47 protein-coding genes and 4 pseudogenes are annotated in these 55,674 nt (G+C 39.8%); 25 read left to right on the top strand and 26 right to left on the bottom strand.

From position 1 onward, the window contains the following. From FW757_RS19960 to FW757_RS19945, 4 genes are all read right to left on the bottom strand, one after another. Positions 1 to 721 (bottom strand): hypothetical protein (locus tag FW757_RS19960; protein ID WP_446441606.1); only part of this gene is annotated, 721 nt, incomplete at its 3' end. Further along, positions 708 to 2,006 carry a hypothetical protein gene (locus tag FW757_RS19955; RefSeq protein ID WP_446441605.1) on the bottom strand — a complete coding sequence of 433 codons (1,299 nt, stop codon included), beginning with the start codon at positions 2,004 to 2,006 and terminating at the stop codon, positions 708 to 710. The genes FW757_RS19960 and FW757_RS19955, both read right to left, overlap by 14 nt. A gap of 96 nt (positions 2,007 to 2,102) precedes the next feature. Beyond that, positions 2,103 to 3,419 (bottom strand): sensor histidine kinase, encoded by a 1,317-nt coding sequence (locus tag FW757_RS19950; RefSeq protein ID WP_446441604.1) that lies wholly within the window; start codon positions 3,417 to 3,419, stop codon positions 2,103 to 2,105. Between the two features lie 2 nt (positions 3,420 to 3,421). After that, positions 3,422 to 4,819, bottom strand: coding sequence for a sigma-54-dependent transcriptional regulator (locus FW757_RS19945; RefSeq protein ID WP_446441603.1), 1,398 nt, complete (start codon positions 4,817 to 4,819; stop codon positions 3,422 to 3,424). A 225-nt stretch (positions 4,820 to 5,044) separates the two neighbouring features. Between FW757_RS19945 and FW757_RS19940 the strand changes: the two genes are divergently transcribed. The 3 genes from FW757_RS19940 to FW757_RS19930 are packed head-to-tail and all read left to right on the top strand — an operon-like array spanning position 5,045 to position 9,418. Then, positions 5,045 to 6,298 (top strand): efflux RND transporter periplasmic adaptor subunit, encoded by a 1,254-nt coding sequence (locus FW757_RS19940; RefSeq protein ID WP_182730663.1) that lies wholly within the window; start codon positions 5,045 to 5,047, stop codon positions 6,296 to 6,298. Between the two features lie 11 nt (positions 6,299 to 6,309). Continuing rightward, positions 6,310 to 7,011 (top strand): ABC transporter ATP-binding protein, encoded by a 702-nt coding sequence (locus tag FW757_RS19935; RefSeq protein ID WP_446441602.1) that lies wholly within the window; start codon positions 6,310 to 6,312, stop codon positions 7,009 to 7,011. A 1-nt stretch (position 7,012) separates the two neighbouring features. Beyond that, entirely contained in the window at positions 7,013 to 9,418 is a 2,406-nt protein-coding gene (locus FW757_RS19930; RefSeq protein WP_446441601.1) for an FtsX-like permease family protein, read from the top strand. 156 nt (positions 9,419 to 9,574) lie between these two features. Here FW757_RS19930 and FW757_RS19925 read toward each other — a convergent pair whose 3' ends face one another. The 4 genes from FW757_RS19925 to FW757_RS19910 all read right to left on the bottom strand — a co-directional run bounded on the left by FW757_RS19925 (position 9,575) and on the right by FW757_RS19910 (position 14,627). Continuing rightward, on the bottom strand, positions 9,575 to 10,111 hold the full coding sequence (locus FW757_RS19925) for a sugar O-acetyltransferase (RefSeq protein ID WP_446441600.1): 537 nt from the start codon (positions 10,109 to 10,111) through the stop codon (positions 9,575 to 9,577). 156 nt (positions 10,112 to 10,267) lie between these two features. Then, on the bottom strand, positions 10,268 to 12,661 hold the full coding sequence (locus FW757_RS19920) for an ABC transporter permease (RefSeq protein ID WP_182740164.1): 2,394 nt from the start codon (positions 12,659 to 12,661) through the stop codon (positions 10,268 to 10,270). Further along, on the bottom strand, positions 12,655 to 13,389 hold the full coding sequence (locus FW757_RS19915; protein ID WP_404687525.1) for an ABC transporter ATP-binding protein: 735 nt from the start codon (positions 13,387 to 13,389) through the stop codon (positions 12,655 to 12,657). The genes FW757_RS19920 and FW757_RS19915 overlap by 7 nt, the downstream gene beginning before the upstream one ends. An 11-nt stretch (positions 13,390 to 13,400) precedes the next feature. Then, complete coding sequence (locus FW757_RS19910) at positions 13,401 to 14,627, bottom strand: efflux RND transporter periplasmic adaptor subunit (RefSeq protein WP_149982301.1); 1,227 nt, start codon at positions 14,625 to 14,627, stop codon at positions 13,401 to 13,403. Positions 14,628 to 14,816: 189 nt separating this feature from the next. Here FW757_RS19910 and FW757_RS19905 point away from each other — a divergent pair, with 189 nt between their 5' ends. The 3 genes from FW757_RS19905 (at position 14,817) to glmS (ending at position 19,714) form a co-directional block, all read left to right on the top strand. Next, on the top strand, positions 14,817 to 16,871 hold the full coding sequence (locus FW757_RS19905) for a winged helix-turn-helix domain-containing protein (protein ID WP_446441599.1): 2,055 nt from the start codon (positions 14,817 to 14,819) through the stop codon (positions 16,869 to 16,871). Positions 16,872 to 17,028: 157 nt separating this feature from the next. Continuing rightward, on the top strand, positions 17,029 to 17,787 hold the full coding sequence (locus FW757_RS19900) for a DeoR/GlpR family DNA-binding transcription regulator (RefSeq protein WP_446441598.1): 759 nt from the start codon (positions 17,029 to 17,031) through the stop codon (positions 17,785 to 17,787). A gap of 106 nt (positions 17,788 to 17,893) precedes the next feature. After that, positions 17,894 to 19,714, top strand: a complete 1,821-nt coding sequence (glmS, locus tag FW757_RS19895) for a glutamine--fructose-6-phosphate transaminase (isomerizing) (protein ID WP_182760551.1) — start codon at positions 17,894 to 17,896, stop codon at positions 19,712 to 19,714. A 119-nt stretch (positions 19,715 to 19,833) separates the two neighbouring features. Here glmS and FW757_RS19890 read toward each other — a convergent pair whose 3' ends face one another. From FW757_RS19890 to FW757_RS19880, 3 genes and pseudogenes are all read right to left on the bottom strand, one after another. Further along, positions 19,834 to 21,363, bottom strand: a complete 1,530-nt coding sequence (locus tag FW757_RS19890) for an anti-phage deoxyguanosine triphosphatase (protein WP_446441597.1) — start codon at positions 21,361 to 21,363, stop codon at positions 19,834 to 19,836. 45 nt (positions 21,364 to 21,408) lie between these two features. Beyond that, entirely contained in the window at positions 21,409 to 22,164 is a 756-nt protein-coding gene (istB, locus tag FW757_RS19885) for an IS21-like element helper ATPase IstB (RefSeq protein ID WP_446441596.1), read from the bottom strand. 11 nt (positions 22,165 to 22,175) lie between these two features. Then, positions 22,176 to 22,742 (bottom strand): annotated as a pseudogene (locus FW757_RS19880) (Mu transposase domain-containing protein); the annotation flags it as partial. Positions 22,743 to 22,845: 103 nt separating this feature from the next. On the opposite strand from FW757_RS19880, the pseudogene FW757_RS19875 reads away from it, so the two are divergent. From FW757_RS19875 to FW757_RS19865, 3 genes and pseudogenes are all read left to right on the top strand, one after another. After that, a pseudogene (locus FW757_RS19875) lies at positions 22,846 to 22,914 on the top strand (transposase); the annotation flags it as partial. 264 nt (positions 22,915 to 23,178) lie between these two features. Then, positions 23,179 to 23,682 carry a DUF413 domain-containing protein gene (gene maoP / locus FW757_RS19870; RefSeq protein WP_182719391.1) on the top strand — a complete coding sequence of 168 codons (504 nt, stop codon included), beginning with the start codon at positions 23,179 to 23,181 and terminating at the stop codon, positions 23,680 to 23,682. Positions 23,683 to 23,811: 129 nt separating this feature from the next. Further along, positions 23,812 to 24,462, top strand: a complete 651-nt coding sequence (locus tag FW757_RS19865; protein WP_182719390.1) for a hypothetical protein — start codon at positions 23,812 to 23,814, stop codon at positions 24,460 to 24,462. Positions 24,463 to 24,781: 319 nt separating this feature from the next. Here the strand turns inward: FW757_RS19865 and FW757_RS19860 are convergent, their stop codons facing one another. The 5 genes from FW757_RS19860 to nadK all read right to left on the bottom strand — a co-directional run bounded on the left by FW757_RS19860 (position 24,782) and on the right by nadK (position 29,009). Then, positions 24,782 to 25,102 carry a hypothetical protein gene (locus FW757_RS19860; protein ID WP_145242196.1) on the bottom strand — a complete coding sequence of 107 codons (321 nt, stop codon included), beginning with the start codon at positions 25,100 to 25,102 and terminating at the stop codon, positions 24,782 to 24,784. Between the two features lie 103 nt (positions 25,103 to 25,205). Beyond that, a complete protein-coding gene (locus FW757_RS19855) occupies positions 25,206 to 25,631 on the bottom strand; it encodes a hypothetical protein (protein WP_145242198.1) in 426 nt (141 codons plus the stop codon). A gap of 109 nt (positions 25,632 to 25,740) precedes the next feature. Then, positions 25,741 to 27,414 (bottom strand): DNA repair protein RecN, encoded by a 1,674-nt coding sequence (gene recN, locus FW757_RS19850; RefSeq protein ID WP_446441595.1) that lies wholly within the window; start codon positions 27,412 to 27,414, stop codon positions 25,741 to 25,743. A 92-nt stretch (positions 27,415 to 27,506) separates the two neighbouring features. Then, positions 27,507 to 28,046, bottom strand: coding sequence for a hypothetical protein (locus FW757_RS19845; RefSeq protein ID WP_182768141.1), 540 nt, complete (start codon positions 28,044 to 28,046; stop codon positions 27,507 to 27,509). Between the two features lie 78 nt (positions 28,047 to 28,124). Further along, positions 28,125 to 29,009 (bottom strand): NAD(+) kinase, encoded by an 885-nt coding sequence (nadK, locus tag FW757_RS19840; protein ID WP_145242288.1) that lies wholly within the window; start codon positions 29,007 to 29,009, stop codon positions 28,125 to 28,127. Between the two features lie 100 nt (positions 29,010 to 29,109). On the opposite strand from nadK, the gene FW757_RS19835 reads away from it, so the two are divergent. After that, entirely contained in the window at positions 29,110 to 30,075 is a 966-nt protein-coding gene (locus FW757_RS19835; RefSeq protein WP_446441594.1) for an HrcA family transcriptional regulator, read from the top strand. 58 nt (positions 30,076 to 30,133) lie between these two features. After that, complete coding sequence (gene grpE, locus FW757_RS19830; RefSeq protein ID WP_182719388.1) at positions 30,134 to 30,742, top strand: nucleotide exchange factor GrpE; 609 nt, start codon at positions 30,134 to 30,136, stop codon at positions 30,740 to 30,742. A 27-nt stretch (positions 30,743 to 30,769) separates the two neighbouring features. Here grpE and FW757_RS19825 read toward each other — a convergent pair whose 3' ends face one another. Then, complete coding sequence (locus tag FW757_RS19825; protein WP_182768140.1) at positions 30,770 to 31,969, bottom strand: Bcr/CflA family efflux MFS transporter; 1,200 nt, start codon at positions 31,967 to 31,969, stop codon at positions 30,770 to 30,772. A 192-nt stretch (positions 31,970 to 32,161) separates the two neighbouring features. On the opposite strand from FW757_RS19825, the gene FW757_RS19820 reads away from it, so the two are divergent. Continuing rightward, a complete protein-coding gene (locus FW757_RS19820; RefSeq protein WP_145242210.1) occupies positions 32,162 to 32,959 on the top strand; it encodes a M48 family metallopeptidase in 798 nt (265 codons plus the stop codon). Between the two features lie 71 nt (positions 32,960 to 33,030). On the opposite strand, the gene ald is transcribed toward FW757_RS19820, so the two are convergent. Further along, complete coding sequence (gene ald / locus FW757_RS19815; protein ID WP_149982720.1) at positions 33,031 to 34,152, bottom strand: alanine dehydrogenase; 1,122 nt, start codon at positions 34,150 to 34,152, stop codon at positions 33,031 to 33,033. A gap of 140 nt (positions 34,153 to 34,292) precedes the next feature. On the opposite strand from ald, the gene lrp reads away from it, so the two are divergent. The 6 genes from lrp to serS all read left to right on the top strand — a co-directional run bounded on the left by lrp (position 34,293) and on the right by serS (position 41,085). Further along, positions 34,293 to 34,772: a leucine-responsive transcriptional regulator Lrp gene (gene lrp / locus FW757_RS19810; RefSeq protein WP_145242214.1), complete on the top strand. Its 480-nt coding sequence runs from the start codon at positions 34,293 to 34,295 to the stop codon at positions 34,770 to 34,772. A gap of 186 nt (positions 34,773 to 34,958) precedes the next feature. Next, on the top strand, positions 34,959 to 37,427 hold the full coding sequence (locus FW757_RS19805; RefSeq protein ID WP_182740749.1) for a DNA translocase FtsK: 2,469 nt from the start codon (positions 34,959 to 34,961) through the stop codon (positions 37,425 to 37,427). Further along, the gene (gene lolA / locus FW757_RS19800) at positions 37,428 to 38,069 is read left to right on the top strand and encodes an outer membrane lipoprotein chaperone LolA (RefSeq protein ID WP_149982719.1); all 642 of its coding nucleotides are present in this window, start codon (positions 37,428 to 37,430) and stop codon (positions 38,067 to 38,069) included. Then, the gene (locus FW757_RS19795; RefSeq protein ID WP_145242220.1) at positions 38,062 to 39,405 is read left to right on the top strand and encodes a replication-associated recombination protein A; all 1,344 of its coding nucleotides are present in this window, start codon (positions 38,062 to 38,064) and stop codon (positions 39,403 to 39,405) included. The genes lolA and FW757_RS19795 overlap by 8 nt, the downstream gene beginning before the upstream one ends. Positions 39,406 to 39,415: 10 nt before the next feature. Then, on the top strand, positions 39,416 to 39,778 hold the full coding sequence (gene crcB / locus FW757_RS19790) for a fluoride efflux transporter CrcB (protein ID WP_392352509.1): 363 nt from the start codon (positions 39,416 to 39,418) through the stop codon (positions 39,776 to 39,778). 8 nt (positions 39,779 to 39,786) lie between these two features. Beyond that, the gene (gene serS / locus FW757_RS19785) at positions 39,787 to 41,085 is read left to right on the top strand and encodes a serine--tRNA ligase (protein WP_145242225.1); all 1,299 of its coding nucleotides are present in this window, start codon (positions 39,787 to 39,789) and stop codon (positions 41,083 to 41,085) included. Between the two features lie 213 nt (positions 41,086 to 41,298). On the opposite strand, the gene FW757_RS19780 is transcribed toward serS, so the two are convergent. Both FW757_RS19780 and FW757_RS19775 read right to left on the bottom strand, forming a co-directional pair. Beyond that, a complete protein-coding gene (locus tag FW757_RS19780; protein ID WP_182762040.1) occupies positions 41,299 to 42,351 on the bottom strand; it encodes a fatty acid desaturase family protein in 1,053 nt (350 codons plus the stop codon). Beyond that, positions 42,348 to 43,391 carry a flavin reductase family protein gene (locus FW757_RS19775; RefSeq protein ID WP_446441607.1) on the bottom strand — a complete coding sequence of 348 codons (1,044 nt, stop codon included), beginning with the start codon at positions 43,389 to 43,391 and terminating at the stop codon, positions 42,348 to 42,350. Before FW757_RS19775 ends, FW757_RS19780 begins: the two co-directional genes overlap by 4 nt. A 629-nt stretch (positions 43,392 to 44,020) precedes the next feature. Here FW757_RS19775 and FW757_RS19770 point away from each other — a divergent pair. Beyond that, positions 44,021 to 44,416, top strand: a complete 396-nt coding sequence (locus FW757_RS19770; protein ID WP_446441593.1) for a cupin domain-containing protein — start codon at positions 44,021 to 44,023, stop codon at positions 44,414 to 44,416. Between the two features lie 28 nt (positions 44,417 to 44,444). Here FW757_RS19770 and FW757_RS19765 read toward each other — a convergent pair. Beyond that, positions 44,445 to 44,905, bottom strand: a pseudogene (locus tag FW757_RS19765) (ISAs1 family transposase); the annotation flags it as partial. Between the two features lie 253 nt (positions 44,906 to 45,158). Between FW757_RS19765 and FW757_RS19760 the strand changes: the two are divergent. Further along, entirely contained in the window at positions 45,159 to 45,806 is a 648-nt protein-coding gene (locus FW757_RS19760) for a hypothetical protein (RefSeq protein WP_182719384.1), read from the top strand. A 49-nt stretch (positions 45,807 to 45,855) separates the two neighbouring features. Next, positions 45,856 to 46,269, top strand: coding sequence for a hypothetical protein (locus FW757_RS19755; RefSeq protein ID WP_182719383.1), 414 nt, complete (start codon positions 45,856 to 45,858; stop codon positions 46,267 to 46,269). 111 nt (positions 46,270 to 46,380) lie between these two features. Here FW757_RS19755 and FW757_RS19750 read toward each other — a convergent pair whose 3' ends face one another. Both FW757_RS19750 and FW757_RS19745 read right to left on the bottom strand, forming a co-directional pair. After that, on the bottom strand, positions 46,381 to 46,668 hold the full coding sequence (locus tag FW757_RS19750) for a hypothetical protein (protein ID WP_404699710.1): 288 nt from the start codon (positions 46,666 to 46,668) through the stop codon (positions 46,381 to 46,383). Positions 46,669 to 46,889: 221 nt separating this feature from the next. Further along, positions 46,890 to 48,071, bottom strand: a complete 1,182-nt coding sequence (locus FW757_RS19745) for a PQQ-dependent sugar dehydrogenase (RefSeq protein ID WP_404699711.1) — start codon at positions 48,069 to 48,071, stop codon at positions 46,890 to 46,892. On the opposite strand from FW757_RS19745, the gene FW757_RS19740 reads away from it, so the two are divergent. After that, on the top strand, positions 48,056 to 48,511 hold the full coding sequence (locus tag FW757_RS19740) for a hypothetical protein (protein WP_182719381.1): 456 nt from the start codon (positions 48,056 to 48,058) through the stop codon (positions 48,509 to 48,511). The genes FW757_RS19745 and FW757_RS19740 overlap by 16 nt on opposite strands. Positions 48,512 to 48,620: 109 nt before the next feature. On the opposite strand, the gene FW757_RS19735 is transcribed toward FW757_RS19740, so the two are convergent. Next, positions 48,621 to 49,148, bottom strand: coding sequence for a helix-turn-helix transcriptional regulator (locus FW757_RS19735; protein ID WP_404699712.1), 528 nt, complete (start codon positions 49,146 to 49,148; stop codon positions 48,621 to 48,623). Between the two features lie 183 nt (positions 49,149 to 49,331). Here FW757_RS19735 and FW757_RS19730 point away from each other — a divergent pair, with 183 nt between their 5' ends. The 3 genes and pseudogenes from FW757_RS19730 (at position 49,332) to FW757_RS19720 (ending at position 53,756) form a co-directional block, all read left to right on the top strand. Further along, positions 49,332 to 50,384, top strand: a complete 1,053-nt coding sequence (locus tag FW757_RS19730; protein WP_404699713.1) for a hypothetical protein — start codon at positions 49,332 to 49,334, stop codon at positions 50,382 to 50,384. Next, positions 50,385 to 53,458, top strand: a pseudogene (locus FW757_RS19725) (efflux RND transporter permease subunit). Continuing rightward, positions 53,451 to 53,756 carry a DUF3240 family protein gene (locus FW757_RS19720; RefSeq protein ID WP_182740869.1) on the top strand — a complete coding sequence of 102 codons (306 nt, stop codon included), beginning with the start codon at positions 53,451 to 53,453 and terminating at the stop codon, positions 53,754 to 53,756. Before FW757_RS19725 ends, FW757_RS19720 begins: the two are co-directional and overlap by 8 nt. A 155-nt stretch (positions 53,757 to 53,911) precedes the next feature. Here the strand turns inward: FW757_RS19720 and FW757_RS19715 are convergent, their stop codons facing one another. Both FW757_RS19715 and FW757_RS19710 read right to left on the bottom strand, forming a co-directional pair. Beyond that, entirely contained in the window at positions 53,912 to 54,376 is a 465-nt protein-coding gene (locus FW757_RS19715; protein WP_182719378.1) for a hypothetical protein, read from the bottom strand. A gap of 427 nt (positions 54,377 to 54,803) precedes the next feature. Continuing rightward, positions 54,804 to 55,674, bottom strand: an 871-nt coding sequence (locus FW757_RS19710) for a methyl-accepting chemotaxis protein (protein ID WP_446441592.1), incomplete at its 5' end; no start/stop codon positions are given.

Genomic DNA, 55,674 nt, shown 5'->3' with positions numbered 1-55,674 from the left:
TTTGCAATTGTTGGCAAATTGCTAAGCTTTGCGTATACGCGGCTTTGGCTTCAGGTAATTGGCCAATATTACTTAGTAAGTCACCTAATCTATCTAAGGCGATACTCAAATGCCTTTTTCCTTGGTTTGTAACCGTACTTTGCAATTGTTCTATCTTGGCCCTAGTCTGGTAGATAGCTTCATCAAGTTGTAAAGATGACAATAGTAGTTCATTTGAGGTTTCAGATTCAGAGTGTGGCAGCTCGATATTTAATTGAATATTAGAAGGTAGTTCAATTATTTGTTGGCGAACACTCCAGATATCAGGCGCCCAAGTGACAACATTAGCTGCACATGTATAAGGTAGCTCAATGAAAATAGGGCTTTTTACAATATCTTCCAACTGCGAGCGGCGCTTATTTAAAGTTGCTAAGGTTTTGGCTCTTAGCGTATCCCAAATCCCTTCTTGATCTACCTGTGTTAGCGCTAACCAAACGGGAGAGTGGCCTGCGTTAGCGTCAAAAATTTCATCAATAACTTTATTTGGTAAATCTGTTTGAGTTATTGGTTTTATACGGCGTAACGGTTTACTGTGACTGCGCATAAAGTCATCTAGCCGCTGCTTAAGGGCAAAACTCGCTTGAGTATTTTCAACAAATACAAAAAAAAGAGAGAAGTCTTTGTGCCACTCAAGTGTGAGTTTTAACTCTGACCAGATGGCCTCAAAGTCATGATTGTTCATCAAAGTAGTCGTTCATAATTGGAGGAACTTGGTACCAAATACTACCATTTTGATAATTTAAAACTAATGAATGATCAAATAAACGAATAATTGGTGGTAAGTCGCTGGCAAGGTCATTTATATATTGTGCTAGGTTACCGCTGTGCTCTCTGCAATGAATTAACCATTTTCTATCTTGTGCATTTAACCATTGGATATTTTTAGTTTCTTCTAAAATTGCTTGCTTCACAGGAGTGCTATTAACTCTATTTACAGGAAAATTGACTTTACCAAGTACTGCTTTTTTAGTGGTATGGCGTATTAAAGCAAACATTCGACGAACGTTACCACCGCATAGCCATGCAAACTCCTCTATCACGGGCTTTGAAATATAATTTTCCCACTCAGGAAAACGTTTTTCGACTACACACACCATTTTGTCTATACCTTCTGGGTTTTTCTCAATTGGCTTTTCTTTTTTAGGTGTTTGTATAACTTTAAAATTTGGTAGCGAAAAGCTCCCAGAATAAAATTGGTCAATGCTAGGAAGTACAGCATGGATATACGGGGGAACAGTATAAATTACGGTAATATTTTCAAAAGATAATCGGGCAGGAGAGTTAAAAAACAAGTCTTTAAGAGATTCAAATAATACGTGTTCTTGACCATTAGGTGCAGACAGTCTTTCTAATGAATCAACAACAAGAACAACTTTATCTTGATTGGTATGTCGTTTAACTGATGCAGCGACATCGTTTGCAAACTTGATGGCCTCTTGAAAAAACTTATTTGAGCTATTAGCAAATTTTATTAATTCTTGTTTAAAAGTTATATTTTCTTCTAGGGAGAACTCAACCTCAGCCCCAGCTGCTTTTATTTTAGGTTTTAGCTCTACTTTTGAGTCCATTGCTTTTTTTGTGCGTTCCCAAATTGTTTCAGTAAGGAAATCATCACCATATGCTTTTTTAACAGCGTGAGATAAGCCAGCTAATGCAGTAAAAATCAATTCAGTTTGAGTAATTGCAGGCTCATTTAAATCTAAAAAGGAGTCTGCACTGCAGTAAAAAGCCGGTATGTTTTTTACTTTGAGATCAGCTAATAAACGCTGGAGTTCAGTGGTTTTACCTGCGCCTCTAAGTCCAGAGAATAAATAACAGCCAGGAGTATCTTCCCATTCGATGGCCTGTTTCATATCTTCAACACTGTCGTGAGCATCATCAGGAGCACGATTAACATAGTAATTTAATATATCATCGCGTTTAGCCGTATCTAGGAATGCATTATGAAAGTCTTTAGGGGTATTCATCAAAAGTCCCATCAATTGGTATGTTCAAACTTAATTAAGTTAAAGATAGCATGCGAGGTAAATTAGTGTCACTAGATTACTAGTGATATTAGTGTTTTAACCAAACACACATCTAAAGCATGCGCCTTGTGGTTTTGGTACATAAATTAAATCACCGCCGTGGTTGAGCATAATTTGCCTTGATAGGCTCAAGCCAATACCTGATCCTTGTTGTTTAGTGGTAAAAAATGGTACGAAGATCATATCCACCACATGTTCGCTGATGCCTGGGCCATTATCGCTGACTTCAACATAGAGTTGTTGGCTGGCGTTTTGTGCCAAGCTGAGTTTGATGTTTGGCTGAGCGGGGCTTTGCGCGTTATATTTTTTGTTGCTGCTTAACACTTCAAGTGCATTTTTTATCAGGTTTACTAATACTTGCTCTATTTGACTACTGTCTAGCATCACTAATTGCTGGCTTTTAATTGTAAGTTCTATATTGATTTGCAGCTCACGCGACTGTTGTTGATGCAAGGTGACAATACGCGCTAGCATATCGGCTAAATTTTCAGGCGCTAAATTAGGTTTAGGTAAGCTGCTAACTTGGCGAAAACGAGCAATAAAGTCGCCTAAATGTGCCGTTCTTGATGCTAAGGTGCTTAGTGCAAGCTGTAAGTCTTGTTTATCTTCAATATTAATAAAACACAGTTCTTGTGGCAGTAAATAGCTGCACGTATCAGCTAACGATGAAAGCGGGGTAATAGAGTTGGCAATTTCGTGCGTAAGTACTTTAGTTAAGCGCTTATAAGCTTGTTGTTCTTTGAGTTGTAGTTGGTCATGAATTGATTGTAGGCTTACTACGCGACGCACTTTGCCTTGTATTTCGGCGATACTGAGTTGGATAGAAAGCGTGTCGTGCTGCTCGCCATTTTGCCAATAGGTGGTGCTGCGCATATTGTTCTTGGCGTTCAAAATTAGTTCACCAACAGCGCCTAATTCTCGTAGATGCTGGAAGCTTTTACCCAGTAGTTTGCTGACTGCTGGGTTTGATTCAATCACTTTGCCGTTGTCGTCACATACCATAACCGCTAAATCAACATGAATAAGCAATGCTTGCAAAAACTGCGCTTGTTGTTCGGCATTAAAGCGTGCTGTTTGCATTTGCGTTTTTACTTGCTCAAATTGCTTAAGCATTGGGTGTTGTTGGCCAAGACCTAAGGTGCTGTCGCCATTGGCTAAGGCGCGGATCACCATTTCTGCTTGTTTTTGCTGGCGCTTAAAGAGCGTAAAAATATGCGTTATCAAGGCCGCAGTGACTAATATAATTAACAGCGAAGTTGCTGAAAGCCCATTATTTTGTAATAGATAACTAACGAGTGCGCTGGCGCTAATAAGTGCCACAATATTAATAGTTAATAATAAATGAGGGCGCATTGTTATAGCCCATACTTTTCAAGACGGCGATACATAGCACCACGCGTTAACCCTAAGGCTTTGGCCGCATGGCTAACATTACCTTGGTAATGTGTTAGCGCTGCACGCACAGTGCGCTGCTCGAGCATCTCAAGATCAAAGGTGTCGTATGCCTCGTTGTCATTGGTGGTTGTATGATTAGTAGCACCAGCACTACCAATCACTGAGCTAACATCAAGATTATCGCCATCACTTAAAATAACAGCCCGCTCAATAGCATGAGCAAGCTCGCGGACATTGCCTGGCCATGCATATTGACAAAGTAAGCTCATATCATGTGTTTTTATGGTTAAGTTGCGCTTGTACTTTTGTGCGAAATGATTGAGGTAATAATCTGCTAGCATTGGGATGTCATCACTGCGTTCACGTAAAGCCGGTAAGCGAATTTCAACGGTGTTTATTCGGTATAACAAATCTTGGCGAAAACGCCCCTCGGCGACAGCTTGATCAAGATTGTCGTTAGTGGCACAAATTAGGCGGATATCAATATCAACTGCTTTACTGCCGCCAACAGGTGTAATTTTGCGGTTTTGTAATGCGGCAAGCAGTTTAGCTTGATGCTCTAGGGGTAAATTACCCAGCTCATCTAAAAATAAACTACCGCCTTGGGCGAGCTCAAATTTACCAATTCGATCGCTTTTGGCATCGGTAAATGCGCCTTTTTTATGGCCGAATAGCTCACTTTCAAATAGGTTTTGTGCCACAGCACCCATGTCTAAACTCATAAAGGTTTGATTATGGCGCATACTTGCTTGATGAATGGCATGCGCGGTGAGTTCTTTACCTGTGCCGCTTTCGCCGGTGATCAGTATATTGGCATCAGTTTGTGCGGCTTTTTCAATGGTGGTGAATACCTGCTGCATAGCGGCGCTTTGACCTAAAAACTCAAATGGCTGATTATTGAGTACTTGATTAAGGCCGTCCTTTTGACGGGTAAGCTTACCCACTTGCTGTTTGTCTTTGGAATGTGAAAAAGCCGCCGCCACAGCGCCAAGTAGTTGCTCGTTTTGCCAAGGTTTAGCAATAAAATCAGATGCGCCTGCTTTAATAGCATCCACCGCGAGTTGAATGTCGCCGTAGGCGGTCATTAACAAAACAACGATATTAGCGTCTTGCTCGATGATTTTTTTTAACCAATAAAAACCTTCTTTGCCGCTGATGGAGTCTTGGGTAAAGTTCATGTCGAGTAAGATCACATCAATTGGCTGATCAGCTTTGCGTTGCTCGTTAATGATGCCTGCAATTTCAAATGGGTTGTCAGTGGTTTTAACGCTTTGATAATGCTGCTTTAGCAATAACCGTGCGGCGATTAGAATATCGGGGTTGTCATCAACGATTAAAAGCGAGCCTGTGTGTTTCATGATTTTTATTTTTATAGAGTTTTATTTAGCCTAAAACAAAAAAGGAACAGTGTCCATAAGTGGACGTTTATAAAATAAAAAAGTGTTCTATTAACGGACACTACAAACATAATAATAATTTCATTTAATTATAAGGTATTGAATTTTAATATTAAATAAAGTTGGCACAGCGTTTGTAATAATTATCGGTAATTAGTTTATTAAACCTGTATCAAGGTGGCCAACATGGATAAGAAAATAGAACGCTCATTTACTCAAAAGTATTTAAAGAAATTCACCTTTGCAGCATTGGCATTGGGTGTTGCTGCCGCTGCGTATGGGTTTACACAAACAGGTAATACAGGTCGTAGCCAGAATATTGAACGCAGTAGCTTAACCGTTAGCACGGTGAAACAAGGTGCATTTAAAGATGCCTTAAGTTTACGCGGTCAAGTGGTACCAAAAACCAGTATTTACCTTGATACCATCGCCGGTGGGCAAGTTGAGGAGCGTTTAGTGGAGCAAGGCGAATATGTTGAGAAAGGCCAACCACTAGTGCGTTTGAGCAATACCAACTTACAACTAGATGTAATGAGTCGCGAAGCCCAAGTAACTGAGCAGCTAAATTTTTTACGCAATACGCAAATGACTATGGAAACCAGCCGGTTAAATTTACGCCGTGACTTATTAGAAATAGAGCTAAAAATTACGCACCTCACCCGTCGTTTACAGCAAACTAAACCTTTGGTTAAAAGTGGCGTATTAGCGCAGGAGCAACTTGCAGAGTTAGAAGAAGATTTAAATTATTACCACGCTCGTAAAGAGCTCACGCTTGAGCGTCAAAAGCAAGAAAACTCAATCCGTGAGGTGCAAGTCGCACAGTTATCAGACAGCGCTAAAATGCTTGAAAAAAACCTGCAGTTTGCGCGTCGAAATCTCGACAATTTATTAATCAAAGCGCCTGTTTCAGGCTACCTAAGCGAGCTTGATGTGGAAATTGGTGAATCTAAAAACAGTGGCGCGCGATTAGGCCAAATTGATATTCCAAATGAATATAAATTAGTGGTACGCCTTGATGAGTTTTATTTAAACCAAGTACAGCGTGACATGACCGTGATGATTGAACTTGAAAGCGGCACAGTGAACGCCAAGGTGAGCAAAATTGATAGCCGCGTACAGCAGTCGCAATTTCAAATTGAAGTGGATTTACCAAGTAATACCAAAAGCATTAAGCGCGGGCAAAGCATTGATATTGAGTTAATGCTGGGGGGTGACAAAAACAATGCTCTACTGCTTAAACGTGGCGCCTTTTTTACCAACTCGGGCGGTAACTGGGTTTATGTTATTGAGCAAGGTGGCGATAAAGCAGTGCGTCGTGATATTCGCTTAGGCAAAAAGAATCAAAACTATTTTGAAGTGCTTGAAGGGCTCAATGCTGGGGAGCAAGTGATTACCTCTAGCTACAGTAACTTTGATAAAGCACAGCAACTACAATTTTAAGGAAAATAACAATGATCAAACTAACTAATTTAAGCCGCGTATTTCGTACTCAAGATGTTGAAACAACAGCGCTAAGTAGCATTAACTTAACCGTAAACGAAGGTGACTTTTTAGCGATTATGGGGCCTTCTGGCTGTGGTAAGTCAACTTTACTGTCTATTTTGGGTATGCTCGATTCACCTACTTCAGGCAGCTTTGAATTTGCTGGAACTGACATTGCAGGCTATAGCGAAAAGCAACTAGCAGAGCTACGTAAAGCATCGATCGGGTTTGTCTTTCAAAGCTTTAACTTGATTGATGAGCTAACTGTATATGAAAACGTAGAGTTGCCGTTACAGTATCAAAAAATATCAAAAAATGAGCGTAAACAACGCGTAGAAGCCATTTTAAAACGCGTAGGTATTGATCACCGAGGCGAGCATTTACCCCAGCAGTTATCAGGTGGTCAGCAACAACGGGTTGCAGTAGCGCGTGCATTAGTGATTAATCCTAAACTAATTTTAGCCGATGAGCCAACCGGTAACCTCGACTCTAAAAATGGTGATGAAGTGATGGCGATGCTGCGCGAATTAAATAAAGAAGGCACCACGGTAATTATGGTTACGCACTCTGATAAAGAGGGTAATTACGCAGATCGTTTAGTACGCCTACTTGATGGCCAAGTGATGCTTGATAAAGCAAATAACGTACAACAAACGATGGAGATTGCATAGCATGTTTATAAGTTACTTTATTACAGCGCTGCGTTCGTTCAAACAGCAAAAGCAACATTTTATTTTAAATGTATTAGGTTTAAGTATTGGCTTAGCTTCAGCAATGTTAGTGGGTTTATTTGCAAGCTTTGAGGCCAACGTTGATCAGCATCAACCAAATGCACAGCAAACATACCGTCTTTCGCAGCATTTTCGGGAAATGGGCGTTGATGCACCAATTACCAACTATTACGCTATAAAAGAGCTTGCTAAAAATACTGCTATTGAAGATATTTTTGCATTAGAGATGCATCCAAGGTTATCGGGTGATTTTAGCGCTAATGGCAACTACTATAAAATGGAAGACTTATTCGCTACGAGCAAAAACATTAATGATTTTATAAGTTTGGATGTGCTCCACGGAGATTTACAGGACTCGCTTAGTGAACCGAATAACATAGCGCTTAGTGAGCGTGAAGCTATTCGGATATTTGGTCGCACAAATGCTATTGGCGAAATATTAACTAAAGATCAAGTGACTTACACTGTGACTGCCATATTTGCTAACTTGCAAGATAACACTCATTTTGCATTTTCGGGATTGGTGGCAATGCAAAATGAGACACCCAATTACCAAATGAATAACTTTTATGTTTATGTACGCTTCTCAGCCAATATTAATCTTGTCGCTGAGCAAGCGCAGTTAGCACAGGCCTATCCAGCGCTTGTTTATCCTAGTCAACCTTTGGGATTTGTAACCTTGTCTTTTCAACATTTGCCTAGTATTCACTTGCACGCGGATAGTCGCTATGAGCTTAAAGAAAATGGATCATATACTGTAGTAATGATTAGCTTTTCTCTAAGTATTTTATTGATTGCAATAGCAGCATTTAACTTTGTTAATATGAGTATTGCTCAATCAGCTAAGCGAGCTAAAGAGGTTGGCGTACGGAAAGCGCTGGGAGCTAGTAAGCCGCAGATAGTTATTCAGTTTTTGGTGGAGTCATTATTAGTTACCAGTTTTGCTGCTATTTTAGCTTGTGTCTTATTGGAGCTTGCTCTGCCATCTTTTAATCAATTGGTTGGACGTGTTTTAGTTTTTGATTACTTGTCAGAGTTTGGTGCAATTTTTATTGCTGTTGTGCTCTTAGTGGGTTTATTGGCAGGAGCATATCCCGCATTGTTTATGTCGTCATTCAGTGCCAAGCGCGTACTTAGTGGTGATATTCAGCGTGGACGCACAGCAATAGTTGTACGTAAGGTATTACTTACTCTACAAGCTTCTTTATCTATTGCTTTGATAATTAGTGCTTCATTCTTACATCAACAACTTAACCATTTACAATCGATAGATGTGGGTTACGAGAAACAACACCGCTTAGAGGTAGATGGCATCCCTTCGCGTAAGTTGTACTTTACACAGAACAATATACTTACTCAGCGTATTAATGCGATACAAGGTGTTAAATCAAGCAGCATTACAGATGCTTCATTCACGTCGTCATTTAATACCAGCTTTGATGTGACTTCAGACAATGGTGAGATGAAAAATGCTGTTATTCCTTTTATTGGAGTAGGATTTGATATTGCTAAAGGCGTCGGTCTATCGTTAATGGCTGGACGTGATTTAAGTGCCAGTTATGGCAGTGATTGGTATAGTCAAACCGAAGATGGTAATGGCAGTGCTGGCGTTTTAGTATCGCAGTCATTTGTTAAGCTTGCAGGCTATGGCAGTGCCGAGCAAGCTATTGGTAAAAAACTTTATACAAGCTCTGGTGATAATCAAGAGGTACTCAATATTGTTGGTGTCATTAAAGATGTCACTATAGGCTCAGCCCGAGAAGCTTCTACGTCGCCTTTAATCCTTGTTTGTGGCTTTAGTTGGGCTAATGAAGGTAAATTAATTATTAACTTCGATCCTAACCAATTCGCTGCTGTAAAAACTCAGGTGCAAGCTATAGTCACTGATGTGCTTAATGTACATAACTCAGATATTGATTTAGTAGCCGATAATTACCGAGCTTTGTATAAAAGCGATGAGCGCGTATCAACCTTGGTTGTAATATTTTGTATGTTGGCCATTATATTGACCTGCTTAGGTACTTTTGGTTTAGCTGCGTTTTCTACTTTACAGCGTCAAAAAGAGATTGCGGTACGTAAAGTGTTGGGAGCATCACGCTTGAGTATAGTGAATTTATTAGCAAAAGAGTTTTTACTATTAGTGCTTGTAAGTGCCGTTGTTGCATTTCCACTTACCTATTGGTTGGTGGGCGATTGGCTTGCTAATTTTAATGACCGCATCGATCAAGTTTGGTGGGTATATAGCTTAGCAGCTTTGGTTATTGCTGCGATTACTTGGCTCACGGTTGCAAGCCTTGCATTTAAAGCTGCAAGCACACGGCCATCGCTTACTTTACGTTATGAATAATTATTAAACCAGCTCCCTACTTGAGGCCTATCGGAATAATAGATAGGCCTTTTATATTTTGTCGTCATAAATGTTGACCAAAAATTTGAGGAAGTTGGTAGCAGCGGGTTTATCCCGCGACAGGAGCTTAAGCCGAGTTTTTATATGCTGCAATGTTTAAATATCTTTAATTTTCACTGCGGGATTACCTGCAACAACAGTATTTGCAGCAACATCTTTGGTGGCGACAGAACCCGCACCAACTACAGCGTTATTGCCAATGGTAACACCCGCTAAAATAATAACGCCCGCGCCAATCCAGACGTTATTACCGATAGTAATCGGTGCTGCAAAGTTCTCTTTATTGAGCCGTTCTGTGGGGTTAACTGCATGAGAGACCGCTAATAATTGAACGTTCGGGCCAATTAAACAATCACTGCCAATAGTAATTGCCCCCTCACTAATGGGGGCATCTAACACCGTACAATTAATGTTTATAAAAGTACGATCACCAATTTGCATTTGCGAGCCATAGTCACAGTGGAAGCCAGCCTCAATGATCACTCCTTCACCACACACTGTAAACAAACTCTTAATGCGTTTTAAATTTCCTTTGCTGGGACTTTTTGCAAACAAGCGACAAGTCTCATGGGCGACTTTGCGTTGCTCAATCAGTGGTTTTTCTAGGCTATTGAATCTAGTTAGATGAGTCATCGTTTTAGGGAGTTAATGAGTATGTATTGATAATAAAACAAAATTGACTGCTAACCAAACGGGATTACCCGTTGTGATCCAATGAAACCCGACTTTAAGCAAAATAAATTAAAGTCGGGTGATGTTTATAAATACTCGGCGACTGAGTATCATTTTTTACTCATTTCGTAATGCCTTTATTGGATCTTGTCGTAACGTTTGGTTGATCGGAAAAAAGCTGGCAAGTACTGATATCGCTAATAAACCCAGCCAAATGACCGTTGTTAACCACCAGTCTATAGGCAGGTCAACCCCAGGTAATGACATACAATAGCCTATAATTAAAAATGCCAACGAAAAGGCTAACACTAAGCTCATTATTATGGGTTGCATGAGTTCTAATAAGCTTTCTTTTAGTAACCTATAATTGTCAGCCCCCATAGAAAGTTTTACGCCTAAGCTATATCTGCGCACTTTAACTAAATAGCTAACAATACCGTTTATGCCAATACACACCATCAGCAGCGATGTTGATGCCAACACAATAGCCAGCCATGCTGCATTTAAGTGACGTTGCCTTTTTTCATCAAACATACTTGTTAAAGAGGCTATGTTATTAATGTCTAATCGTTGATCTACTTCTAATACTGCTTGTTGAATATGGGCAATTGCATTATTTTCATCAGCAACAGTAATCAAATATGTAAATTGTTGCCAACCAGGGTAATCTTTAGGTGTAAAAACTTCAAAGTCTTCACTTTCAGGGCTGCCCGGTACATAGGTGTTGCTGACAATACCTATGATTGAGTAGTATTTTTTATTATCAAAACTCACTTTACTGTTTAGTACTTCATTACTGTTTTTATTAAGTAAATCTGCAAGGCGTTGATTGATAATGATCGGTGGGTTTTCGAGTTGTTCATCCCCTTTGGCAAAGCCATTACCCGTTATCGTTAAGTTAAGTTCAGTAAAGTAATTGGCAGTTACTAAGCTATTACGTGCTTGGGCAATATACTGTCCAGCTTCGTTATATATTTGATTGACATTAACCGTTTTTGGCAGCCTCATTTCGGATGACACAGCTAAGCTGCTCACATTGTTAAGCGCCAGCAACCTTTGGTTAATTGCTTTGTGTAAATTAATACGTTCGCCGGATTTATCGACATTACTATAGTTTATTGTTAATGAATATTTACCTTCTGTATCCAGTCCGTTATCTCTGAGTGCTTCCGAAAGTGTTACTAAAACTACGTGGCTAGCAGTGGTTAATACTAAAAACGAAAACAAAATTTGCAGACCAACAAGTAAATGGCTGGTGGCTGAACTCATTTGCTTGCCCGTGCCTTTACCGCTGCTTTGTAGGCTGCTCATTAAGTTTTGCTCTTTCACTACACTAAGTTCTATAAATGAATAGAGTGAGGCAATACTAATAATTAGAAAAGCTGAAAATAACAAAGTATTAAAGCTAAGAGAAAGCGTGTCTAAACGTTGAATGGCGTCAGCTGCTAGGTTTTGAATAACGATAAAGCCGATTTGAGTAAGTGTTAAAGCAAGTAACACTGCAATACTAATAAGTAAAATATTGTGTTTTAACGTTTCAATAATTAGTTGTTTTTTGCTTGCCCCAAATGCAAAGCTGATTGCAAGGGGTTTGATGCGCGTAATGGCTTTAGCGAGCTGCATACTAGAAAGGTTGATAAGTGCAATGAGCATTAATAAGCACACACCCAATAATAGCATTAATACAATTTTACCGCTGTCACCCCTAAGTGCATCATTAAATGCAATAACACGCGCATTGACAGTAAAATCTTTTAAAATATCAGCGGCATGTAACTGTGCACCTTTAAGTGATAAGTCAGCTAATTGTTCCGTGATCTCTTGCTCTGAGGCTGTGGGCTTAAATCTAACAACACTCTTATACGCGCCCATGAAACCGTTAGATGTTTTAGGGTTAAAAGCTTCGTCTGCATCAATAGGAAGCCATATTGCATCATTTATATTGCTATAAGTGGGTAATATAAGATCATCGGGGGCGACACCAACAACGGTAAAGCGACGTTGATTGAGCTGTATTTTTTTACCAACAATATTCGGGTCACCACTATAGTGGGTTTGCCAAGCGCGGTAGCCTAATACGACCGACATTTGCTGAGTACCGAGTGCTTCTGTTTTGTTAAATAACCGACCAAGTTTGGGTTGTACGCCGAGTAGATCAAATAAATTATGTGTGGCAAGTATTACGTCCACAGCAGGTCTTGTTGGTTTATCTAGTAGCTTGTAGTCAGTCCATCGATGGTAAGCAGCAACATCAGTAAAAACGGTATTTTCACTCTGTATGTAGCTCATTATTTTTGAGTTACTAGCGGGCCCTGAATAACCTTTAGAATTAATTGTGCCTTCAAGCAAATATAAGTTATCGCTCTGCTGATAAGGTAGTGGGGCGAAAAACACTAGATCAACCAAGCTAAATGAACTAAGCACCATGGACAGTGTAAGTGCCAGTGTAAAAACGGTGGTGAAATAGTATTGTTTGGCACGTTTAAAAGTATTGTAGGCAGTTTTTAACATGACTGAGCAACCTGTTCTACATTTGCAGGTGTGCTTGGCACGAGTTCATCGTTTTGGGCAACTACAGTACCGTCTTTTAACTGGATATTGCGCGTAGCCATATCGGCATAACGGGGATCATGGGTAACCAATACAATGGTGGTGCCTTGCTGATTAAGATCTTTTATTAACGCCATGATTGCATCGCCGTTTTTTGAGTCTAAGTTACCTGTGGGCTCATCGACCAGCATGATGCCAGAATCGCCAGCTAGTGCGCGTGCAATCGATACGCGTTGTTGTTGACCACCAGAAATTTGATTCGGATGTAAATCAGCTTTATCAGCCAAACCTACTTTTTCTAGGCAATCTAACGCTCTTGCGTGACGTGAAGATAGCGAGTCTCCCCGATATTTTAATGGTAAAGCGACATTTTCAAGTACGGTCATTTCATCAATTAAGTTAAACGATTGAAACACAAAGCCAATGCGATTACCGCGTACTTTCGCACGTTGGTTTGAGTCCATATCAGAGACGAGTAAACCGTCAATGTAATATTCACCACTTTGAGGGGTGTCGAGCAGCCCCATAATGTTAAGGAGTGTTGACTTGCCGCAACCAGAAGGCCCAGAAATAGAAATAAACTCGCCGTCGTACACGGTAAAGCTAATCCCTTTTAAAATTTGACTGACTTGTTCGCCATTAGAAAAAGACTTGCTTAGGTTATTAACTCTTAAAATTTCAGTATTCATATTATTCTTCCTTAACCAGCAATTTTTATTGTTGTTGTTTCAGCGGGGATATCTAATGTAGAAATAATGACTTGTTCACCAGGCTCAAGTCCTGACAACACTTGGATGAGCTGGCCAGATGCTTTGCCATATTGCACTTCAACTTTAACGGCTTTGTTATCCATTGTGAGTTTAAATAATGAGCCATGACTGCCTTCGCTTGCACCTGTTGGTTGTTTTATATAATTCACCTCTTTTTGTACATCGGCAAAAATAGTCGCATCTACTTGTTGCATGGGTTTCATGGTGTCTGATTCAGAAACCTCGAGCTCAATATCAATTTGTACAGCACCGTCGCTGATCACAGGATCTACACGCACTACTTGGCCGCGCACCTGGTCATTCAACGTGCTAATTTGGGCTGTCATACCTATTTGAATTAAATGAGCTTGAATTTGCGGTACTTTTATTTCACCAACTAGAGGGGAGAGGCTCCCTATTAGTGCCAGTTCAGAGCCAGCACTGACACTTTGCCCTAAACTTAAAGGCAAGCGTTGAATAACACCATTCATTCCCGCTTTAACTGAAAGTTGCTCTACCATTAATTTGGCGACATCAAACTCGTCTTGCGCTTGGGCTATTAAGTCATCTTGAATTGAAAGCGACTCTTTTTGCATCTGTGCTAATTTATCAAGCTTAGATTCTTCAAGGTTAATACGCTTTGATAGCTGTTTGGCTTCGAGCTCATTTTTCTTCGCGCTGATCCCCGATACAATACCTGATTTAGCCAGTGTACGTTCTGCTTCAACTTGCAGCATGGCTATTTCAGATTGTGCTTTTAGCTCTGACACGGTTGACTCGTTATTTAACAACTCACGCTGTTGCAGTAATACGGTTTGCCGTTTTTGGGTTTTGGCATTTTTAAGCTTTGCTAACGCCAAGCGGAGCTTACTTTCTAGCTCGGGGTTATTTAAAGTGAGGATCACTGTGTCATGGTTAACCACAGCACCCGCTTTTAGTTTTATTTCGTCAACCACCGCATTACTTGTAGCTGTGAGAAGTCGTTTATTGATTGATTGCAATGAACCATAGCCATCAACCTTAATTGAAAAATCACCGCGCTCAACCTTCGCAATGGTGACAGAGTCTTTTGATATAACTTCGGCATTATCTGCAAAGCCTAATTGCCAGCCAGAGATAAGCATAACGACAGATAAACCTATCAACCCTTGATAGATTAGTTTGGATGTAAATTTCATAGTTATTCCTTTTTTAAACGAAAATACGGCAACGTATCAATTAGGCAATAATGTATTAATAATTTTACTGTAACCAAACTGTGACTATGTTTAAAATCAAGTAGTTAAGCTGTTGTGGTAATGATAGGTTGCGTAGGTTATGATTGGACTAAGTAAAAGAAATTGGCCGTTAAGAGCTGTAATGGAAGTATGTTGATTCAATTAGGTGAATATTGCTTAGATACAGATGGAATGTCTTTGCAATTTGATAAGCAAGTGGTGACACTAGAGCCCCAAGTATTTGCAGTATTAATGTACTTAATTGAGCATCATGAGCGTTATATATCAATGGATGAGTTGCATGAAAACTTATGGAAAGACCGCTGTGTTTCAGATGCGGCTGTACGGCGGATTATTAGTAAAATACGCTTAGTGTTGAATGATGATCACAAAAATCCTAAATACCTACAATCACTTTCTAAGCGCGGCTATAAATTAATTTGTCCTGTCTCTAAATTTTCTACATTGTCGGTCTCAGAAGACAGTAAAAAACTGAGCTCCACAGAAAGTAACAACACAAAAAAAACGAAAACTTTTCTGCTTTTTGCAATTATAGCTTTATTGATTTCGTTAGCCTATTTTATATATGAAAATATTGATGACGAATCACATTTCGTTACAAAAGTTATAGACTCGATTATCTCTGATAAAAAAGCGCTGGTAGTTTCAAATGATGGTCGGTTTATCGCATTTACAAGTAAATTAAGACGTGGAAATGACTATCAAATTTATTTAAAAGATCAAGATAGTCAAACAGTCAAAGTGCTAGTTGATGATACAAGGTTACCTGGGGGCTTAGCTTTCTCACGTGATGGAAATTACTTATTCTTCTCTGATAATGTCGGTGATGCAGCATCATTAAAGCGGGTAGCTCTTAAAAGTAAAGAATATGAAATAGATGTTTTAGTGACACATTTTTATTTTATCTCAGATGTGTTTATCGATGAAAATGAAAGTAAGGTTATTTATTTTTCAGCTCAAAAAAGTAGAGAAAGCGCAATGCTTATCTATAAATTCAATACTGACGCTGGTTTGGTAGAAGAAGTGACCTCTGTCTCTCAAAAAGGAGAACATGATAGCCGAGCTGATATTTCACCAGATTCAGGTAAGTTGGTTGTACTTCGAGTTTATATGGATAGTAAGCGTAATTTTATTCGAGTTTTAGATTTAAAGGCGGGCAGTGTACTTTTTCAGTATGATCAAAATGAGGTTATTTATGATGTTCATTGGCTTGATGATGAACACATTGTTTTATTAGATGATAAAAAGCTAGCTAAAATAAATGTTAAAACTGGGCGTTTAGATGAAATCGCCACTACAGGCCAAGGTATTATCTCACTTGATGTGGTGATCCCAAACATGCTGTTTGCTATTAGAGATACCTATGGAATCAGTACAATTACTGAGAAAAAATTGCCGTTAAGTAATTTTAAAGATATCGAATTGTTTCATGGTGAGCAATCAGGGCAACGTCGTATTGTAGATTATCAACCATTGGGAGATAAGGTTTGGGCGATCGAGAAACTAAAAGGTATAAGCGATTTAGCTTCTTATAAAAAACAAAAGCCAAAGGAAAAGGTGGTGTTTTTAAGTACGAAAAAGTCGCTTGAGCTGATAGCACCCTCTCTGTCAGGGCAATATGTATTAATTAAACTCCAAGGTCGTATAGCTATACTTAATACGCTTAATAATAATCTAACCGATATATCTAAAACGGATGAATTGATTGGCGATATTGCTTTCTCAGAAGATGAAAAATCTATTTTGTACACCAGAAAAAGTAATGGTGAATGGTTGGTTTTTGAATACTCTATTAAGGAAGAAACAGAATCCATTCTTTTTGAGGGGTATCGTTTCGTCCGACAATTTAAAGGCGGTTATTTATTAGGTGATAATACAGGCAAGTTGTCTCGTTTTGATGTTAATTTAAAAACAATAAAACCACTACAGATAACTGTTTCAAAAGAAAAAAACACTAACTGGGATGTTGTAAACGGTAAAATTTTATGGAGCAGCCACAACTTAATAAATACAACATTCAATGAAATCGATATAGATGATGTTGATGGCTCTAGCCTAAGCTCTAAAACGTTTGACTTTAGTGTGATCAGACCAAATTTTTATGTGGACAAAATAAATAATACGGTTGTAGTTGAACGTTTAGGTAGTAGGACTAGTGAAATAATTACAATTGAAATTCAGTGAGTGATTGTAATGCAATAGTTTTAAATGCGTTTGAAATCCATTGTTTTGTGGTTAATTAAAAGCGCATATTGCGCTTTTTTTGATCTACACCTTGCCATTTTCATAGTTTCGTTTAAAATCTCGTAACTTTCGAAACGAAACTTAAATGGTTTGCTTAATGACTAAACGAAACACCCAGCAACGTCGTCACCTTATTCTTACTCAAGTTAATGAGTTAGGTGAAGTAGCCGTAGATATTTTAGCTGAGCAGTTTCAAACCTCTGAAGTAACCATTCGTAAAGACTTAACAGCGCTTGAAAAAAGCGGACTATTACTGCGCCGCTATGGTGGCGCGATAGCATTGCCGCAAGAAATTGTAAGCGATGATATTGATTCAAAACGTAAAGTGGCGATTGCCAAAGCCGCAGCAGCACTAATCAAAGATCATAACCGCATTATTATCGACAGTGGTCGTACTACAGCAGCAATGATCCCCGAGCTGGGTAATAAGCGCGGTTTAGTAGTGATGACTAATGCAATTAAAGTGGCTAATCGCTTATTGGCGCTGGAAAACGAGCCAACACTTTTGATGACCGGTGGTACGTGGGATCCGCATTCAGAATCGTTTCAAGGGCAAGTAGCCGAAAATGTTCTATGCTCATATGATTTTGATCAGCTATTTATTGGTGCAGATGGCATTGATGTTGAGCGTGGTACTACTACCTTTAATGAACTAGTGGGCCTAAGCCAAGTTATGGCGGGCGCTGCTCGTGAAGTTATAGTGCTGGTGGAGTCAGAAAAAATCGGCCGAAAAATCCCTAATTTAGAATTACCTTGGCAGCAAGTGACTACGCTTATCACCGACAGCAACTTAGCACTCGATACTCGCCAAGCAATACAAGCGTGTGGTGTGCAGTTGATCTGCGCTGAGCTATAAAATTCGTGTTTATTACAGGCCGACAACACCTGTGATGTTCATTTAAATATTAAACAACACATACAAACCCAAAGTTGACGCTTTGGCATGTACAAAAGGAGAAATTATGTGTGGAATAGTTGGGGCAGTTGCAGAACGCCCAGTAAATAAAATTTTAGTTGAAGGCCTTAAGCGCCTTGAATACCGTGGTTACGACTCAGCTGGTGTGGCACTTTTAGATGGTAATACACTTAATACCGTAAAAGCAGTGGGTAAAGTAGTTAACCTTGAAAACGCGCTTGATGAAGCTGGCGTAAAAGGTACTACCGGTATTGCACACACTCGCTGGGCAACTCACGGCGGCGTGACGAAAGCAAACGCGCACCCGCATATTTCAAACAGCGAAATTGCCTTAGTGCACAATGGTATTATTGAAAACCACGCCAGCTTACGTGAAGCGCTGAAAGGCGATGGTTACGAGTTTTTATCAGACACAGATACCGAAGTAATGGTGCATTTAATTCATCAACTTCGCCAGCAACACACCACTTTACTTGCATCAGTACAAGCTGCGGTTAAGCAGTTTGATGGCGCATTTGGTACAGTAGTATTTGATAAAGCCAACGATAACGAAATTATTGTAGCGCGCTCAGGCAGCCCGTTAGTTATTGGTTTAGGCCTTGGTGAAAACTTTATTGCTTCTGATCAACTTGCATTATTACCAGTAACTCGTACCTTTATCTACCTTGAAGAAGGTGATGTAGCGCGTATCACCCGTAACAGTGTGGAAATTTTTGATGTAGACGGCAATGCCGTTGAACGTGAAGTCATTGAATCAAACATCACACAAGATGCATCAGGTAAAGGTGAATACCGTCACTACATGCTTAAAGAGATTTACGAGCAGCCGCTTGCTGTACGTAACACCCTTGAAGGACGTTTAAACGACGACCGCGTAGCGATTGATGCCTTTGGTGAAAGCGCTCAGCAAATATTTAAAGACGTAAAACACGTACAAATTATTGCCTGTGGTACGTCTTACCACTCAGGTATGGTTGCCCGCTACTGGCTTGAGCAATTTGCAGGTGTTAGCTGTAACGTAGAAATTGCCTCTGAGTTCCGTTACCGTCAGTCGTTTGTACACGAAAATAGCCTGCTAGTAACGATTTCACAATCTGGTGAAACGGCTGATACTTTAGCTGCGCTTCGTTTAGCTAAAGAGCAAGGCTACATGGGGTCAATGACTATTTGTAACGTACCAGGCTCATCGCTAGTACGCGAATCAGACCTTGCGTTTATGACCAAAGCCGGTGCTGAAATTGGTGTAGCCTCTACTAAAGCATTTACTACACAGCTTGTTGGTTTGTTAATGCTTACTGCGTCTATTGCGCAAGAGAAAGGCTTAGATCAAAGTACGATTGTTAACGCTATTAAATTGCTTCCAGCTAAATTAGAAGAAACGCTACTATTGGCTGATGGCATTGCAGACCTTGCAGAAGAGTTTGCTGATAAACACCACTCACTGTTTTTAGGTCGCGGGTCGCAATACCCAATCGCAATGGAAGGCGCACTTAAGCTTAAAGAGATTTCATACATTCACGCAGAAGCCTATGCAGCAGGTGAGCTTAAACATGGTCCATTAGCATTGATTGACGCAGACATGCCAATTATTGTTGTAGCACCAAACAACGAATTGCTTGAAAAGCTTAAATCAAACGTAGAAGAAGTCCGTGCTCGCGGCGGCATCATCTATGTATTCGCTGATAAAGACTCACACTTTGAGTCAGACGAAACCATGCGTGTGATCAACGTAAATCATGTAGATGACGTAATTGCTCCAGTTGTATATACAATCCCGCTACAGTTACTTTCGTACTACGTAGCGGTCATTAAAGGCACCGACGTTGACCAACCTCGTAACTTAGCAAAATCGGTTACAGTTGAGTAAGAAAAAGCGCGCAAGCGCTTTTTTTGTGGGTGAACAATAAAGTTTCACCCCATACAATAAAGTATCATACTGGTTATTTTCTTAATGGGTCCAATTTTCAAAAGTTGGACCGCCTAAAACTATAGATGGTCAAAGATAGAGCCTTTGCTAGGAGTGAAAAGCTTTTCATAGTACTTTGTTGCATATTCGTCTGTCATTCCAGAAACGAAATCACAAATTACCCTCATTTGCTTACGCTTTACTAGGTCTTTAACTGATAGTCTCTCTTGTTCTTCTTTCGATAGCCCATCAAGTACTGATTTGGCTGCGTTTTCCCAAATTTTTTTAGTTTTGTTGGGTAGGAACCTCTCAGGATCTGTTGCCAATACCTCGAAGAGCTCAATTATTAGTTTTTGGCCCTTGAACTCAAGCTGTTGGACATTTTCATTGTTGATAACAAGCTTCTTAACCAAATCAAATATTGCTTTCATTAGGTTCTCAACATCGCAAATGAGCTCAACATTCAATCTTAAGAGAGGCTCTAAGCATTGGGAGTCATTTTCGACTATTTGGGTATTACTAATCATTAGGTTTACTAGAGAACCTATAGCGTCTTTGCGTGTATAGCTTGACTCAAAAAGATCTTTTGTAATTTTGTCATACGCACAATCTGGTCGCATGGTACTAATTTTCGCAAATAACTCTTTTCTTTGCCTGCCACCTACTTCTTCTTCAAAGTAGCGCTTCCAATCACTTTGACGGATAAGTTCCAGAGACAAGGCATCTTCAAAGTCATGCAAACTGTATGAGATGTTATCTGCTAGATTCATGATTGAGCAGTCTAATGATTTATATTTTGTAAGTTTATGCTCGGTTTCTGGAGAACGGCGATCCTCATCATTCTTTGGCTTGTATTCCATGCTTGCAGTAAACTTTTCTTTCTCTTCCTGTGAGAAAGGTTCGAGGATGAACTCTACAATGTCTTTATCATCATCATGATAGCATTTTGGCGGTTTTTGTTTCGCGGCTTTAAATAACCAGTTCGGTGTGTCTTTAGTCTTTGCATCATAAGCCATGTCATTAAGTAAAGAACTATATGCTGCCGGATATTTCAATACACCAAGTAGCATTCTGCGTGTTGGGTTTAAGCCATATCCTTCAAGATATTTATCTAAAGTCCCAAGAATTCTTAAAGTCTGTCCATTTCCTTCAAATCCACCATAATCTCTCATACAGTAATTTAAAGCTACCTCACCGCCGTGTCCGAATGGTGGATGCCCAATATCATGTGCTAGACAAATAGCAGTGATTAATTCTTTTGGTGGTAGCTTATTGGCGTTTTCTACATTTTTCTTACTCAGATACTGTACGATCCCTCTTCCTATTTGTGCCACTTCCATAGAGTGAGTTAGCCGAGTCCGATAGAAGTCGCTTTCCCCTAACCCTAGTACCTGAGTTTTAGATTGTAGTCTCCTAAATGCCGATGAGTGAATTAACCTAGCTTCATCTCTGTCGTATGCTTCACGATGGTCGTCGGCTCTGGGTGACTGCTCTATTCTACGCTCTTTCCAAATTTCTTCTTCTTGGCTCATAGTTCCACCATATTGTTCCTTGATTTTAAAAACGTGTATTTGCTGCGTATTCTCATGACTTTGATCACCGATTCTCATCAGCTTTGATCACCTGATTTATCATTTTGTAGAGCCGTTTTTAAATTAGCTTAACTGATCATCATCAGTCAATTTATTTAACTGTTTTCGTATCGATTCTCCTTTTAAGTTCAACTTAATTGAACCATGAATTAGCCTATCTAAAATGGCGTCAGCATGGGTTGATTCTCCTATCATTTCATGCCAGTTTTCCTGTGGTAGCTGGCTTATAATTATGTGTGATTTATACCCATACCGCGCATCGATTAATTCGAGTAAGTCACCTCGTTGCTGTGCACTCAGTGGTTCAAGCCCCCAGTCGTCTAAAATCAGTAGATCATACTTTATTAACTTCGCCAGTAATTTTCGGTAACTACCATCTGCTTGGGCTAGAAACAGGCTTTCAAGTAGTTCCTTCAATCGAATATAGTAAACACTTTTTCCTTGTAGGCAGTGCTCATGCCCTAAGGCACATGCGAGGTAGGTTTTTCCACAGCCCGTTGCGCCGGTGATTAAGATATTTTGGTGTAAGTTCAGCCAGCTATTTTGGCTTAAGTTACGTATCTGTGCTTTTTCTATATTACGTGCCGGTGAGTAAATCAGTTGATTTAACTGAGCCGGTAAGCGGAATTTAGCGTGTCGCACTAGCCGGTCGATTTTTCTTTGCTCACGCGTATCAATTTCATGAGTGAGCAATAAACTGACGCGCTCTATAAAGCTTTGTTCTTGATATAGATTTGGCTGTTCAAGCTGTTGCTTGAGTGCTTGCTTTATACCGGATAACTTGAGTAGTTGAAGTTGCTGGTTAATGGTGTCTATCATGTTTGCATTCCTTAATGGTAATAATCTGTGCCACGTATGTTGCTATGTGTAATTGGCTTTTCTGGCTCTGTTTGCTGTGTGGGTAACGGTTGTTGATCCAACCCTTTCTTCAGCATCTGCTTTATTGATTTAAGTGTGGTCGTATTCATTATGATTGCGCGATAGCACGCTTGCTCAAGCCGCTCTTTTGAATAGATTTTAGCTAAACTTAACACCCCTAAACAGGCGCGATAAGCGTGCTCGGGGTGACGCCGTCCACTGAGCTGTAACTCAACAACTTGGTGGGTATACTCTCCAATACTTAATGCCCATGAGCGTAAATTTATCGGTGACTGCTCATGCTGTTTTTGATGCGCCAGAGGCATATGATGAGGCTGTGTTGTATGCCCACCTAAACGATGTGAGCGCGGATGCTGTGCGATTAAGGTATCGTCATGATAAAGCTGTACTAGCTGATTGGTTATGTGTGCGCGTAATTGTTTCTTAACCCACTGATACGGCACACTGTAATAATGTTTCTCTATTTCAACATGATAATCAATGTGTACTCGCACCGTTTTGATTTGTGTATAGTGATAGAGCGATTGGGGTCAGATCTTGACTTCAGACATCAAAATCTTTTTTAAAAAATGGCTAACGATTAGGGTTTATAGAGCCTGCTTTCCTTTAAATAAAAGGTGGAATATTACAGTGAACAAAGGCATGAATAAACTGACCTTACGGGGTCAAACGAAAGTGAATGCCCAGTGACAACTGTATTGCCTTGTTCATAACATAGAAAAGCTGCAAAACAGGCTGCATTAAAAAAGGGGAGCCTTTTTAAGCCGAAATATGCCAATCAAGCAACTGTAATTCCCTCTAAAACATCTATTAAAACAACCGCACATTCTCTTTTTATATTTTATGTAAACTAGCGATAACTGATTGAATCAAAATAGGAACTCGGCTATGGTTAATGCATCAATAAAAATAAATTAAAAACGAGTTATTCTACAGGCTCGTTAGGCGGATGATATGAAAGAGAGCGAGCATATTATTCAAGCAAGGAGAAAGGAGTATCTGGCAGGCAAAGATATTGAAGGGTTCACTCCTGAAGAGTACAAATTAATCAATTCTAAGGGATATTGGTTAAAAGCACTTGCATCAGGAGATTTAGAGCCACAAACAGAAGCTCAAGCCAATTTTATTGAAGTTTGTAATGGTAATCGTGAACCTGAATCAGAATACGAAAAAGCTTGGGTGAAATACCAATCTCTAAATATTGCCTTTCTTATGAGCAAAAAGATCGCTCAAGGTAATTTTGAAATCATCCAGATGCTATCTCAGGAGTTGCCAGATTTAGTCTTTGATAAGTTAATCAATTACCTGCGTAAAGAAGAGGATGAGTGTTCTGATTCAATTTCAAGATTAAAAATGCAAAAAATGATCATCAAAATACGAGATATTCAAAATAAAGGAAAAAGCCAAACGCGCTTCAATATTACTAATTGGGGTGGGTTACATGACTTTGGCTTATAAACTAGATGCGCCTAACAAGGGCAGGCAATCTGACAGTCAAAACTGTCACTCGTTTTTCCATAAACCCGGCAAAACAAGCGCCATTTTTGCCTGCAGTTGCTGCCGGCGTTAGCCCTAAAGGAGAATTAAATGAATTTGGCAAAAGTAGCTGGTAATTTTATTAGAAGTCGTGGTAGTGATGTCAGTGTATATAGCGATGAAACTTTAGACGGTTCTCCTTTGCTTACTGAACGTGCTTTAAAGAACTCGAAAAAAGGGACGGGTCAGGTAGTGTTCCAATTTCTAGAGCCTCAAAACATTGAGATTGGACACATTATTGTTCAGACAGGAGCTAGAGATCGCTGGGAAGTTACAGATGTAGAGGATGTTTTAGTTCAAGGCACTTTTTCACATTTCGCCGCTTATGTAAAAAAGTTGGGTGCAAAGAAACCTGAAACTAATATTAGCTCTGTGCAGAATATTACATATAACGTGAGTGGTCCTCATGCTCGTGTTAATAATCATTCCGTCGACAACTCAACAAATATGAGTGTTCAGGCAAATACCGACCTTGAATCTCTATTCGCACAACTAAGAGATGAAATTCGGTCACAAGATGTTGAATCTAGTGTCATCAATGAAGCTCTTGAGGTTGTAGATGTAATAGAGGTTCAATCTAAGCAAGCAAAACCTAACAAAACCATTCTAGGTTCGATGCTAAATGGTCTCACAAGCTTACTTCCGCATGCGGGTAGCATAGCTAGTATCGGTTCAATGATATTAGCGGCTACGTCAAGCTAGGGCTAACAAAGCAATTCCCAACACTTGGCATTTTTCATTCCATCGTTGGGTTTTGTGTTTAAGGTGGTATGGTTAAGTTTCGTGGTAACGTTGCTTACTCCTTACCGGGCGTTACCGAATAAATACTCTAACGTGTTTTTGTCCAAAAATGAGTTTACATGACCGTCTGCTTCTCGCTCTAAGCCGTCATTCAGTTTTAATCATTCATCGTTTGGTTTCGTTGCTCTCAACCACAACCTAAGGTGATAAATTTAACGCCGAACTGTTTTGGCTTTTCCTAGCGCCTAGAACCTCCAGCCTAGTACCTTTCCTTTAATGCTTAATGACTCGCTTGCAGGCAATTAAGCCACTCATCGGGTTCAGCTAAAATAAACTCTAGATGATAATTTTCTTTGGTGGTTATTTTGATTCCAGCGGTGGTAATCGGGATTAAACCGCCGGCTTTAGCTGCGCATTTTTCGACATGGGAAATGTTATTAAGTTTGATGGCATAACAACCCAAGTTAAGTTGTTTATTGAGGGCTTCAAAATGCAGCAGGTTATCAGTAAGAGTAAGGCGGCCATCAGCTTTAGCAACACCCAGTTGTAATGTTGCATAACAACGTTTTAGCTGGGTGATTTTAGATTGTGTAGCGCTCATTATTCATTCCATCGATTTTTTTATTTTATTGAGTGTATGTTGCTAAATTAAATGTGTCAATTATGTAAAGTAAATGTTTTTAATTGTTATTTTAAACAATACTTTACAGAAAGTTTTTAGCGCGGTGGTGCATTTTTTGTTGTTTATTAACAAGTACAAAAGCAGCTACGACTAATACCATTTGAGTGGCTAGCGCGCACAACGTTAACATCAAATCCATACGGTTATCAGCGCGTTGCACTAAGCTTAATTCGATAAACCACGCTATGGCGAGCATTAAAACAAGTGAGCCATGTAAATAACGTTGCAGAGTTATTTTAAACTGAAGGTGCTTCCATTGACTAAATATAAGCAGCGCTAAGCTAATTAACGGGATCAAAAATAGGCTAATAAATGCAATGACTAAAAGTGGTTGCCATGTGCTATTCGTCAGTTGCGTGGTATTTATAAAGTAATCATTACAACCCGTTAAAAGTGTAAAACAAAAAAGTAGGCTAATTAATTTTATTGGCAATGTTGTTATCGTCATGATTTATATGTGTTCTATTGTTAGTTATTATGCCTTGCTTTATATAAGTAAGGCTTAATGGATGGTTGTATTTAAAAATAGTTTAAACGTAGGTGTTGTTTTAGCTTAATTAAGCATGCGCCATAATTAACTCTTTTGCGTTAGCTTTGGCTGTTTTACTGATGTTATCACCACCAAGTAAACGGGCAATTTCATCAATACGGCCATGTTTACTGAGTGGCAACATTTGTGTAAAGGTTTCGCCATTGGCAATTTCTTTGGCCACAAAAAACTGCTGATGCCCCGAGCTGGCAACTTGCGGTAAATGGGTTACGCAGATAACTTGAGTCGATTTGCCTAATTGACGTAAAAGCTTGCCTACAGCTGCTGCAGTTGGTCCAGAAATACCTACATCCACTTCATCAAAAATAAGCGTTGGCGTAGTGACTTTTTGCGCAATAATAACTTGTATCGCTAAACTTATGCGTGACAGCTCACCACCTGAGGCAACTTTTGATAACGGTTGTAACGGTTGGCCTGGGTTAGTTGAGACTAAAAAGGCTACATTATCATAACCTAGGCTGTTTGGTGCTTTTTCAGGTTGTGGTGTAAGGGCTATTTCAAACACACCATTTTCCATTGATAAATGCGCCATGCTTGCACTGATCAATGTATTTAATGTCTGCGCTGCCTCATGACGGCTTTCACTTAGGGCTTGCGCAGCTTGCTGATAAGCTGCTAATGCTTGGTTAATTTCACCTTCAAGTTGCGTTAAACGGGTCGAGTTATTACTAATCGACTCAAGCTCTTGTGTGATACTTTGGTGAAACTCAACTAAGTCCTCTGGTTTAATATGGTGTTTACGTGATAAATCCATCGCACCACTTAATCGTATTTCAACGTCGATTAGTCGGCTCGGATCAAGTTCAGCTTGCTCTGCATAATTACGAATTTCACGACTCGCTTCCTCAACTTGCACAGCCGCTTCTTCGAGTAAAGCAGCCACACTAGCTAGGCTTTCATCAAACCCGGCAAGCTCAGCAAACTGCTGCGCGCTATGTTGTAATAGGGAACAGGCATTTTGCTCGTCATTTTCGTATAAGCTTTGTAACTCTCGTTGGCATGCTTCAATAATAGTTTGGCTGTGGCTGAGCTTATAATGCTCGGCTTCAATTTGCGAAAATTCATCTGGTTGTAAAGCAAACTCATCAAGCTCAGCTACTTGGTACTCTAATAATTGCTTTTGCGCTGCTTGTTGCAACTGGGCTTGTTCGAGCGCGGTAAATTCTTTTTGTAAGTTTTGGCAATTACGATAATGCTGGCGCACTGCTTCAACCAGAGGTTGATGACCTGCATAAGCGTCTAATAGCTGGAGTTGATGTTCGCTTTTAAGCAAATATTGGTGAGCATGTTGACCATGAATAGAGATCAAGTACTGACCGATTTCTTTTAGTTGGGCTGCAGTGACTGGGGTGCCATTAATATAACTTTTGCTGCGGCCATTTTTACACACCACACGACGAAGTAAGCACTCTTGCTCATCATTCGATAGCAAATGCTGTTCTAAAAACTGCTTAGCCAAGGGGAGGTTGGTTAAATCGAAGGTGGCGCATATTTCAGCGCGCTCAGTGCCTGGGCGAACAGCTGAGGCTTCGGCACGTTCACCCAAACATAAAGATAAGGCATCAATAGCAATAGATTTACCGGCACCTGTTTCACCCGTAATGGCTGTCATACCGCTTTGCCACTCGGTGCTTAAATTGCTTACAATTGCAAAATTTTTAATCTCTAACCCAGTTAACATACTGTTCATCCATCCAGTCAATTAACTGTTAATTTATACAGTGTTTTGGGTTTTTGCAAATTAATTTTTAATGTCGCTATCTAGTTTATTACTTACTCACTGGTTGATTTCTCAAAATTAGTTTCAGGATCAAGAGGTTTGACATAATCTTCAGGATTCGCAGATAAATCATCAGTGCGTAAAACTTTAATCATGGATGGTAAAAGTTCATGGTAAAACGTTTTATTGTAAGCAAAGCCGGCTATGGGTAACTCAGCCACAAAAAAATCTAAGCGTTCAGCTAGTGCATCTCGTTCACCTGTTACATAAGTTTTTGCCAACTCACTACTAATCGTGCTGATCAATGACTCGTTTATGCGTTCAAGATACAATAAGTTTTCATCAGTATGAGGTTGTACGACAAAGAAATTACTGGCAATAACTTGTATTCTTGGGATGTATTTAGGACGAATTATTTTTGCGTCGCAGTACTCATTTAATTTTATTTTTAACTGTTGAGTTACTTCTTTAACGCGATTATTGAATAGCTTTTTTTGCGCTTCAAGCGCTTTTCGGCGATTATTTTCAATCACCAAATAGCTGCCAAGCAGCGTTATCAGTAATAATAAAGCAAAGAAAACAACATACGTCATTTCGGTTTGATTTCCCTTGAAAAGGTAATAAATGAATTCAGCTTATTTTGCTCTAAAGTCTGAATGAGCGCAATAAAATTAATATAAACGACTACCCCAGTTGAGCTTAGTGCGAAGTACATGATAGTAAGAGTAGTCTTTGGGGTGGATCAGGCGTAGTTTCTTATCTGCTTTTTTAATTATCACTTCATCGCCAGGCAATACAGCAAGCACCACATGACTATCGCAGCTGACTTGTAAGCTGTCGGTATTCTCTAAGCTGAGCTTTAAGCGTACTTCGTTATCGGCATCAACCACTAATGGTCGGCTTGATAATGTATGCGGAAACATCGGCACTAATGATATTGCATTTAGTTCTGGGGTCAAAATGGGCCCGCCACCCGACAGCGAATAGGCTGTTGAGCCCGTAGGGGTTGAGACAATTAAACCATCAGAGCGCTGAGAAAAAACAAAATCGTTATTAATGAAGGCTTCAAATTCAATCATGTGAGCGACTTTATCGGCATGTAAAACGGCTTCATTCACTGCTGAGTTAGCACTTTTTAATTCACCATGGCGATAAACTGCAACTTCTAATAAAAAGCGTTTTTCTTCAAGATATTGACCACTTAATACTTGTTCTAAACTAGCTTCAAAGCCTTCTGGGTTTAAATCTGTTAGAAAACCTAAATTGCCTCTGTTTACGCCTATAACAGCAACATCAAATCGGGCTAATACCCTTGCTGCGCCAAGCATATTACCATCGCCTCCGACCACAATAGCGAGATCGGCACGTTCGCCAAGCTCAACCAGTTTGACTAACTTTTCCTTGGGGACATTGGTTAATTGATGACCGGTTCTCTGCTCTAATAACACGTCAAATCCTAACGCATTTAAAAAAGTGTATAAGCGCTGTAAAGTTGCAGCTGCACCACTGTGATTTGGTTTGCCAATTAAACCTATGGTTTTAAACGGTGATTCCATGATAAACGCATCAATAGTATTAATATCAGTAGAGTAACTCAAAAGTGACAAGTTTGAAAATAACCTTGAAATAAACTCACTACGCCCCGATATCCCCAGTATGCAGCAAGATGTAGATACTATGAATTTAAACCCTCGAGATCAGCAAATATTTTCCGCCGTGATGAGCCTGTACTGTAATGGTGAAGGTCAACCTGTCGCGTCAAGCCGTATTGCCAAACAAAAAGGTATGGCTGTGTGTTCTGCAACAGTTAGAAATGCGATGTCGCGCCTAGAAAAAATAGGCCTGCTGTATTCACCGCATACTTCTGCTGGACGGGTACCTACTAATGCCGGATTTGATTATTGGCTAAGTGAATTTTTCCCTCTGTCGCAGATTGCGCAATATTGGCAGCCTGGACAAGCGCAATTAGTCGAGATGGCGCATGGTATAAGCCAGCGTTATCAAGTATGTTGCTGCGTTGGTCTGCCGCAAGTAAGTTCTCAACACGTTTTTAGAGTTGAAGTATTAGATTTTGACAGCAATGATTGGCTTATTTTACTGTTAGATAGAGCAGGGCAAAGCCATAACATTTGTATTCATAAGCCGGATGATGCCTCTGACACCGTACGTTATCAATTTGCTACTTGGCTTAATACTGTATTCAGTCAGCAAACTTTAATGGAAGGCTTGTACCGTATGCAAGCAATGGCAAATACAGCACCACGAAACTGTCATGATTCGTTAAATCAATGGACCCGTGAGCTGAGCCATAAATTAGGCTCAGATAACAGTATCGTGGTCGGCGAAAATTATTTATATCGGCAAATTGATTGTGAACAAAGCTTAAATATTGGTGTCTCATTTTTGAACTTTGTAGAAGATAAGTTAGCTTTTAAAAATGGTGTGTCGGTTTTAAATACGTCACAATTGCCATTTACTGATTGTGACGAACTGATGGTGATCAGCGTGCCGTATTTTCAAAATCAAGAATATCAAAGTCGTTTTTGTGTAATTTGTCCTAAATCGGCGCAAATTGAAGCAATCATTCAAGAATTTAAATTAATCGAGTCATCTGGCTCTTGAATCTTTTGATTCAATCCCCATAATTACCGCAATTGAAAAGTATTGGAGCACTTAAATTATGTCTGAGCAGACAAAATCACCAGAGCAAGAAGTTGAATTAAACGAAGAATTAGAGCAAATGCAAGCAGACGTTGAAGCGGCTGTAGAAGCTGCTGACGCGCACGAAAGCGAAGAAGTTAGCCCTGAAGCTGAAATTGCTATGCTTTATGCTGAGCTTGAAGATGCGAAACAAACTATCGCAAACCAAAAAGATAGCGTAGTACGTGCCGCTGCAGACGTTGATAATATTCGTCGCCGTGCTGCACAAGATGTAGAAAAAGCGCATAAATTTGCACTTGAAAAGTTCGCTAACGAATTATTACCTGTTATTGATAATCTAGAACGTGCTATTGAGTTCTCAGACAAAGAAAACGAAACCTTAAAGCCATTGCTTGAAGGGATTGATATGACAGTTAAGAGCTTCAACGATGCGGTTGCAAAATTTGGTGTTGAAATTGTTAACCCACAAGGTGAGCAGTTTAATCCTGAATTCCACCAAGCAATGTCGATTCAACCAAGCAATGATGTAACACCTAACACTGTATTAGCAGTGATGCAAAAAGGGTATACATTAAATGGTCGTTTATTACGCCCTGCAATGGTGATGGTATCTAAAGCAGCTGAATAAAGAAGTCGCTTAGTAAAAAAATGCCCGTTAACTACGGGCATTTTTTTTGTTTCTAGCTCGGTGCCAAAGCTGGGCTATTAGTGTTAATACTAATGCGCTGAACATTAAGCTTGAAAATGGTACCGCACTTTGTGCATGCATTAAGGCTAAAATTGGACCGACTAATGCACCGCTGCCAAAGCGCAATGTACCAATAACCGCCGTAGCGGTGCCAGAACGCTCTTCAAACTGCATTAAGATCAATGCATCAGCATTACTAGCGGTAACCCCTAAACTCATCATCAGAGGAGCAATAGCTGCAACAATAAAATACAGCGATAGGTGTAATATGCTAAATGTGAGTAGGGCACTGCCAGCTACAAAGCCGACCGCTAATCCATAATACAGCATTTTTCGTGAACCAATACGTGGTACTAGGCGGGTATTTAAAAAGTTACCAAACATTAGCGCCATGACATTGAAAGCAAATAAAACACCAAATAATTGTTCTGATACTTTAAAGTAGTCAAGGTATACAAAGGGCACTGCGGTTAAAAAGCAAAAAAAGCCGAATGAGACAAACATTGAGCTGGCTATATCTGCTCGGGTATCTTTATTTTTAAATACGGTTTTATAGCTATCGAAAAATAGTGCAAAGCCTTTCATCGGGCTTTTGAAAATAGGGATATCGATTAAGTATATTTGTACCAAGGCTAAAATAACAAAGCTGTAACTGGCCAGTACTAAAAAGATTGTTTGCCAGTGAGATAAGCCCATGATCATTGATCCAACCGTTGGCGCGACTAAGGGCGCTACCATCATGATCATCGATACATACGACATTCCTTTCGCAGTATCTTGTTTATAAATATGACGAATTATCCCTGGCACCACAACGGTTGCTGCAGCACCTGTGAATGCTTGTACTCCCCGCAAAGCCCAAAATAGGTGAATGTCATTACAAAAGGCCAATGCGAAAGAGCTTAAGCCAAACAATGCTAAGCCGACCTTCGTTAACACGCGACGACCAATTTGATCTGCGATTGGGCCAAAAAATAGCATTCCCAGCGCATAGCCAGCTAAATATATGCTTAACGATATTTGTACATTAGGCATTGTGGTATTAAGGTCGTTAGCAATGACTAACATTGCCGGAAGATACATATCGATTGCCAGTGGCGTAATTGCAACAATACTGGCGAGTAAAGGTAATAGAATGCGTTTATTTAAAGAAACCGAGTCCTGCATGACTAACCCATTAAACAAAAAGAGGCTGCTATTGTAACAGCGACAATTAGTCTTGGGTACTTAGTTTGCATGCTAACTATCGCCTTTAACAGAAATATAACGCAACAGATGTTTTTACTGGCAGTCGATATATTCAATTGCAGGCTGGTTTGCTATTCTAAGAACAATTAAATTGTTAGTTAAGAGAATACAATGAAAAAATTAGTTTTGGCTGTGCTTGCCACCGCTGTATTAGCGGGTTGTAAAACATCACCAACAGGGCGCACGCAAATTGCGCTTTATTCTGATCAACAAATGAGTCAGATGGGTCAGCAAAGCTTTGCTGATATGAAAAAGAATCAAAAAATTAATAATAATCCTCAAGTAAATGCGTATGTAAAGTGTATTGCTGACGATGTGATTGCAGTATTACCGCAACAGTACGCAACTCAGGCGTGGGAAGTGGTGGTATTTGAAGACGATTCAGCTAACGCGTTTGCATTACCCGGTGGCTATATTGGTGTGCATACAGGGTTGTTAAAAGTGGCTGAAAATCAAGATCAGCTAGCAACCGTTATCGGGCACGAAGTAGGGCATGTAATTGCTGAGCACTCTAATGAACGCGTATCACAAAGTTCCTTGCTACAAACAGGTATGCAAGCGGGCAGTGCCGCACTTGAAATGGGCAATGTACAATATCGTAACGAAATTATGCAAGGTCTTGGTTTAGGTGCGCAGTACGGCGTTATTTTACCATTTAGTCGCTCTCATGAATCTGAGGCCGACCAAGTGGGTTTAGATTTAATGGCAAAAGCCGGATTTAATCCAAAAGAATCCGTAACACTTTGGCAGAATATGAGTAAAGCAGGCAGTGGTAATACACCTGAATTTATGTCTACTCACCCAGCACCTGCTAACCGCATTAAAGAGCTACAAGCAAAATTGCCACAAGCATTAAATGAGCAAAAAGCAGCAAAAGCGGCGGGTAAAAACCCACAATGTAAGCTGTAATAAACTTTTTTGGTGATATAAAAAAAGCCTGTGAACTGATGTTCACAGGCTTTTATTATTCTAAACGCTAGTTATGCGTTTTCAACAGCAGTACGTGGATCTACGTATGGCATGTTGAAGGCTTCAGCAACTTCTTTGTAAGTTACTTGGCCTTTGATCACGTTAAGACCTTTAAGGAAGTTAGCGTCATCTAGTAATGCTTTCTTATAACCTTTGTTTGCAAGGTTAATGATGAAAGGCAATGTTGCATTGTTAAGTGCGAAAGTAGATGTACGTGGTACAGCACCTGGCATGTTAGCAACACAGTAGTGAACAACGTCATCAACGATGAAGGTCGGATCAGCGTGAGTTGTTGCTTTAGACGTTGCGATACAACCACCTTGGTCAATTGCAACATCAACAATTGCAGAGCCAGGCTTCATTGCTTTAATGTGTTCAGCAGTAACTAGTTTAGGTGCAGCAGCACCAGGGATAAGTACGCCACCAATTACTAGGTCAGCTTCAAGTACATGCTTTTCAAGTGCATCAGCTGTTGAGTAAATCGCTTTAACTTTATTACCAAACTGAGCGTCAAGTGCGCGTAGTACGTCAATGTTACGATCAAGTACGACAACTTCAGCACCAAGGCCAACAGCCATTTGTGCTGCGCTACGACCAACCATGCCGCCGCCAATAACAACAACTTTAGCTGGCTCAACACCCGGTACGCCGCCAAGTAGCATGCCACGACCATGGTTTGATTTTTCAAGCGCTTGTGCACCAGCTTGAATAGACATACGACCAGCAACTTCACTCATAGGCGCAAGTAGTGGCAAACCACCGCGTGAATCAGTTACTGTTTCGTATGCGATACAAATTGCTTTGCTTTTGATTAGGTCTTCAGTTTGTGGAAGATCTGGTGCAAGGTGTAAGTAAGTGAAAAGAATTTGGTCTTCACGTAGCATTGCACGTTCAACGGCTTGTGGCTCTTTTACTTTTATAATCATCTCTGCTGTTGCGAAAACCTCAGCAGCAGTTGCTAGAATTTCTGCACCTGCCAGTGTGTAATCTTCGTTAGTGAAGCCAATGCCCATACCTGCATCAGATTCAACAAAAACTTGGTGGCCGTGGTTTACTAACTCACGAACACTAGCAGGGACCATACCTACACGGTATTCATGGTTTTTTATTTCTTTAGGTACACCGATAATCATAATATTGCCTTAATAGAACGGGATAAAATTTTTCACTATTATATTCATGTACTGGCAGTGTGTCTCACCTTTTTTAATCGGTATTCTAGTGATATAATCTGAAAACACCATTTAAACAGTACAAAAAACTAGTCGTTATTATGCATGAGTTATTAGACCGTATTGACCGTAAGATTTTAATAGAGCTACAGCACGATGGCCGAGTATCTAATGTTGAATTAGCTCGACGTGTGGGGCTCAGTGCAACGCCTTGTTTAGAGCGTGTAAAAAAGCTCGAACGCGAAGGTTACATCGTCGGTTATAAAGCCGTGGTTGACCCTGCTAAACTTGGGCAAGGTTTGTCGGTGTACGTCGAAGTGACAATCACTAAAACATCACCTGATGTGTTTGATGAATTTAGTGCTGCAGTTAAAAAGCATGATGAAATTATCGAATGCCATTTAGTCTCGGGTAACTTTGACTTTTTACTAAAAACCCGCGTAAATGATATGTCTGAATATCGTGGTGTATTAGGGGATATTCTGCTCAAGCTACCGAACGTTAGTGAAAGCCGTACCTATGTTGTTATGGAAGAAGTAAAAGGCGAGCAAGGGGTGATTATTCGCCCATATATCGGCTGAACTATGCGCTATTTTTTAGTAACGACTTAAGTTGTATTATTGATACATGCGCGATTAATAAAAACCTGTTCATAATCAGGCCATCATGGTTAAGATAAAGTGCAACAAAAAGTATTTCCTGCTAAGGTATTCCATTGCTAAGAATGAGTACAAAGAAGTACAAAGAAAAATGAGGAATAGCGAGTTATGCGCCTAAATGGTGTACAAAGACTATTAGAAACCGGTTTAATAATTAGCACCTTTGCCGCAATATTTATATTGTGTGCGCTGGTAAGCTTTGATCCTGCTGATCCGAGTTGGTCGCAAACAGGTTATGACAATGTAAGAAACATAACTGGAGCTGCAGGTGCGTGGATCGCCGATATTTTATTGCTGACATTTGGCTGGTTAGCTTATTTTGTGCCAGCTGCACTACAAATATTCGGCTACTTATTATTTAAGCAACCTCATAGAATATTTCAACTCGACTATACAACGTTATCGCTTAGAGTGATTGGTTTTGCATTATTTATCACTTCAGCAACGGCTATCAGTAGTATTAATTTTGATGATATTTATAATTTTTCATCCGGTGGGGTAGTCGGTGATGTGATAGCTTCAGCGATGATGCCTGCATTTAACTTTACCGGTACCTCGATTTTATTATTATGTTTCTTTTTTGCTGGATTAACATTATTAACAGGCGTGTCGTGGGTGCAATGTGTCGATTTTATTGGCGATTTGATCATGCGAGGTTATCGTTTTATTGCCCATCACTTAAAAGCATGGTTACAACGCGAACGCACTGCAAATACTGAAGTTGCAATTGAACAAGACCCTGTTAATGAGCAACAGACACGTAAAGAGACACCCGCCATTCGCTTTTCAGAACCAAAAGTGGATATTGATAGTGCGGTGTCAAATCAAGACTCTCATCCTGCATTTGATGATTTGGATGACATTCTGGATCAAGAAATTAATTTTAGCGCCATTGATGATGAACCAATGGACACTGCGGCTGCCTTAAATGCGCTTGATCAAAGCCATGTTACAGAGCCTGAAAAACCAGTTACTACTGTGGTTTCGCCAGCAAGACCAATGCCAAAACCAAAGAGTACCTATCAGCCTCCACCTACCGCAAAAGAAAAGTTTGAGCAGCTACTCGAAGAAAAGCCGCCAAGTACGCCATTGCCTACGCTTGATTTGTTAGATAGACCTGATAAAGCCAAAAACCCAATTTCACCAGAAGAGCTTGAAGCTGTATCGAGGTTAGTTGAAACTAAACTCCTTGATTTTAACGTTCAAGCTACGGTTGTTGCCGTATACCCTGGACCTGTTGTAACCCGTTTTGAGCTTGATTTAGCGCCGGGTATTAAAGTTTCTAAAATTACTGGTCTTGCTAAAGATTTAGCCCGCTCGCTATCAGCGGTTAGTGTCCGAGTGGTTGAAGTTATTCCGGGTAAAACCTATGTAGGGATTGAATTACCTAATAAACACCGCGAAATAGTGCGGTTATCAGAAGTAATCGACGCGCCAAAATTTGAGCAAAATCCATCGCCACTGACTATGGTCTTAGGTAAAGATATTGCCGGTGAACCAATCTGTGCTGATTTGGGTAAAATGCCGCATTTACTGGTGGCAGGTACCACAGGTTCAGGTAAGTCAGTGGGCGTTAATGTAATGATATTAAGCTTACTGTACAAATCAGGCCCTGATGATGTGCGTATGATCATGATTGACCCGAAAATGTTGGAACTTTCTGTTTACGAAGGTATCCCACATTTACTGTGTGAAGTGGTCACCGATATGAAAGAAGCTGCCAATGCGCTGCGTTGGTGTGTAGGTGAGATGGAACGTCGTTATAAGTTAATGTCGGCGTTAGGTGTTCGTAACTTAAAAGGTTACAACCAAAAGGTATTGGATGCGAAAGAGGCGGGTTACCCGATTCTCGATCCATTATTTAAAGATACTGATGGTATGAAAGAAGGACCAGACGAGTTAGGTAAGTTACCGAGTATCGTGGTGGTGATTGACGAATTTGCTGACATGATGATGATTGTTGGTAAAAAAGTTGAAGAGCTAATTGCCCGTATTGCGCAAAAAGCCCGAGCGGCAGGTATTCATTTAATACTAGCAACACAGCGCCCATCGGTTGATGTAATTACTGGTTTAATTAAAGCGAATATCCCAACGCGAATGGCGTTTCAGGTATCGAGTAAAATTGACTCGCGTACCATCTTAGATCAACAAGGCGCAGAAAACCTGCTAGGTATGGGTGATATGCTCTATTTACCGCCGGGCACCAGCGTACCGATACGTGTACATGGCGCGTTTGTTGATGACCATGAAGTACATGCGGTGGTGAATGACTGGAAAGCACGTGCAAAACCAAATTATATAGACGAAATTTTAAATGGTGACGCCACTGAGGATATTTTATTGCCAGGCGAAGCCAGTGAAAACGCGGATGAAGAATCAGATCCGCTTTATGATGAAGCCGTGTCATTTGTTGTTGAAACAGGCAAAGTGTCAGTTTCAAGTGTGCAGCGAAAATTACGTGTTGGTTACAACCGTGCCGCACGTTTAGTTGAACAAATGGAAACATCGGGTATTGTAAGCGCACCAGGTCATAACGGTGCCCGTGATGTATTAGTGCCCAATGGTGGAGCAAATTAAATGAAACAAATTAAATATTTAGCCTTAGCAATTAGCTGTTTTTTATCAGCATCAGTATTTGCAAGTGACAGTGCAACGGATGACAGCCAAGCATTACAAGATAAACTGGCCGGTTTAAAGAGTTTTCAAGCGCAATTTGCGCAGCAAGTTAATGACGACCAAGGCCAATCAATTATGCAAGGTGAAGGTACTATCGCCTTGCAACAGCCAATGATGATCCGTTGGCAACAAGCGAGCCCTGATGACACGTTATTTGTATCAAATGGCGATAAAACCTATTACTTCGACAGCTTTGCTGAGCAAGTAACGATTATGAATACTCACAGTTTGATTGATTCAACACCGTTTGTATTACTTACCTCCAAAGATCCGGCGCAATGGCAAAAGTACCAAGTACACGCCACGGATACTGGGTTCAGTGTTACACCTAATAAAGGCGTTGAAAGCCAAGTTGAACAGCTGGATATTGTGTTTGCAGCAGATAAAGTAGGCTTAGCATCATTACTGGTTAAAGACAGCTCAGGGCAATCATCTACGTTTACTTTTAGCGACACTAAAGTAAATCAAAGCCTTGCTACTTCAACCTTTGAGTTTAGTATTCCAGAAGGCGTTGAAATAGACGATCAAAGTCAAGGTGAGTAATTTAGGCTTTAATTTTGGCCCCGATGTGCGCCCACTTGCGGCGCGCATGCGACCAACCAGTTTAGATCAGTATATTGGCCAGCAACATCTATTAAGCCAAGATAAGCCTCTCTATCAAGCTATTTTAGCAGGGCGTTGCCACAGTCTTATTTTGTGGGGGCCGCCGGGCGTTGGTAAAACGACCTTAGCGCAAATTATTGCCAACCATGCCGATGCGGCGCTGATTCAAATGTCGGCGGTAACGGCAGGCATTAAAGACATTCGTGATGCGGTGAGTGAAGCGCGTACTAACCTTGAAGGTCGTGGCCAACGTACCTTACTGTTTGTTGACGAAGTACATCGTTTTAATAAATCTCAGCAAGATGCGTTTTTACCACATATAGAGGACGGTACCTTTATTTTTGTTGGTGCTACCACCGAGAATCCCTCGTTTGCACTAAACAATGCGATTTTATCGCGAGCACGAGTATATGTCCTAAAATCGCTGCAAGACACTGATTTACATCTTGTTATTGAGCGAGCGCTTGCAAGCGATGATGAACTGAAAAATAAAACGGTGGTACTTGCACAAAATGCTAAACAAGCGTTGTGCCAAGCCAGTGATGGCGATGCTCGTAAAGTGCTTAATTTACTTGAGCAGGCGATTGATTTAACCGTAGAGCAAAACGGCCAATACCTAGTTGATGAGCACGTACTCAGTCAAGTATTGCCAACGCATTTAGCCAAGTATGACAAAGGGGGGGATGAATTTTACGATTTGATCTCAGCCTTTCATAAGTCAGTTCGAGGTAGCTCCCCAGATGGTGCTTTGTATTGGTATTGTCGTATTTTAGCCGGTGGCGGCGATCCGCTGTATGTTGCAAGGCGGTTACTCGCCATCGCCACTGAAGATATTGGTAATGCTGATCCGCGTGCCATGGAAGTGGCCCTCAATGCATGGGATATATTTCAGCGAGTTGGACCAAGTGAAGGCGAGCGTGCAATTGCACAAGCTACGATTTACCTAGCTAGCGCACCGAAGAGTAATGCGGTGTACGCGGCGTTTAATCAAGCCAAAGCGGATGCGCAGAACGAGCCAAGTTACCCGGTGCCAGAGCATTTACGTAATGCACCAACCAACTTAATGAAAGACTTAGGCTATGGTGCTGAATATCGCTATGCGCACAATGAAGAAGGCGCCTATGCTGCAGGAGAAAAGTACTTTCCAGAGCAGATAGCCGATAAGCAATATTACTTTCCAACGGATCGTGGCTTAGAACAAAAAATAAAGCAAAAGCTCGACTATTTAAAAGAGCGCGATCATCACAGTGACATAAAACGCTATGACAAGCCTTAAGATATATCTCATGATTGCCGCAGGAGGAGCCTCAGGCGCCTGTTTACGGTTTTTTATTAGTGAAACCATGCTAAAACTACTTGGTAGGGGATTCCCTTTTGGCACGTTGACGGTTAATATTCTTGGTTCATTGTTGATGGGCGTATTATACGGTTTGATAGAGCGCGAAATTATCACCGTTAGCCCCGCTAAAACCCTTATAGGGATTGGCTTTCTAGGTGCTTTGACCACCTTCTCGACATTTTCAATGGATTCGTTGTTGTTATTGCAACAAGGTCACTTTTTTAAAATGGCCCTTAATATCACCTTAAATGTGGTGGTGTGTATTTTTATGGCTTGGCTGGGCCTTCAGCTGGTAATGCAAAAAGGTTAAAAACTAACATGTTAGATTCTAAATTATTACGTCAAGATCTCGAGCAAACAGCTGCGCGTCTAGCAGCACGTGGTTACGAGCTAGATACTGCGACTGTCAGCGCACTTGAAGAAAAACGCAAAACATTACAAGTAAAAACACAAGAATTACAAAGTGAGCGTAACAGTAGCTCCAAAGCGATTGGCCAAGCTAAAGCTAAAGGCGAAGATGCACAACCATTGTTAGATGCAGTAAGCAACTTAGGCGCGCAACTTGATAGTGTTAAAGCTGAGCAAGACGCTATTTTAGAAGAGCTCAAGCAAATTTCTTTAGCTATCCCCAATTTACCTGATGAATCAGTACCAGCGGGCGCTGACGAATCTGACAACGTTGAGATTTCAACCTGGGGCGAGCCTAAAAAGTATGATTTTGCAGTAAAAGATCATGTAGACTTAGGACAAGATCTAAACGGCCTTGATTTTGAAATGGGCGTTAAAATTACCGGTTCACGCTTTACTGTAATGCGCGGCGCAATGGCCCGCATGCACCGTGCACTAGTGCAATTTATGCTAGACACGCATACAGATAAAAACGGTTATACAGAAATGTACGTACCGTATTTAGTAAACCGCGACAGTTTATACGGTACAGGCCAATTACCTAAGTTTGCAGAAGACTTATTCCATACTAAAGGTCTTGTAAATGATGACGGTGAAGAGCAAGAAGGTTTTAGCTTAATTCCTACTGCAGAAGTACCACTGACAAACAGCGCGCGTGACGAAATTTACGACGAAAAAGATTTACCAATTCGTTTAACTGCCCACACTCCGTGTTTTAGAAGTGAAGCTGGCAGTTATGGCCGTGATACTCGTGGCCTTATTCGTCAGCACCAGTTCGATAAAGTTGAGCTAGTACAGCTGGTAAAACCAGAAGATTCAATGCAAGCATTGGAAGAGCTAACAGGTCACGCAGAGCAAATATTACAAGCGCTAGAGCTACCATACCGTAAAGTAATTTTATGTATGGGTGACATGGGCTTTGGCTCAGCAAAAACCTACGATTTAGAAGTATGGTTACCAGCGCAAGATACCTACCGTGAAATCTCATCATGTTCAAACATGGTTGATTTCCAAGCGCGCCGTATGCAAGCACGTTTTCGTCGCGCGGGTGAGAAGAAGCCAGAGTTACTGCATACACTCAATGGCTCAGGCCTAGCAGTAGGACGTACTTTAGTGGCTATCTTAGAAAACTACCAACAAGCGGATGGTTCAGTAGTCGTGCCTGAAGTACTTCGTTCATATATGAACGGCCTTGAAGTAATTAAATAAGCTTTAGAGCTGTAAGCTTTAAGAAGAGAAGCCGCTGTTTGTAATGAACAGTGGCTTTTTTGTAAGTTCAATTTATAGGTGCAAGGTTAAAGGCGAGCGAAAAAGTTAGTTAACTTGAACTTTGGTTAAGAGATTTACTCAGATACTTATTAAAAGTATTAATATTATTTTTATTCTCCTAAGCTCAGGTTAGTTATCTAGGGTGATTAAAAATCATTTAAAAGAGTAACGTAAAATGCGTTTTAATACCGACGTATATTGCTTAAAAAATCCACCTGTGTTGTAAGCAATACCATGTTTTTTTAGTACGGCTTGCACCTTAGGAGCAACTTCTTGATAGCGCGATGATGGCATGTCAGGAAATAAATGGTGCTCTATTTGACAGCTCAAATGCCCCGTTAATATATGAAACCAATTAGCGCCGTTAATATTTGATGAACCTAAAACTTGGCGATAATACCACTGACCTTGAGTTTCATTTACGCAGTCTTGCTCGTTAAAGGTTTTAGTTTCTTCGGTAAAGTGACCACAAAAGATGATGGTTGATGTCCACAAATTACGAATTAAATTAGCAAGAAAATTACCAGCTAAAACCCACAAAAATAATGGACCAGCTAATAGCGGGAATAACGCGTAATCTTTAGTTAACTGGCGCGCACCTTTACTAAAAAAGCGTCGTTTTAACATCGCGTGAGACACGTCAGTTTCGCGGCTTTCTTTCTTTTTACCCATAAATACACGCTCAGCTGCCAGCTCATGGTATGACACACCCCATTGAAACAATACAGTTAAGTTTATATAGGTAATAAACTGCCATATATTTTTCAAACGCCATTTAAAGTCATTACTCAAGCGTAGCAAACCATACCCAAAGTCACGGTCTTTACCAATAATATTGGTGTAGGTATGATGCTCAAAGTTATGCACGCGGTGCCAGCTTTGGCCATCACATGCTATGTCCCATTCATAGTGTTGGGAGTTAAGTTGTTTGTCGTTCATCCAGTCGTATTGGCCATGCATGACATTGTGACCAATTTCCATATTATCAAGGATTTTAGCTAATGCGAGTAGCAATACTCCCGCAACCCATAGCAATGGTTGAATAAACCCAAGCATTAATAGAATACGTCCGCTCCATTCACATAGGCGCTGTTTACGTACAATAGAGCGAATATAGTCGGCATCTTTTTGACCCACTTTATCAAGCGTCTGCATTTTTATAGCATCTAATTCGCTTGCTAGTTGCTCATAGTTAATAGTTTTCATAATTGTAACTCCAAATCACTAACAGGTTGGCTGACACACAGTTGAATGAGCTGTTCGCCGTTATCTGATAGTTCACCAGTTTTTAAATTACGTACCACGCCAGACTTTTTAATACATTGACACTGATGACAAATTCCAATGCCACAGCCGCGTTTTACTGGCAGCTGTTTTGCTTCAAACTGTGTTAGTAGCACATCAGTATTTGTTACAACATGTGCATAGTTATTAATTTTAACATTAAGTTGGCCTGCGTTATGGGTGCTTGGCAGGGCTAAACCGAAAGCTTCTTGGTTATAATTTAATGCGTGTTTTTTAGCAAAATCACTGACCGTTTGCATAAAGGTTAAAGGACCACAACAATAAACATCAGGTTTTTCTGCGAGGTTAATATGGCTGGTAATCTGATTTGATTGTTCGCGGGTTAATAATAAAAATGAAAAGTGCTTAAATCGCAGAGCCAATTCGCTAAGTTCATCAACACATTGATGTTCAGACGTTTTTGCGTAATACACTAATATGACATTGGTGGATATTTGGCCAAGATGTTCGTCAAGCATAGCGAGTATTGGCGTGATACCAGAACCTCCCGCGATAAAAGTGACTGGTGCGCCAGTGTTTTTAAATATAAATTCACCACTTGGCGCGGTGATACTACACCACGAACCAGCTTGCAGTGTTTCTTTAAGTAAACCAGTAAAGCGCCCGAGTGCATTTGTTTTAATTAGTAAGCGCATAAGCCCAGTGTTTTTAAATTGTTGAGCGCTTGAAACAATAGTAAAAACACGCGTTAATAACCGCCCATTTATTTCAACTGTTAAGCTAATATGCTGTCCAGCAATGTGAACAGGCCATTGTTTACTTGGCTTAAGTTGAATACTTAAATATTCACCCTTGTGTGATTCTGTATGGATCACTTGTGCTCTAAATTGGCCTGCACGCCATGCAGGTTTAAATACCTGCATAATTGGTTCTATATAACCTGCAAAACTTTGATGGTGTAAAAACCATTTTGAAAATTGGTCTAATGCCTGCGTAAACATCGTCATTACATCTCTTTCTAAACCGAGTGCTTATTGGCCTGTGTTTTCTTTATTTAAGGGTAAGCACTGAAATAATTACTTTAATAATTTGAGCGTACACCTGTAAGCTCAAATTTCAGCGCACAAGTGTACCTTGAAATTTTTGATTTTCAATACGTATAGAGTAATTATTCTATTGTTTTTATTTGTAACTTACGTAAGGCACGTTAAATTGCGGAATATAAAATGATAAGCATAGAATTATTTAAAACTTCAACTATCTGATTTTTAGTATTTATATTTCATGTGGTTATAGAGGCACTTTTAGGCTGCAAACTTATCAACCTGCAATGGTAACCAAATAATCATAATGTTAAAGCGAGCCATGAATATCTGTTGCATTCAACCTTTTTTTACCTTGTGATTATTTTTCAAAATGGTTTAATACGGCTAACCATATTCTTTTAATAAAGCTTTGGTTATTTGGACTTTTTAGGTTTACGCGACAGCAAATCACACGAGTAATTATTGAAGTTGAAAAAGACTAAGTAATTGAATAAAAATAGGAATTAGACTATGGTTGATATATTAATAATAAATAAAAACGAGCAATTCTATAGGCTCCTTTTGTATCTACAAGGATTGAGCAAGTGCCTAAGTCAGTATCAATTACAATCAGTGATGAGTTTTCCAGAATCAAATTACTAAAAAATAGAACGCCAGAAACATCTGAAGAAGAAGCAAAAAATGCATTTGCTCTTTTATCTGAATACCGAGATGGTGGAGTATACATAGCAAATTATTCTGGGTCGAGTGAGTGGGAAAGGCACCCAATAGGTGACGAGTTCGTTCAGGTTCTCGCTGGTGAAACGACCTTGATTCTTTTAGACGGGGAAATCGAGCAGCGCAATACATTATTTTCAGGTCAAATGTTGGTAATTCCAAAGGGGGTTTGGCATCGTTTTGAATCACCTAATGGCGGTAAAGTAATGACTATAACACCACAACCTACCGAACACAGTTTAGAGTTGCCAGTTGGTATGTAATGTCGGTGTTATTGATGTCGAGTATTTACCATAAATCCCGAACTGTCGGTATTTCATTTGTCTTACTGCCAACTGTTTGGTGGAATAACGTGAGACCTGCCTCACAATTAACTGCTGAGACAAGGTGTGATTTATCAGCAATGTGTTTACTTGCTCCGCGAATAGTTTTGCCATCGAAGGTAATGATAGGATGGGCTGATTTAACGCGGTTTTGATTGACCCAGCTGTACATCGGCAGTAGTAATAAGTCAGTATCAACAGCTCTAAAAATCCGAGCAATACTATGTCGAGTGGGTATATCATTTTCGAAAGAGCGAAATCCCCTTAACTGATCAAGCTTACTATCACCATATACATCAATGTTTTACCAGTTCCCCCCCCCGATTTGACGGCAGTAATAATCAGAAAAAGCACATCAAATAAATTATTATGCTGATTTATATGTGAACGATTGTCTTTGACGAGCTCTAAATGTGAGAAGAGTGACATAGTAAGTTTAAGATAATGAAATTTATGTATTAGGTCATAAATAGTGTTTATTTACAAAGTGTGATCCCCGCATGACTCAATAGGTGAGTTATGCGTTAGCAGAAGGACTTGCCTCGTGAATATTTATTCATGTTTTATTAATCATATAAATGTATAATCCAATTAAGAAATTTCAAATTATATTTTGACTTTTCTTAACCGCTCACTGCATTATTGAAATAATGATTACATTTAAGAAGGAATATGAGTAGTCATGGATAACTATATCAACAATATCGTTTTAGCATCTCCTAAGCAGTTATTAGAACGCTTTCAACAAAGTAAAACTGACTATGACACAGAATTTCACATTATAGTCGCTGACAGGTACAATAATCGCTATTCTGGTTTCTTTATAAAATATGACCCTGAAATTAAAATGGTATTGCTAACTGATAAAGAGCGTGAAATTTCTTTTATTGATACAGATAGTATTGTAAATATTTCTATTTATGATTTCGCAAAGCATGAGCGCTTTTTATTAGGCCAAGAACCAATTAAACTAGTATCTCCATTTAAAGCAGATGATATTGAAACGTCTGTAACTTTAATTAAGTCTGCGCTTAATAACACTCATGGGCTTGACTTTAATTTCACTATTGATGAAGTGTCAGCTGAAAACACTGACAAAATTAAAGCTATTCTAGAAGTGCTTGGTGATACTCTTATGGCTGTTGCTAATGATGACTTCAGTAAAGAATATATTAGTCAAATAACCGATTTTTATATTAAAAATGAGCCAAGAGATGGCGTTCGCTTTAAAAAAACGAATTCTACAATTTTGGTGAGATTCAATTTTGAAGGTGAGCTTCCGGCTGAACTTCAAACAAAAATTGAAAACGGAATAAACAACGTATTCTGATTTATTCAAATTTTTATATGTACTTTTCAACTCAAAATAAGGAATGATAATGGGACTTAAAGAGAAAAAAGCAGCAAGAGATTTCCAAGAAAACAACCTTGAAGATCTAAAGAAAAAAGTTTTTGATGCTGCAAAATTTGAATTTGAAATAGAAATTGATTGGGATAGTTTGTCAGTTGATAATTATGCTCATCTTTATAGTCAGACTTGGACTCAAATTTACTTCGAGCCAATGATTATTGCGTTCAGCAAAATGTGTGCTGATAGCTTTTCTCAAGAAGCAATTCAAGACGATTTGAAAAAAGTTGTTATTCAAAATATTGGTGATATCAGCAATGCCAATAAATACTCTTCATACAGCAATGGCGTGTTGACATTAAACCATTCATCAATTGCCAATGCAGAAAACCAAATTGAAGATCGCGCAAAAGCTCTACAAGATACTGTAGAAAATGCTCTTTAATTAAAATTAAGCCATGTGCATAATGATTTATTAGTTTATGTGCATGGTTTTTTTTAGCTAAAACACCTCAGTAAATATATTCCCATCAAATTACCCGTGCATTTTATGATGCTATAGTCTGTTCTTAGAACACAAAGGTTGTTTAACTATTTGCATAGGAAACGGCGATAAAATATGGCGATATTTTAAATCTATTAATCTTGTAATGGTCAAAATATTAGAAGCTTTGAAAGCTGAAAATACTAATTGATATGGTTTTCTGTAATTTTTGATCCAAAGCTGAATAGGCGAATAATTTTTGATGATTATAATGAAGTATTTTATATGTTGTGGTTCATTAGAAATACCTTTAATTAGTGCAGATTTAATGGCCTCTGCAGAGCTTTCAAGTACTGACATTATGTTCCTGCTATGGGATAGATAACGATCGGAATATACAAAAACAAGAGAACAGGTATTTCTTTTTCCTTCACCTGCATATTCACCCCAGTAAAATACAATAATCCTCATTTCCAATGCGGTGACAACTAAAATGATATGGAAAAATATATTTTTTCCCGCATTAAATCAGTTAAAGAAAAACCTTGTCATCTCAACAGCACACTGATTGAATAATCTGCTTACTTTGGCGTTATCAGCAGCAATTTTGCATCTTTTCCATCGGTTAACACCGCGATATTACCCTCGGTTGTAACAAATACATCCCGCAAACGCCCAGTTACCTCTGGTAAAACATGAGTCTGGGTAAGTTCACCATTCGCTAAATTAACGCTGTAGAGCTTTTTATCGACCAGCGTAGTGATTAGCACATGCTGTTGTAGTGAGGGAAAAGCTAAATGCTTTGAGCCATAATAAGCCATGCCAGAAGGGGCGATTGAGGGCGTCCAATCAACCGTTGGTTTAGCCATTCCAGGGTATTCTCTAAACGGTGAAATACGTGCTTGTGAGTAATCATCTCCGTTGGTGATCACCGGCCAGCCGTAATTGGTGCTTGGGGTTAAATAGTTTAGTTCGTCGCCGCCTGCGGGGCCGTGTTCGTGGCTAACAATTTGCTGTGTATCGTAATCATAAACCAAGCCTTGCAAGTTACGGTGCCCGAGTGAGTACACAGCATGAGCTGCAGGATTTTTGTGATTAATAAATGGGTTATCGTTTGGTATCGTGCCGTTTAAGTTTATGCGTAATGTTTTGCCAAGTTGACTGGTCATAACCTGTGCTTGCTCACGGTAGTCAAAGCCATCGCCACTTGAAAACAATAAGGTATTATCGGGTAGGACAAGAGCGCGGCCAGAGTAATGCTGCGGTGTGTCTTTATCTGTGGCAACTTTATAAATAATTTTTGGCGTTGAAAATTGCGCACCATCAAACGTAGCTTTGGCAATAACGAGCCTGTTTGCATCAAGCTCACCTTGAGCGTAAGTGAATATAATTTCTTTTGATTCACTGTAATTTGGCGAAAGCACTATATCGAGTAGGCCGCCTTGGCCTGCAACGTATAAGCCCTCGAAATCTAGTTTAACTCGGGTTTGTTGGTTGTTTTTAATGATAACAATATGACCATCACGTTCCGTGACAAACCAGGTATTGCTTGGGAGTTTAACCATGCTCCACGGTGAATTGAGTCCCGTTGCTAAGGTATCAGCAGTGTATTGCTGTTTTGGTAGCTCTGCACTGGCGTTACAAGAAAACGCTAAAAGCGAGAGTAGAGTAATACAACGTAGAGATTGTTTACCCTGCAAGCCTTTGCTACTGTAAGAAAAAAGTTTCATTTTAAGTTGAGATAACCATGTCGTTTTTAACACGTATACTCCCTTCATTTTTAGTTTCTTGGTTACTTACATTTACACTCGCTAGCTTGTTTCATAGTCAATACGTTGTCAATCAATTAGTTAATGTGGGTGTTGTGGTGGGCTTTAATGACCGTGTTAACTTAACCCTTGAAGATTGGCTCGGCTTGCTACCGACCTATGGCGCTATTATTGCTATTGCACTTGCCATCGCGTTTTTGGTTACCTGGCTTATTGCTAAAAAAGTTAAAAAACAAGGTGCGCAATTATTTGTAATTGCGGGTATTGTGGCGTTTGCTACGGCTTTAATTGCTATTGAGTCAATTATGAATATTACTATTATAGCGGGCGCAAGAGGCTGGGGTTTTTATATGCAGCTGCTTGCAGGGGCTGTAGGGGGTTATGTTTTTGCTAAGTTGAGCAATGGTTGTCATAGTAAAAATGAACTCATCTAGTTTTACACAGAGATAATCATTAAGGTTTTTAATTATTCCTTAAGATTTGATGCACAGCGGATGCAAAGCTATAGAAATAACCTGAGGCCTCACCTTTGTAGCTTTTCAATTAATTGAGGCTTGAACTTGTTGGTTGGTATTGTCCTTGTTGCATAAAGTCTTCTAAAAACCATGCAGCAAACTCATGTCGGCCTTCTACATCGGCTTTGCTGTAAATATCGGACGCTTGTTGACGAACGGTTTTTTCTTTTGTGCTTCTTAGTGCGCTTATTTCTTTAAAGCTTAAGCCTTTAAGTAACAATATCGCGACTTCTTGCTCACTGCGGGTCAATGTCCATTGTGAAAATTGGGTTTGAATAACGCCGCTGTATTCATGGCGCGCATCCATCATTGCCTGTGAGATGTTTTTAAGTTCTTTTTTTGAATGCACTAATTCTTGTTTCAGCGCATTAATATTGGCAGTACGCGCACGAATATCGCTAATTAAGTAAATAGCACAGGCTGCAGAAATGACAACGATTAAGCCCTCAGAAAAAATATGCCACTGCGGCACCCCTAAACGTATATCTGTTAGCACATCAAAAAAATTCAACACCATTATTACGAACAATGTAGCCGCTATTAGCTTATCTCTCATTAAAACCTCTACTATCAATGCCTTATAAATGAAATGGACAAATGTACCATAGCGTAATTTTCGCTTTTTTTGGGTACGTTAAGGCGTTTGCCTGATGATTTAACAGCATAAAAAAGTCATGGTTGATTCTATAAAATTAATCAAATGTGAACAAACGAAATGCTGTTAAATTTTACAAAAAAAATGCGTCATTTTTTGTGTATTCAATATACGTTATTTTTCCTCTCTACGGTGGCTTTATTAACATTTAATCCTGTGTTTGCTTCGCAAAATTTAGCGCCTGTAGGGCTTTCTTCACTCAGTGGTTTTGATGTTGAATTTGCGCCGATTCAAAAAACAGAGTTTATTAACGGGCAAAGTTTAATTGGTGAAGTTAATTTCAAACCTGGGGTCAATTATACGGTGCTGTTTGCGTTTGATGTACAGCAGGTTCGTTACTTATACCCTAACGGCCGCATGGTTGAAAAGGGCGCCACTATTGCAAGCGTTGAGGGCAGTGATGTACACCATTTTTTAGATGCCTATCAATCAGCAAAAGACATGCTCGCTATTGCTAAAAGCCATTACGACATAAACCAACAACACTTAAAAAACAAAATAATAAGAAGCTCTGAATGGGTTGAAATCACAAAAAGCTATTTTGAAGCCAAGCTAAATTTTGAACATATGCAACATCAAATGGCATTTTTAAACATTGATGACAGTGAAAACGTGACCTTAGTGAGTCCAAAAACGGGCATTTTAAAACTCACCAATGAGTCGGGAAACCGTGTAATGGGTGACACCGCGTTTGATATTATCGATGCAAGTAGTATTCGCGTTAAGATTAAAGTCCCTCTTAGTTTTACCAACACGTTAGCGCATTTTAAGCTGTCACAACATTGCAGCTTAAATATTGAGAGCTATGACAGTATTGCAGATAAATACCATCAAATTGTGTGGGCGACACCAAGCTCAAATGAGTGCCAGCTGACACTGGGGCAAACCATCAAAGTCACACCGGTAAATAAATTAACGGGCTTTAAAATAGCAAAGTCAGCGGTGTTTGAATTTGAAGATGTTAATTACATTGCTTTGAAGTCTGGCGATAACCTTGAGTTACTACCGATTGAGCTCAAGGGTACACAAGGCAAAGACTATGTATTTACTGCCAATAAAAACCTAGATGATCAGCAGGTACTAATAAGCTCGGTAAGTGCGCTACAAGGTATGTTGCTTCACTTAGGGAGAGAGTAAATGTTAAACCAGCTTATTAAATTTTCACTTACTCAGCGTTTGTTTGTTAGTATTTTTGTTATTGTTGCTATGGCCATTGGCGCTAAATCTTGGTTAAGTATTCCGGTGGATGCTTTTCCAGAAATATCACCCACTCAAGTTAAAATAGTTTACAAATTACCCGGCATGAACGCCCTTGAAATAGAATCGCAAGTAACACGGGTGATTGAAACCGAATTACTGGGTATTCCGTCACAGCAAATGCTGCGCTCTACCACTAAGTATTCTATTACCGATATTACCATTGACTTTGAAGAGGGCACCGACATTTATTGGGCGCGCCAGCAAGTGAATGAGCGTTTATTAAATATTTTGCCCACCTTGCCCAGTAATATTAGTGGCGGCATGGCGCCAATGAGCACGCCTTTGAGCGAAGTGTTCATGTTTACCATAGAAAGCACTCACTTATCGTTGATTGAAAAAAGAGAGCTTTTAGATTGGCAAATTCGTCCATTACTGCGCACTGTAACCGGCGTTGCTGATGTAAATAGCCTTGGCGGCTTTTCAAAAACCTATGAAATACTTCCCAATACTTTATTGATGCAACAGCATCAAGTCAGCTTTGATGAAATGAAGTTAGCAATCACGCAAACGAATCAAAACGGTGGCATAGGGCGCTTAGAAAAAGGCAACGACACCTTAATTTTGCGCACTGAGGGCAAATACACCGATATAACCGCCATTGAAAATACCGTGATTAAGTCCACTCAAAATAAGGTTATTCGGTTAAGTGATATTGCCACGGTACATGTTGGCAGTTTAACCCGTTATGGCGCAGTCACTAAAAACAGTGAAGAGGCGGTACAAGGGCTTATAATTGCGCTTAAAAATAGTAATACAGCGCAAGTTGTTGAAGATGTAAAAGATAAACTTCGCACTATTGAAGCGTCATTACCGCAAGGCACAAAAATTAATTTGTTTTACGACCGTTCTAACTTAATAAATACCGCAATTAGCACCATTACCAGCGCATTAGGCCAAGCGATTATTTTAGTGATAGTGCTACTTGCCTTGTTTTTAGGTGATATTCGCTCTTCATTGGTGGTGTCTTTGTCTTTACCTATGTCGGCATTGCTGACATTTATAATGATGAAGCAGTTTGATTTATCGGCTAATTTAATGAGTTTAGGCGGCTTAGTGATTGCCATTGGTATGCTGGTGGACTCATCGGTAGTTATTGTTGAAAACATAGTGAATCGGTTGGCTAACAATCAGCACCTCCCTCGGCTGCATGTTATTTATCGCGCCTGTAAAGAAGTCGCGGCGCCAGTGTTCTCAGGCACAATTATTATTATTATCGTGTTTTCACCGCTATTAATGTTAACAGGGTTAGAGGGCAAGTTATTTACCCCAGTGGCGCTCACTATCGTGTTTGCCATGCTAAGTGCGCTGTTGTTGTCGTTAACGGTTATTCCAATTTTAGCCTCATTGTTATTAAAAAATGAACCCGTAACCCAGCCTAAAATGGTCACGCTATTACAAGGTTTTTATACTAAAACACTTGCCCAAGCAATTAAAAAGCCGGTGGCTATTAGTGTTATATCAGTTGCTGTTTTAGTGCTCAGTGGGGTGTTATTTCAGGGACTTGGTAAAAGCTTTATGCCCGTTTTAGATGAAGGCGACATTATTGTGCAACTGGAAAAATCGCCGAGTATTTCCTTGCAAGCCTCGCTGGATATCGATAAACAAATTGAAGCCACACTGTTAAAAAACATCCCAGAAATCGTACAAATTGTTGCCCGTACCGGCTCCGATGAACTCGGGCTTGATCCTATGGGATTAAACGAAACCGATGTGTTTATGGAATTAGCGCCAAAAGATACGTGGCGTTTTGACTCCAAAGCGCGGCTAATCGAGGATATTCGACAAACACTTGCGCAATTTCCAGGGGTAAATATTGGCTTTACTCAACCAATACAAATGCGGGTATCAGAAATGCTCACCGGTGGCACCGGTGATATTTCGATTAAAGTATTCGGTAATGACATTGCGACACTTTCCTCATTAGCTGAAAAAATCACGGCACTTGCCACTAATATTGACGGTGCAAGTGATGTGCAAATGGCGCTTATCGAAGGGGGGAAATACGTAAATATTAAACTTATTCCTGAGGTTGCTAGTCAGTTTGGTTTAACCACCGAAGGATTAAGTGATTATTTAAAGTCGCAATTAGAAGGCTTACAGGTATCGGCACTGCAGAAGGAAACCGCGTGATCCCTATTGTGTTTAATGCACAAAAAGGCGAAAGCGCAGCACACTTTGAGTTGTCGTCAATGAGCGCATTAAAGCAAAAGCTAATTTTAATGCCCGACAACAGCCTACTACCACTTGAAGAGGTGGCTAATATTAGCTTTAAAACGGGGCCATTGTTAATAGAGCGAGAAAAAGCAAAGCGCTTTGCTTCTGTAAGCGTTAATGTGGATAACCGCGATGTGGTTAGTTATGTAAATGAACTGGAAGCTAAAATTAATAGCAGCATAAAGTTACCCAGTGGTTTTACCTTGTCGTTTGGTGGTGAATTTGCAAGCCAGCAACGTGCGACACAAAACTTGCTGGTGCTTATTCCTGTGGCATTAATACTAATTTTCATTATTTTATTTACCACGTTTAAATCGTTATCTAAATCAACGCTGATAATTGCTAATATTCCGTTTGCATTAATGGGGGGAGTGATTGCCCTATTTATTAGTAATGAATACCTCTCGGTGCCTGCATCGGTTGGTTTTGTTGCTTTACTTGGCGTAGCGGTACTCAATGGTATTGTGATGATCAGCTACTTTGAGCAAATGAAAATGTTTTCTGCCAATGTAACGCAGCGCATTTTAGATGGTGCAAGCAGACGCCTTCGCCCAGTGTTAATGACAGCCACAACCGCAATGTTTGGTTTACTGCCACTGGTATTTGCCACCGGCCCCGGCGCTGAGATTCAAAAGCCATTGGCGATTGTGGTTATTGGCGGGTTAATTACCTCAACAATTACAACACTTTATTTATTACCTATCTTTTATGGTTGGTTGGAGAAAAAACATGGCTGAACAGTTACTTTTTACCCTAAATGTACCCACAAACATAAAAGATGACGTGGTTGATATATTAATTGGCATAGACTGCATTACCGGCTTTAACTTAAAAAACATTGAAGGCTACAGTAAAGAGCACAGTGAATTTGACATTGCCGAGCAAGTAGAAGGGCATCGCAGTTTTTATCAGTTTGAGGTGCATATATTATTAGCGCAGCTGCAAACAATTAAAACGGCATTAAGCCCTGTGTGCCAATACACCCCATTAAAATATTGGGTTACGCCTATTGTTGAAAGCGGGCACCTTAGATAGTGTAGTTAGAATTATAGGCTGTTGCTTCGAGCAGCCTCTTTTTATAACTAAATACAAAATAGCTAAAAAGAGGTCACAATATTGCTATAAGTTAATATTGTTCGAAAAAGTTATTAGTGTAGATCTAGCAACTATACTATGCCATTGCTAAAGCGCTATTTAGCAATGCTGGCTTTTTCATTCGTGCTTAGGCTTGGTTCGCAATATGCGTTATCTACAGGCTCTAGAGTTACTTTACCTCCAGCATTTACTACTACACATTGCGTATTTTTATCTAGTTTGTGCTTTTGAATAACAGTAAAGTCACCTTCGTTAGCTGCGTATAAGTTGTACTGGTATGCGGTATTTCCGCCTTCAAACAGGGCAGTAAATAAGCCCCCGACGAGGCCGCCAATAATTGCGCCGCCTACCATTTCTTCAGTATTACCATCTAGGTTGTCAACGAAGCCGAAGCCTGCGCCTGCTGCGATGCCTGTACCTACCTCAGATGATAGCGTTACTTGCTGCATTGACCCTACAGTAGCGTAATAGCGTTTAACCATTTGATTTTGATCATTACGGTCAATGCCTTGTGATGCACAGCCGGAAAGTAATAAAAAGATCAGTAAGCTTTTTTTCATGAGATGATTCCATTTATGTTCATGTCGATAAGTTATTATCATAGCGGTCAAAATTGAAAAAATATGTGTGGGCTTTGTGTGTTGTTGTTTTAAGTTGTAAGAAAGTGTGGGTAACCTTGTTTGCGACATAGATAAGTTAATGCGTTGTTTAGGCGAGAATTCAATAATACTTTTGCTGGTATGGTTTTATTTTTATTTATGAAGAGCGGGATAGTTTTAGCAAATTAATTGAGTAGGTATGTACTTTATTACGACACACAATAGCAAACTCATGCTTGCTATTGTGTGTTGTAATTAAATAATAAATTCGTAAATTCGTAAATTCGTAAATTCGTAAATTCGTAAATTCGTAAATTCGTAAATTCGTAAATTCGTAAATTCGTAAATTCGTAAATTCGTAAATTCGTAAATTTTTACATTTGATTAGTTAAATAGTAAATCGTAATACAAGGTTATTGAGTTGCTCTGCTAATTTTGCAAGCTCAGTACTAGAAGCATTCGTTTGTTCCGAACCATCAGAGCTTTGAATTGATAAGTCGCGAATATAAACTAAATTTTTATCTACTTCTCTTGCAACGGTTGTTTGCTCTTCAGCAGCGCTAGCAACAGTTATATTTTGATTACTAATTTGACTTATCAAACCGGTTATTTCGCTAAATGCCGCTCCTGCATCATTTGCTATCAGCAGCGTACCTTCAGCTAGTTGATTACTGTTATTCATATTCACAACAGCTTGGCTTGTCTCTGACTGAACAGTCTGAATCATTTGCTCAATTTCTTTAGTAGATTCTTGTGTTCGATGAGCAAGAGCTCTTACTTCATCAGCTACGACAGCAAAACCGCGACCACTCTCTCCAGCGCGTGCAGCTTCGATAGCGGCATTTAACGCTAACAGATTCGTTTGATCTGCTATCGCTCTAATCACATCAAGTACTGACTCTATATTTTTTATATTTGCGGCTAAGGTGGTAATACCAGCTGCTGAGTTTTGGATCTCTGAAACCAATGAACCTATTGTTTTGATGGTTTCGTTTATTTTAGCCTGGCCTAACTGTGCTTTTTCATCCGCAACCTCAGCATTGTCACTCGTAGAGTTTGCACTACGCGCAACCTCTTCAATGGCTGCTGTTAGTTCATTAACCGCCGTAGCTGCCTGCTCTAGCTGATCTCTTTGTTGGGTTGCAATTTGTGTAGACTGGTTAGTTACAACCGTTAACTGTTCAGAGGTTGTAGCCAGTTGCTGAGACGACCCACCAATTTGTGAAAGTGTTTCGCGTAATTGATTTTGCATGTCAGCT

This window comes from Pseudoalteromonas sp. 1181_04 (assembly GCF_052850545.1).
The sequence above is the reverse complement of the archived record's forward strand: the minus strand, read 5'-3'. Positions and strand labels throughout refer to the sequence as shown.

What these genes read in the sequence shown, in the direction of transcription:
- FW757_RS19845 (WP_182768141.1), bottom strand. Translation starts at nt 28,046, where the DNA reads ATGACGTATGTTGTTTTCTTTGCTTTATTATTACTGATAACGCTGCTT.
- FW757_RS19755 (WP_182719383.1), top strand. Translation starts at nt 45,856, where the DNA reads ATGGGACTTAAAGAGAAAAAAGCAGCAAGAGATTTCCAAGAAAACAAC.
- FW757_RS19855 (WP_145242198.1), bottom strand. Translation starts at nt 25,631, where the DNA reads ATGACGATAACAACATTGCCAATAAAATTAATTAGCCTACTTTTTTGT.
- FW757_RS19750 (WP_404699710.1), bottom strand. Translation starts at nt 46,668, where the DNA reads ATGTCAGTACTTGAAAGCTCTGCAGAGGCCATTAAATCTGCACTAATT.
- FW757_RS19925 (WP_446441600.1), bottom strand. Translation starts at nt 10,111, where the DNA reads ATGACTCATCTAACTAGATTCAATAGCCTAGAAAAACCACTGATTGAG.
- glmS (WP_182760551.1), top strand. Translation starts at nt 17,894, where the DNA reads ATGTGTGGAATAGTTGGGGCAGTTGCAGAACGCCCAGTAAATAAAATT.
- FW757_RS19935 (WP_446441602.1), top strand. Translation starts at nt 6,310, where the DNA reads ATGATCAAACTAACTAATTTAAGCCGCGTATTTCGTACTCAAGATGTT.
- FW757_RS19860 (WP_145242196.1), bottom strand. Translation starts at nt 25,102, where the DNA reads ATGAGCGCTACACAATCTAAAATCACCCAGCTAAAACGTTGTTATGCA.
- FW757_RS19955 (WP_446441605.1), bottom strand. Translation starts at nt 2,006, where the DNA reads ATGAATACCCCTAAAGACTTTCATAATGCATTCCTAGATACGGCTAAA.
- recN (WP_446441595.1), bottom strand. Translation starts at nt 27,414, where the DNA reads ATGTTAACTGGGTTAGAGATTAAAAATTTTGCAATTGTAAGCAATTTA.
- FW757_RS19760 (WP_182719384.1), top strand. Translation starts at nt 45,159, where the DNA reads ATGGATAACTATATCAACAATATCGTTTTAGCATCTCCTAAGCAGTTA.
- FW757_RS19905 (WP_446441599.1), top strand. Translation starts at nt 14,817, where the DNA reads ATGTTGATTCAATTAGGTGAATATTGCTTAGATACAGATGGAATGTCT.
- FW757_RS19900 (WP_446441598.1), top strand. Translation starts at nt 17,029, where the DNA reads ATGACTAAACGAAACACCCAGCAACGTCGTCACCTTATTCTTACTCAA.
- FW757_RS19940 (WP_182730663.1), top strand. Translation starts at nt 5,045, where the DNA reads ATGGATAAGAAAATAGAACGCTCATTTACTCAAAAGTATTTAAAGAAA.
- lolA (WP_149982719.1), top strand. Translation starts at nt 37,428, where the DNA reads ATGAAACAAATTAAATATTTAGCCTTAGCAATTAGCTGTTTTTTATCA.
- istB (WP_446441596.1), bottom strand. Translation starts at nt 22,164, where the DNA reads ATGATAGACACCATTAACCAGCAACTTCAACTACTCAAGTTATCCGGT.
- FW757_RS19775 (WP_446441607.1), bottom strand. Translation starts at nt 43,391, where the DNA reads ATGTTTACGCAGGCATTAGACCAATTTTCAAAATGGTTTTTACACCAT.
- crcB (WP_392352509.1), top strand. Translation starts at nt 39,416, where the DNA reads ATGATTGCCGCAGGAGGAGCCTCAGGCGCCTGTTTACGGTTTTTTATT.
- FW757_RS19820 (WP_145242210.1), top strand. Translation starts at nt 32,162, where the DNA reads ATGAAAAAATTAGTTTTGGCTGTGCTTGCCACCGCTGTATTAGCGGGT.
- FW757_RS19890 (WP_446441597.1), bottom strand. Translation starts at nt 21,363, where the DNA reads ATGAGAATCGGTGATCAAAGTCATGAGAATACGCAGCAAATACACGTT.
- FW757_RS19920 (WP_182740164.1), bottom strand. Translation starts at nt 12,661, where the DNA reads ATGTTAAAAACTGCCTACAATACTTTTAAACGTGCCAAACAATACTAT.
- FW757_RS19805 (WP_182740749.1), top strand. Translation starts at nt 34,959, where the DNA reads ATGCGCCTAAATGGTGTACAAAGACTATTAGAAACCGGTTTAATAATT.
- nadK (WP_145242288.1), bottom strand. Translation starts at nt 29,009, where the DNA reads ATGGAATCACCGTTTAAAACCATAGGTTTAATTGGCAAACCAAATCAC.
- FW757_RS19945 (WP_446441603.1), bottom strand. Translation starts at nt 4,819, where the DNA reads ATGAAACACACAGGCTCGCTTTTAATCGTTGATGACAACCCCGATATT.
- ald (WP_149982720.1), bottom strand. Translation starts at nt 34,152, where the DNA reads ATGATTATCGGTGTACCTAAAGAAATAAAAAACCATGAATACCGTGTA.
- FW757_RS19865 (WP_182719390.1), top strand. Translation starts at nt 23,812, where the DNA reads ATGAATTTGGCAAAAGTAGCTGGTAATTTTATTAGAAGTCGTGGTAGT.
- FW757_RS19910 (WP_149982301.1), bottom strand. Translation starts at nt 14,627, where the DNA reads ATGAAATTTACATCCAAACTAATCTATCAAGGGTTGATAGGTTTATCT.
- FW757_RS19950 (WP_446441604.1), bottom strand. Translation starts at nt 3,419, where the DNA reads ATGCGCCCTCATTTATTATTAACTATTAATATTGTGGCACTTATTAGC.
- FW757_RS19780 (WP_182762040.1), bottom strand. Translation starts at nt 42,351, where the DNA reads ATGAAAACTATTAACTATGAGCAACTAGCAAGCGAATTAGATGCTATA.
- FW757_RS19735 (WP_404699712.1), bottom strand. Translation starts at nt 49,148, where the DNA reads ATGAGAGATAAGCTAATAGCGGCTACATTGTTCGTAATAATGGTGTTG.
- FW757_RS19720 (WP_182740869.1), top strand. Translation starts at nt 53,451, where the DNA reads ATGGCTGAACAGTTACTTTTTACCCTAAATGTACCCACAAACATAAAA.
- FW757_RS19930 (WP_446441601.1), top strand. Translation starts at nt 7,013, where the DNA reads ATGTTTATAAGTTACTTTATTACAGCGCTGCGTTCGTTCAAACAGCAA.
- FW757_RS19730 (WP_404699713.1), top strand. Translation starts at nt 49,332, where the DNA reads ATGCGTCATTTTTTGTGTATTCAATATACGTTATTTTTCCTCTCTACG.
- FW757_RS19825 (WP_182768140.1), bottom strand. Translation starts at nt 31,969, where the DNA reads ATGCAGGACTCGGTTTCTTTAAATAAACGCATTCTATTACCTTTACTC.
- FW757_RS19740 (WP_182719381.1), top strand. Translation starts at nt 48,056, where the DNA reads ATGTCGTTTTTAACACGTATACTCCCTTCATTTTTAGTTTCTTGGTTA.
- serS (WP_145242225.1), top strand. Translation starts at nt 39,787, where the DNA reads ATGTTAGATTCTAAATTATTACGTCAAGATCTCGAGCAAACAGCTGCG.
- maoP (WP_182719391.1), top strand. Translation starts at nt 23,179, where the DNA reads ATGAAAGAGAGCGAGCATATTATTCAAGCAAGGAGAAAGGAGTATCTG.
- FW757_RS19835 (WP_446441594.1), top strand. Translation starts at nt 29,110, where the DNA reads ATGCAGCAAGATGTAGATACTATGAATTTAAACCCTCGAGATCAGCAA.
- lrp (WP_145242214.1), top strand. Translation starts at nt 34,293, where the DNA reads ATGCATGAGTTATTAGACCGTATTGACCGTAAGATTTTAATAGAGCTA.
- grpE (WP_182719388.1), top strand. Translation starts at nt 30,134, where the DNA reads ATGTCTGAGCAGACAAAATCACCAGAGCAAGAAGTTGAATTAAACGAA.
- FW757_RS19915 (WP_404687525.1), bottom strand. Translation starts at nt 13,389, where the DNA reads ATGAATACTGAAATTTTAAGAGTTAATAACCTAAGCAAGTCTTTTTCT.
- FW757_RS19715 (WP_182719378.1), bottom strand. Translation starts at nt 54,376, where the DNA reads ATGAAAAAAAGCTTACTGATCTTTTTATTACTTTCCGGCTGTGCATCA.